This is a genomic window from Bacillus sp. 491mf, from assembly GCF_900112415.1.
Taxonomy (GTDB): domain Bacteria; phylum Bacillota; class Bacilli; order Bacillales; family Bacillaceae_G; genus Bacillus_A.
Genome location: NZ_FOLV01000030.1, coordinates 1 through 47,282, shown reverse-complemented (window position 1 = coordinate 47,282; position 47,282 = coordinate 1). Strand labels below are relative to the sequence as shown.

At 39.5% G+C, this 47,282-nt stretch carries 58 protein-coding genes and 2 other annotated features; all 58 genes read right to left on the bottom strand.

Annotated features, from left to right (window positions below; translation table 11 throughout):
- Positions 1–174: 174 nt before the first annotated feature.
- The 58 genes from rpsK to BM211_RS19545 all read right to left on the bottom strand — a co-directional run bounded on the left by rpsK (position 175) and on the right by BM211_RS19545 (position 46,949).
- Complete coding sequence (rpsK, locus tag BM211_RS19835; protein WP_000101801.1) at positions 175–564, bottom strand: 30S ribosomal protein S11; 390 nt, start codon at positions 562–564, stop codon at positions 175–177.
- Between the two features lie 24 nt (positions 565–588).
- The gene (rpsM, locus tag BM211_RS19830; RefSeq protein WP_035433696.1) at positions 589–954 is read right to left on the bottom strand and encodes a 30S ribosomal protein S13; all 366 of its coding nucleotides are present in this window, start codon (positions 952–954) and stop codon (positions 589–591) included.
- Positions 955–975: 21 nt separating this feature from the next.
- Positions 976–1,089, bottom strand: coding sequence for a 50S ribosomal protein L36 (gene rpmJ, locus BM211_RS19825; RefSeq protein WP_000868344.1), 114 nt, complete (start codon positions 1,087–1,089; stop codon positions 976–978).
- 35 nt (positions 1,090–1,124) lie between these two features.
- Entirely contained in the window at positions 1,125–1,343 is a 219-nt protein-coding gene (gene infA / locus BM211_RS19820) for a translation initiation factor IF-1 (RefSeq protein WP_020062312.1), read from the bottom strand.
- Positions 1,344–1,410: 67 nt separating this feature from the next.
- Positions 1,411–2,157: a type I methionyl aminopeptidase gene (gene map / locus BM211_RS19815; protein WP_035433698.1), complete on the bottom strand. Its 747-nt coding sequence runs from the start codon at positions 2,155–2,157 to the stop codon at positions 1,411–1,413.
- Positions 2,157–2,807, bottom strand: coding sequence for an adenylate kinase (locus BM211_RS19810; RefSeq protein WP_035433699.1), 651 nt, complete (start codon positions 2,805–2,807; stop codon positions 2,157–2,159). The genes map and BM211_RS19810 overlap by 1 nt, the downstream gene beginning before the upstream one ends.
- 52 nt (positions 2,808–2,859) lie before the next feature.
- A complete protein-coding gene (secY, locus tag BM211_RS19805) occupies positions 2,860–4,158 on the bottom strand; it encodes a preprotein translocase subunit SecY (protein WP_035433700.1) in 1,299 nt (432 codons plus the stop codon).
- Positions 4,158–4,598: a 50S ribosomal protein L15 gene (rplO, locus tag BM211_RS19800; RefSeq protein WP_020062308.1), complete on the bottom strand. Its 441-nt coding sequence runs from the start codon at positions 4,596–4,598 to the stop codon at positions 4,158–4,160. Before rplO ends, secY begins: the two co-directional genes overlap by 1 nt.
- 33 nt (positions 4,599–4,631) lie before the next feature.
- Complete coding sequence (rpmD, locus tag BM211_RS19795) at positions 4,632–4,814, bottom strand: 50S ribosomal protein L30 (protein ID WP_020062307.1); 183 nt, start codon at positions 4,812–4,814, stop codon at positions 4,632–4,634.
- Between the two features lie 17 nt (positions 4,815–4,831).
- Entirely contained in the window at positions 4,832–5,332 is a 501-nt protein-coding gene (gene rpsE / locus BM211_RS19790; RefSeq protein WP_035433701.1) for a 30S ribosomal protein S5, read from the bottom strand.
- 21 nt (positions 5,333–5,353) lie between these two features.
- Positions 5,354–5,716: a 50S ribosomal protein L18 gene (gene rplR, locus BM211_RS19785; RefSeq protein ID WP_035433703.1), complete on the bottom strand. Its 363-nt coding sequence runs from the start codon at positions 5,714–5,716 to the stop codon at positions 5,354–5,356.
- Positions 5,717–5,747: 31 nt separating this feature from the next.
- Positions 5,748–6,287, bottom strand: coding sequence for a 50S ribosomal protein L6 (gene rplF / locus BM211_RS19780; protein WP_035433705.1), 540 nt, complete (start codon positions 6,285–6,287; stop codon positions 5,748–5,750).
- A gap of 32 nt (positions 6,288–6,319) precedes the next feature.
- Positions 6,320–6,718, bottom strand: a complete 399-nt coding sequence (rpsH, locus tag BM211_RS19775; protein ID WP_035433706.1) for a 30S ribosomal protein S8 — start codon at positions 6,716–6,718, stop codon at positions 6,320–6,322.
- 29 nt (positions 6,719–6,747) lie between these two features.
- A complete protein-coding gene (gene rpsN, locus BM211_RS19770; RefSeq protein WP_020062302.1) occupies positions 6,748–6,933 on the bottom strand; it encodes a 30S ribosomal protein S14 in 186 nt (61 codons plus the stop codon).
- A 33-nt stretch (positions 6,934–6,966) separates the two neighbouring features.
- Positions 6,967–7,506: a 50S ribosomal protein L5 gene (gene rplE / locus BM211_RS19765; RefSeq protein WP_020062301.1), complete on the bottom strand. Its 540-nt coding sequence runs from the start codon at positions 7,504–7,506 to the stop codon at positions 6,967–6,969.
- Between the two features lie 26 nt (positions 7,507–7,532).
- Positions 7,533–7,844 (bottom strand): 50S ribosomal protein L24, encoded by a 312-nt coding sequence (rplX, locus tag BM211_RS19760; protein WP_035433707.1) that lies wholly within the window; start codon positions 7,842–7,844, stop codon positions 7,533–7,535.
- Positions 7,845–7,882: 38 nt separating this feature from the next.
- A complete protein-coding gene (gene rplN / locus BM211_RS19755) occupies positions 7,883–8,251 on the bottom strand; it encodes a 50S ribosomal protein L14 (RefSeq protein WP_035433708.1) in 369 nt (122 codons plus the stop codon).
- A 43-nt stretch (positions 8,252–8,294) separates the two neighbouring features.
- Positions 8,295–8,558 carry a 30S ribosomal protein S17 gene (rpsQ, locus tag BM211_RS19750; protein WP_011983253.1) on the bottom strand — a complete coding sequence of 88 codons (264 nt, stop codon included), beginning with the start codon at positions 8,556–8,558 and terminating at the stop codon, positions 8,295–8,297.
- A gap of 20 nt (positions 8,559–8,578) precedes the next feature.
- Complete coding sequence (gene rpmC / locus BM211_RS19745) at positions 8,579–8,779, bottom strand: 50S ribosomal protein L29 (RefSeq protein ID WP_000855718.1); 201 nt, start codon at positions 8,777–8,779, stop codon at positions 8,579–8,581.
- Entirely contained in the window at positions 8,769–9,203 is a 435-nt protein-coding gene (gene rplP, locus BM211_RS19740) for a 50S ribosomal protein L16 (protein ID WP_020062298.1), read from the bottom strand. Before rplP ends, rpmC begins: the two co-directional genes overlap by 11 nt.
- Position 9,204: 1 nt before the next feature.
- On the bottom strand, positions 9,205–9,864 hold the full coding sequence (rpsC, locus tag BM211_RS19735; RefSeq protein WP_035433709.1) for a 30S ribosomal protein S3: 660 nt from the start codon (positions 9,862–9,864) through the stop codon (positions 9,205–9,207).
- A 3-nt stretch (positions 9,865–9,867) separates the two neighbouring features.
- A complete protein-coding gene (rplV, locus tag BM211_RS19730) occupies positions 9,868–10,209 on the bottom strand; it encodes a 50S ribosomal protein L22 (RefSeq protein ID WP_011983250.1) in 342 nt (113 codons plus the stop codon).
- A 17-nt stretch (positions 10,210–10,226) separates the two neighbouring features.
- On the bottom strand, positions 10,227–10,505 hold the full coding sequence (gene rpsS, locus BM211_RS19725) for a 30S ribosomal protein S19 (RefSeq protein WP_020062296.1): 279 nt from the start codon (positions 10,503–10,505) through the stop codon (positions 10,227–10,229).
- Between the two features lie 60 nt (positions 10,506–10,565).
- Positions 10,566–11,396 carry a 50S ribosomal protein L2 gene (gene rplB, locus BM211_RS19720; protein WP_035433711.1) on the bottom strand — a complete coding sequence of 277 codons (831 nt, stop codon included), beginning with the start codon at positions 11,394–11,396 and terminating at the stop codon, positions 10,566–10,568.
- 28 nt (positions 11,397–11,424) lie between these two features.
- Positions 11,425–11,715, bottom strand: a complete 291-nt coding sequence (rplW, locus tag BM211_RS19715) for a 50S ribosomal protein L23 (protein ID WP_035433713.1) — start codon at positions 11,713–11,715, stop codon at positions 11,425–11,427.
- Positions 11,715–12,338 carry a 50S ribosomal protein L4 gene (gene rplD / locus BM211_RS19710; protein WP_035433714.1) on the bottom strand — a complete coding sequence of 208 codons (624 nt, stop codon included), beginning with the start codon at positions 12,336–12,338 and terminating at the stop codon, positions 11,715–11,717. The genes rplW and rplD overlap by 1 nt, the downstream gene beginning before the upstream one ends.
- A gap of 26 nt (positions 12,339–12,364) precedes the next feature.
- A complete protein-coding gene (gene rplC, locus BM211_RS19705) occupies positions 12,365–12,997 on the bottom strand; it encodes a 50S ribosomal protein L3 (protein ID WP_035433715.1) in 633 nt (210 codons plus the stop codon).
- A gap of 33 nt (positions 12,998–13,030) precedes the next feature.
- Positions 13,031–13,339 carry a 30S ribosomal protein S10 gene (gene rpsJ, locus BM211_RS19700; protein WP_001040596.1) on the bottom strand — a complete coding sequence of 103 codons (309 nt, stop codon included), beginning with the start codon at positions 13,337–13,339 and terminating at the stop codon, positions 13,031–13,033.
- A 389-nt stretch (positions 13,340–13,728) separates the two neighbouring features.
- Entirely contained in the window at positions 13,729–14,916 is a 1,188-nt protein-coding gene (tuf, locus tag BM211_RS19695) for an elongation factor Tu (protein WP_035433717.1), read from the bottom strand.
- Between the two features lie 118 nt (positions 14,917–15,034).
- Positions 15,035–17,113: an elongation factor G gene (fusA, locus tag BM211_RS19690; protein ID WP_035433719.1), complete on the bottom strand. Its 2,079-nt coding sequence runs from the start codon at positions 17,111–17,113 to the stop codon at positions 15,035–15,037.
- Between the two features lie 208 nt (positions 17,114–17,321).
- Positions 17,322–17,792, bottom strand: coding sequence for a 30S ribosomal protein S7 (gene rpsG, locus BM211_RS19685; protein WP_035433720.1), 471 nt, complete (start codon positions 17,790–17,792; stop codon positions 17,322–17,324).
- A gap of 29 nt (positions 17,793–17,821) precedes the next feature.
- A complete protein-coding gene (gene rpsL / locus BM211_RS19680) occupies positions 17,822–18,244 on the bottom strand; it encodes a 30S ribosomal protein S12 (RefSeq protein WP_035433722.1) in 423 nt (140 codons plus the stop codon).
- Positions 18,245–18,598: 354 nt separating this feature from the next.
- On the bottom strand, positions 18,599–22,210 hold the full coding sequence (gene rpoC, locus BM211_RS19675) for a DNA-directed RNA polymerase subunit beta' (protein ID WP_035433724.1): 3,612 nt from the start codon (positions 22,208–22,210) through the stop codon (positions 18,599–18,601).
- Between the two features lie 37 nt (positions 22,211–22,247).
- A complete protein-coding gene (rpoB, locus tag BM211_RS19670; RefSeq protein WP_035433726.1) occupies positions 22,248–25,775 on the bottom strand; it encodes a DNA-directed RNA polymerase subunit beta in 3,528 nt (1,175 codons plus the stop codon).
- Positions 25,776–26,065: 290 nt separating this feature from the next.
- Positions 26,066–26,665 (bottom strand): class I SAM-dependent methyltransferase, encoded by a 600-nt coding sequence (locus BM211_RS19660; protein WP_035433730.1) that lies wholly within the window; start codon positions 26,663–26,665, stop codon positions 26,066–26,068.
- Positions 26,666–26,741: 76 nt separating this feature from the next.
- Positions 26,742–27,104 carry a 50S ribosomal protein L7/L12 gene (gene rplL / locus BM211_RS19655; RefSeq protein WP_035433732.1) on the bottom strand — a complete coding sequence of 121 codons (363 nt, stop codon included), beginning with the start codon at positions 27,102–27,104 and terminating at the stop codon, positions 26,742–26,744.
- A gap of 70 nt (positions 27,105–27,174) precedes the next feature.
- Positions 27,175–27,675, bottom strand: coding sequence for a 50S ribosomal protein L10 (rplJ, locus tag BM211_RS19650; protein WP_035433733.1), 501 nt, complete (start codon positions 27,673–27,675; stop codon positions 27,175–27,177).
- A gap of 39 nt (positions 27,676–27,714) precedes the next feature.
- Positions 27,715–27,857 (bottom strand) — a sequence feature (ribosomal protein L10 leader region).
- Positions 27,858–27,906: 49 nt separating this feature from the next.
- The gene (gene rplA / locus BM211_RS19645) at positions 27,907–28,599 is read right to left on the bottom strand and encodes a 50S ribosomal protein L1 (protein ID WP_035433734.1); all 693 of its coding nucleotides are present in this window, start codon (positions 28,597–28,599) and stop codon (positions 27,907–27,909) included.
- A gap of 181 nt (positions 28,600–28,780) precedes the next feature.
- Complete coding sequence (gene rplK, locus BM211_RS19640) at positions 28,781–29,206, bottom strand: 50S ribosomal protein L11 (RefSeq protein ID WP_001085872.1); 426 nt, start codon at positions 29,204–29,206, stop codon at positions 28,781–28,783.
- Between the two features lie 170 nt (positions 29,207–29,376).
- Complete coding sequence (gene nusG, locus BM211_RS19635; protein WP_035433735.1) at positions 29,377–29,910, bottom strand: transcription termination/antitermination protein NusG; 534 nt, start codon at positions 29,908–29,910, stop codon at positions 29,377–29,379.
- 126 nt (positions 29,911–30,036) lie between these two features.
- On the bottom strand, positions 30,037–30,216 hold the full coding sequence (gene secE / locus BM211_RS19630) for a preprotein translocase subunit SecE (protein WP_020062280.1): 180 nt from the start codon (positions 30,214–30,216) through the stop codon (positions 30,037–30,039).
- A gap of 32 nt (positions 30,217–30,248) precedes the next feature.
- Positions 30,249–30,395 (bottom strand): 50S ribosomal protein L33, encoded by a 147-nt coding sequence (gene rpmG, locus BM211_RS19625; RefSeq protein WP_081625682.1) that lies wholly within the window; start codon positions 30,393–30,395, stop codon positions 30,249–30,251.
- Positions 30,396–30,619: 224 nt separating this feature from the next.
- A complete protein-coding gene (locus tag BM211_RS19620; RefSeq protein ID WP_035433737.1) occupies positions 30,620–31,300 on the bottom strand; it encodes an RNA polymerase factor sigma-70 in 681 nt (226 codons plus the stop codon).
- 67 nt (positions 31,301–31,367) lie between these two features.
- A complete protein-coding gene (locus tag BM211_RS19615; RefSeq protein ID WP_035433738.1) occupies positions 31,368–31,880 on the bottom strand; it encodes an NYN domain-containing protein in 513 nt (170 codons plus the stop codon).
- A 2-nt stretch (positions 31,881–31,882) separates the two neighbouring features.
- Positions 31,883–32,626 (bottom strand): 23S rRNA (guanosine(2251)-2'-O)-methyltransferase RlmB, encoded by a 744-nt coding sequence (gene rlmB / locus BM211_RS19610; protein WP_090999073.1) that lies wholly within the window; start codon positions 32,624–32,626, stop codon positions 31,883–31,885.
- Between the two features lie 2 nt (positions 32,627–32,628).
- Positions 32,629–33,030: a Mini-ribonuclease 3 gene (locus tag BM211_RS19605; RefSeq protein ID WP_035433741.1), complete on the bottom strand. Its 402-nt coding sequence runs from the start codon at positions 33,028–33,030 to the stop codon at positions 32,629–32,631.
- A 2-nt stretch (positions 33,031–33,032) separates the two neighbouring features.
- On the bottom strand, positions 33,033–34,430 hold the full coding sequence (cysS, locus tag BM211_RS19600; protein ID WP_090999071.1) for a cysteine--tRNA ligase: 1,398 nt from the start codon (positions 34,428–34,430) through the stop codon (positions 33,033–33,035).
- Entirely contained in the window at positions 34,411–35,076 is a 666-nt protein-coding gene (gene cysE / locus BM211_RS19595) for a serine O-acetyltransferase (RefSeq protein WP_035433744.1), read from the bottom strand. Before cysE ends, cysS begins: the two co-directional genes overlap by 20 nt.
- A gap of 249 nt (positions 35,077–35,325) precedes the next feature.
- Positions 35,326–35,574: a binding site (T-box leader), on the bottom strand.
- Positions 35,575–35,622: 48 nt separating this feature from the next.
- The gene (gene gltX, locus BM211_RS19590) at positions 35,623–37,080 is read right to left on the bottom strand and encodes a glutamate--tRNA ligase (RefSeq protein ID WP_035433745.1); all 1,458 of its coding nucleotides are present in this window, start codon (positions 37,078–37,080) and stop codon (positions 35,623–35,625) included.
- Between the two features lie 89 nt (positions 37,081–37,169).
- Positions 37,170–37,646, bottom strand: coding sequence for a 2-C-methyl-D-erythritol 2,4-cyclodiphosphate synthase (gene ispF / locus BM211_RS19585; protein WP_035433747.1), 477 nt, complete (start codon positions 37,644–37,646; stop codon positions 37,170–37,172).
- A gap of 162 nt (positions 37,647–37,808) precedes the next feature.
- The gene (gene ispD / locus BM211_RS19580) at positions 37,809–38,492 is read right to left on the bottom strand and encodes a 2-C-methyl-D-erythritol 4-phosphate cytidylyltransferase (RefSeq protein ID WP_035433749.1); all 684 of its coding nucleotides are present in this window, start codon (positions 38,490–38,492) and stop codon (positions 37,809–37,811) included.
- A 14-nt stretch (positions 38,493–38,506) separates the two neighbouring features.
- Positions 38,507–39,607, bottom strand: a complete 1,101-nt coding sequence (locus BM211_RS19575) for a PIN/TRAM domain-containing protein (protein WP_035433751.1) — start codon at positions 39,605–39,607, stop codon at positions 38,507–38,509.
- Between the two features lie 160 nt (positions 39,608–39,767).
- The gene (gene disA, locus BM211_RS19570) at positions 39,768–40,841 is read right to left on the bottom strand and encodes a DNA integrity scanning diadenylate cyclase DisA (RefSeq protein WP_035433753.1); all 1,074 of its coding nucleotides are present in this window, start codon (positions 40,839–40,841) and stop codon (positions 39,768–39,770) included.
- A gap of 3 nt (positions 40,842–40,844) precedes the next feature.
- Positions 40,845–42,221, bottom strand: coding sequence for a DNA repair protein RadA (gene radA, locus BM211_RS19565; protein WP_090999069.1), 1,377 nt, complete (start codon positions 42,219–42,221; stop codon positions 40,845–40,847).
- 94 nt (positions 42,222–42,315) lie between these two features.
- Positions 42,316–44,751, bottom strand: a complete 2,436-nt coding sequence (gene clpC / locus BM211_RS19560) for an ATP-dependent protease ATP-binding subunit ClpC (RefSeq protein ID WP_035433757.1) — start codon at positions 44,749–44,751, stop codon at positions 42,316–42,318.
- 13 nt (positions 44,752–44,764) lie between these two features.
- Entirely contained in the window at positions 44,765–45,838 is a 1,074-nt protein-coding gene (locus BM211_RS19555) for a protein-arginine kinase McsB (protein ID WP_035433759.1), read from the bottom strand.
- Positions 45,839–45,842: 4 nt separating this feature from the next.
- Complete coding sequence (locus tag BM211_RS19550; protein WP_090999067.1) at positions 45,843–46,391, bottom strand: protein-arginine kinase activator protein McsA; 549 nt, start codon at positions 46,389–46,391, stop codon at positions 45,843–45,845.
- A 96-nt stretch (positions 46,392–46,487) separates the two neighbouring features.
- Positions 46,488–46,949: a CtsR family transcriptional regulator gene (locus BM211_RS19545; protein WP_035433763.1), complete on the bottom strand. Its 462-nt coding sequence runs from the start codon at positions 46,947–46,949 to the stop codon at positions 46,488–46,490.
- Between the last annotated feature and the right edge of the window lie 333 nt (positions 46,950–47,282).

The following is a 47,282-nucleotide window of genomic DNA, read 5'->3' as shown; positions in this document are numbered from 1 at the left end:
CCCTCCTTCAAAACGTCGAAACCTCGGTTAAACAAAGGAAAAAACCTCTGTCTAACCGAAAGTCCCCCCTTAGGCAGTTCCCGATTGTGCACAACAAGCGATGTTTCTGTACGAAATTTCTCGGTAATGCATCATATCCATTATAGACAAAAGGGAAAATTCTATACAGAAAAATTAAACACGACGACGTTTTGGTGGACGACATCCATTATGAGGAACTGGAGTAACATCTCTAATTGCTGTTACTTCTAGACCTGCAGCTTGAAGAGCACGAATTGCAGCTTCACGACCAGCACCAGGACCTTTTACAGTAACCTCTAAAGTTTTTAAACCATGCTCCATTGCAACTTTAGCAGCAGTTTCAGCAGCCATTTGCGCAGCGAATGGAGTAGATTTACGAGAACCACGGAAACCAAGCGCACCAGCACTAGACCAAGAAAGCGCGTTACCATGAGTATCTGTAAGAGTTACAATTGTGTTGTTGAAAGTAGAACGAATATGAGCTACACCAGCTTCAATATTCTTTTTCACACGTTTTTTACGAGTGTTTGTTTTACGTGCCATTGTTAGTTCAACCTCCTTTACTTATTATTTCTTTTTATTTGCTACTGTACGACGTGGACCTTTACGTGTACGAGCATTGTTTTTAGAGTTTTGACCACGAACTGGTAAACCACGACGGTGACGAAGACCACGGTAAGAACCGATCTCCATTAGACGTTTAATGTTAAGGGATACTTCACGACGAAGGTCTCCTTCAACTTTGATACGATCGACGATATCACGGATACGTCCTAATTCGTCTTCTGTTAAATCGCGAACTCGTGTTTCTTCAGAAACACCAGCTTCAGCAAGAATTTTTTCAGCAGTCGTACGACCAATGCCGAATACGTAAGTTAAAGAAATAACAACGCGTTTGTCACGAGGAATATCTACACCTGCGATACGTGCCATTCCGAATGCACCTCCTTCTGATTAACCTTGTTTTTGTTTATGTTTAGGGTTTTCACAAATAACCATTACTTTTCCACGTCTACGAATAACTTTACATTTTTCGCAGATCGGCTTAACTGACGGTCTTACTTTCATGTCTCGAACCTCCTTAAAGATTACGGAGTGCTATATTATTTAAAGCGGTACGTGATACGACCACGATTTAAATCATACGGAGATAATTCTACCGTAACTTTATCTCCTGGTAAAATACGAATGAAGTTCATACGAATTTTACCAGAAACGTGAGCCAATACAACATGCCCATTCTCTAATTCTACTTTGAACATAGCATTTGGCAACGTTTCAATAACGGTACCTTCGACTTCAATTACATCATCTTTAGCCATTCAATGTTCTCCCTTCTTCAAATCAGTAACATTCTACACTGTTCTGAAATTCCGGAGAGCCAGCTACCTATAAAGTGGTAAGGATTTCGTATCCTGCTTCTGTAAGAGCAATCGTGTGCTCGAAATGTGCACACCATTTACCATCTACCGTTACCACTGTCCAGTCATCAGATAGTGTTTTTACATATCGTCTTCCTTGGTTCACCATCGGCTCAACACAAATGACCATTCCCGGTTTTAACCTAGGCCCTTGATTTGGTGGACCATAGTGCGGGATTTGTGGGTCTTCATGTAAGTCTTGCCCGATTCCGTGACCGACATACTCCCTAACGATCGATAATCCACTATCTTCAACATACGTTTGAATCGCATGTGAAATATTAGATAATCGCTCGCCCGGTTTTGCGTGTTCTAGACCAAGATACAACGATTTTTCTGTGACATCAAGTAGCTTTTGAACAGATTCAGAAATGTTTCCTACTGGATAAGTCCATGCAGAATCTCCATGGTATCCATTGTATTTCGCACCAATATCGATACTAATAATATCGCCTTCTTGGAGCTTGCGCTTTCCTGGAATCCCGTGTACAAGCTCTTCGTTTGCCGAAGCACAAATGCTTCCTGGAAATCCGTTATATCCTTTAAAAGATGGCATAGCACCATATTTAAGAATCGTTTTTTCCGCTATTTGATCGAGCTCTTTCGTTGTAATTCCTGGGGCAATATGCTTTTTTAACTCTTGATGAGTTAAAGCAACAATCTTGCCAGCTTCTCGCATAATCTCAATTTCGCGAGGAGTTTTGCAAATAATCATTACGCTAAGCCTCCGATGAGAAGATCGACATCAGCAAATACTTTATCGATATCTTGCTCACCATTAATGCTTTTTAAGTAACCAAGCTCTTCGTAGAAATCAAGCAAAGGTTTTGTTTGCTTAATATTCACTTCTAAACGATTTGCTACAGTTTCTTCATTGTCATCAGAACGCTGATATAACTCGCCACCACATTTATCGCACACGCCCTCTTTTGCTGGCGGATTGAATTCTAAGTGGTAAGTCGCACCGCACTCTTTACAAATGCGACGGCCTGTTAAACGTTTTAACAGTAATCCTGAATCCACATTAATGTTTAAAACATAATTGATCTTTTTGCCAAGATCTTTCATGATTTCTTCAAGAGCTGAAGCTTGTGCAACTGTTCGTGGAAAACCATCTAATAAGAAGCCTTTTACACAGTCTTCTTGACTTAAACGCTCACGCACGATTCCGATTGTAACTTCATCTGGTACAAGTGCTCCTTTATCAATAAAGGACTTAGCTTGTAGACCAAGTTCAGTTTCATCTTTCATAGCAGCACGAAACATGTCTCCTGTTGAAATGTGAGGGATGTTATACTTGGCAACAATCTTTTCGGCTTGTGTACCTTTACCGGCACCTGGAAGCCCCATTAAAATTAAGTTCATCTGTATTCCCCCTCATGAATGAGCATATGGGAAGATGAATCTTCCCGCTTACTCACTGTTTGATAAACCCTTTGTAATGGCGTTTTACTAATTGACTTTCGAGCTGCTTCATTGTTTCTAAAGCAACACCGACAACAATTAGTAAACTTGTTCCACCTATCTGTGCAGATTGTGGCAAGTTTGCAATTTTAATAAATAAAACAGGCAGGATTGCAATCGCTGCTAAGAAAATTGCACCTACAAAGGTCAAACGATACAAAATCTTTGTTAGATACTGTTCTGTATTCTTACCCGGACGAATACCAGGAACGTATCCACCTTGTTTATTTAAGTTCTCAGCCATCTGTTCAGGATTTACTTGAACAAATGCATAGAAATATGCAAAGGCAATAATTAGTGCAACATATACGATCATACCCACTGGATGAGAATAGTTAAAATTAGCAATAATCCACTTCGATATTTCATGTTTCGGGAAAAACTGTGCAATAGTCGGAGGCGTAATCAAGAATGAAACAGCAAAAATTACTGGAATAACACCAGCACTATTTACCTTAAGTGGTAAATGAGTGTTTTGTGCTCCAGTATAACCACCGTTTCCAGTTACGCGCTTCGCATATTGAATCGGGATTTTTCTAACAGCTTGTTGAATGTAAATAACACCAACAATAACCGCTAACACAGCCAACAAAATTAAACCGACTTTTACGATACGAATGAACAATTGATCTCCGGCATCTTGGAACTGCTGTGCGTACACTTGATTTATAGTACTTGGGATAGCTGCGGTAATACCTGCAAAGATAATAATAGAAATACCATTTCCTACTCCCTTTGCCGTAATTAACTCACCTAACCACATTAAAAATGCAGTTCCGGCAGTTAGTACCGTAGCAATATATAAATAAGTTGACCAACTAGGATCCAAAATTAATTGTCCACTTGCCATACCGTTAAAACCGATTGACATACCGATTGCTTGAATAAAAGCAAGAACAATTGTAAAGTAGCGGGTAAACTGAGCTAGTTTACGACGACCCATTTCACCTTGTTTTGACCACTCCGTAAATTTAGGAACAACATCCATCTGCAATAATTGCACGATGATGGATGCTGTAATGTACGGCATGATTCCCATCGCAAAGATGGAAAAGTTTTTTAAGGCTCCGCCGCCAAATGTATTCAGAATGCCCAATACATTCAACTGGTCTTGCGCTCTCAGTACATCTGCATTTGTATGAGGCACTGGGATGAACGTGCCAATTCGAAACACGATTAACATCGCTAAAGTGAATAATATTTTATTTCTTATCTCAGCAACGCGCATAAAGTTGGAGATTGTGCGAAACATTAGATCACCTCAACTGTTCCGCCAGCTGCTTCAATAGCTTCTTTTGCACTTGAAGAGAATTTGTGAGCTTTAACAGTAAGCTTTTTCTCTACAGCGCCGTTTGCAAGAATTTTAACACCGTCGTTTAATTTGCTGATAACGCCAGTCTCAAGCAATAATTCAGGTGTTACTTCTGTACCGTCTTCAAAACGATTTAACGTTGTTAAGTTAACGATAGCGAATTCTTTACGGTTGATGTTTGTGAAGCCGCGTTTTGGTAAACGACGGAATAATGGAGTTTGACCGCCTTCAAAACCAAGACGAACACCGCCACCAGAACGTGCGTTTTGTCCTTTATGACCTTTTCCAGCAGTTTTACCGTTACCAGAACCGATACCACGACCTACACGATTACGAACTTTACGAGAACCTTCTGCAGGTTGTAATTCATGAAGTTTCATTCCCAGGCACCTCCTTATATTGATAAGTTATCATTAAGCTTCTTTTACAGTTACAAGGTGAGAAACTTTGTTGATCATACCACGAATAGCAGGAGTTTCTTCCTTAACTACAGTTGAATTCAACTTTTTAAGACCTAAAGCTTCTACAGTCGCACGTTGATCTTGCGGACGACCAATTACACTACGAGTGAGGGTAATTTCTAACTTTTTCGCCATTATGTTTTCCCTCCTTCTTAACCTAGTAGCTCTTCTACAGATTTACCGCGTAATTTTGCTACATCTTCAGCACGCTTAAGATCTTTTAATCCGTTCATAGTAGCACGGATCATGTTAATTGGTGTGTTAGAACCAAGAGATTTAGAAAGAATATCTTGTACACCAGCTAATTCAAGAACCGCACGAACTGGACCACCAGCGATAACTCCAGTACCTTCTGCAGCAGGTTTTAATAATACTTCCCCTGCTCCAAAGTTACCGATAATTAAGTGTGGAATTGTTGTACCAACTAATGGTACTTCGATTAAGTTTTTCTTAGCATCTTCGATAGCCTTGCGGATTGCATCTGGTACCTCTTGCGCTTTACCAGTACCGAATCCAACATGACCGTTTTTATCACCAACTACAACCAGTGCAGCGAAGCGGAAACGACGACCACCCTTAACAACCTTCGCAACACGGTTTATCGTAACTACACGTTCTTCAAGTTCAAATTTACTTGGGTCAATGCGACGCATCTATTTTCCCTCCTTTGACCATTAAAATTGTAAGCCAGCCTCACGAGCAGCTTCAGCTAAAGCTTTAACACGGCCATGGTATAAGTAACCGCCGCGATCAAATACTACTTCTTTAACGCCTTTCTCTACAGCACGTTTAGCAACGATTTCGCCAACTTTAGTAGCAGCTTCGATGTTGCTTGTACCGTTAAGAGTAAGTTCTTTATCAAGAGTAGACGCACTTACTAATGTTACACCGTTTACATCATCAATTACTTGAGCGTAAATGTGTTGGTTAGAACGGAACACGTTTAAACGTGGACGCTCAGCTGTACCAGTAAGCTTTGCACGTACACGTGCATGTCTTTTCTTACGAACCGCATTTTTATCAGGTTTAGTGATCATTCTTGTCACTCCTTTCTTTCACCTAACGGGTTTACTTAGCAGTTTTACCTTCTTTACGACGTACAACTTCGCCTTCGTAACGAATACCTTTGCCTTTATATGGCTCTGGAGCACGTACAGCGCGAATGTTAGCAGCGAATTCGCCAACACGTTGCTTGTCGATACCTTTAATTACGATCTTTGTAGGAGCAGGAACTTCAACTTCAAGACCAGCTTCTGGAGTCATCTCAACTGGGTGAGAGTAACCTACGTTTAATACAAGTTTGTCACCTTGTTTTTGTGCACGGTAACCAACACCGATTAATTCAAGTCCGCGAGCGAAACCTGTAGTTACACCTTCAACCATGTTTCCTAGAAGAGCACGAGTTGTTCCGTGTAATGCACGGTGTTCTTTCTGCTCAGTAGGACGTTCTACTGTTAAGATATTTTCTTCAATTTTGATAACCATATCAGCATTGAAAGTACGAGTTAATTCACCTTTAGGGCCTTTTACAGTTACTGTATTATTTTCTGCTACTGTAACTGTAACACCTGCAGGGATTTCAAGAATCTTTTTACCAATACGAGACATGTGGTCACACCTCCGTTCGTTTTAAATATATATTACCAAACGTATGCTACTACTTCTCCACCAGTTTGTAATTGACGAGCTTCTTTGTCAGTCATTACGCCCTTAGATGTAGAAACAAGTGCAATACCTAATCCGTTAAGTACACGTGGTACTTCGTCAGCTTTTGCATAAACGCGTAAGCCAGGCTTACTAATACGCTTTAATCCAGTGATTACACGTTCGTTGTTTACACCGTATTTTAGGAAAATGCGAAGGATACCTTGTTTGTTATCCTCGATGTATTCCACATCACGAATGAAACCTTCACGTTTTAAGATTTCAGCGATTTCTTTTTTGATTTTAGAAGCAGGAACTTCTAATTTCTCATGACGTACCATGTTCGCATTACGGATGCGAGTAAGCATATCTGCAATTGGATCTGTCATCACCATATGTTTTACCTCCTTCCCATTTGTGGGGATTACCAACTAGCTTTTTTAACACCAGGAATTTGACCTTTATATGCAAGTTCACGGAAACAAATACGGCAAAGTTTAAATTTGCGGTATACAGAATGCGGACGACCGCAGCGCTCGCAACGTGTATAGTCTTGTACTTTAAACTTAGGAGTACGCTTTTGTTTCGCAATCATAGATTTTTTAGCCACGTTTTCGCCTCCTCTACTTAGCGTTGGCTTCCATTATTTTTGGAATGGCATACCGAATTGTGTTAAAAGTTCACGAGCTTCTTCATCAGTTTTCGCTGTAGTAACGATTACGATGTCCATACCACGAACTTTGCTCACTTTATCATAATCAATCTCAGGGAAAATTAATTGCTCTTTAACACCTAATGTGTAGTTACCACGACCATCGAAAGATTTCTTAGAAACACCACGGAAATCACGTACACGTGGTAAAGAAACTGATACTAATTTGTCGAAGAACTCATACATTTGCTCGCCGCGTAAAGTAACCTTTGCACCGATAGGCATACCCTCACGAAGACGGAAACCTGCGATAGATTTTTTAGCGCGAGTTACAACAGGCTTTTGACCTGCGATTTGAGTTAATTCTTCTACAGCACTGTCTAATGCTTTAGAATTGGATACCGCGTCACCAACACCAGTGTTGATTACGATCTTTTCGATTTTCGGTACTTCCATAACAGATTTATAGTTAAACTTGCTCATAAGAGCAGGAGTAATTTCTTTTTGGAATTTCTCTTTAAGGCGATTCAATGAAGGGACCTCCTTTCATATTGAACTTATTTATCTAATGATTCACCAGATTTTTTTGCAACACGAACTTTTTTACCATCTTCCACTTTGTAACCTACACGAGTAGGTACACCTGTTTTAGGATCTAATGGCATAACATTAGATACGTGGATAGCTGCTTCTTTCGTGATAATTCCACCTTGTGGATTTAATTGTGATGGCTTAGAGTGCTTTTTAACGATGTTAACACCCTCAACGATAACACGGCTTTCTTTCGGAAAAGCTGCAAGGATAACACCTTGTTTCCCTTTGTCTTTACCACTGATTACCTGTACTTTATCACCTTTTTTTACATGCATCTTACTTCTGCACCTCCTTAGCAAGGCAATACCTTAAATTATAGAACTTCTGGAGCTAAAGAAACGATCTTCATGAAGTTGTTATCACGTAATTCACGAGCTACTGGTCCGAAGATACGAGTACCACGTGGGCTCTTATCGTCTTTAATGATAACCGCTGCGTTTTCATCAAATTTGATGTAAGAACCGTCTGGACGACGAGCACCGCTCTTCGTACGTACTACTACTGCTTTAACAACGTCACCTTTTTTAACAACGCCACCTGGTGTTGCTTGTTTTACCGTAGCAACGATAATATCACCGATGTTTGCGTATTTGCGACCAGAGCCGCCTAATACTTTGATTGTTAAAAGTTCACGTGCGCCAGAGTTGTCAGCTACTTTCAAACGAGATTCTTGTTGGATCATGTTATGAAACCTCCCTTCGGACTTAAAATTCCGATTCGTCTATTTAGATAATAACCGCTTCTTCAACGATTTCAACTAAACGGAAACGCTTAGTAGCAGAAAGCGGGCGAGTTTCCATGATTTTTACGATATCGCCAACTTTTGCTTGGTTTTGCTCATCATGCGCTTTGTACTTCTTAGAATACTTAACGCGTTTTCCGTACAAGGAATGAGTTTTGTAAGTTTCAACTAAAACTGTAATCGTTTTGTCCATTTTGTCAGAAACAACACGACCAGTATAAACTTTGCGTTGGTTACGTTCGCTCACTTTGCAAACCTCCCCTCAATTTATCGATTAATTCCGATCTCTCTTTCACGAACTACAGTTTTCATACGAGCAATCGCTTTACGCACTTCACGGATGCGTGTTGGATTCTCTAATTGTCCTGTAGCAAGTTGGAAGCGAAGATTAAACAACTCTTCCTTTAAAGCTTTAACTTTTGTTTCGATTTCAGCAGTGGTTAACTCACGAATATCATTAGTTTTCATTAGATTCACCACCATTTTCTTCACGTTTTACGAATTTACATTTCACTGGTAATTTGTGAGCTGCAAGACGTAATGCTTCGCGTGCTACTTCTTCAGATACACCCGCGATTTCAAACATAACCTTTCCAGGTTTTACAACTGCTACCCAACCTTCAGGAGCCCCTTTACCGGAACCCATACGTACTTCTAGAGGCTTAGCAGTGTAAGGTTTAGAAGGGAAAATTTTAATCCAAACTTTACCGCCACGTTTCATATAACGAGTCATTGCACGACGAGCTGCTTCGATTTGACGGTTTGTAATCCAAGATGCTTCTTGAGATTGTAAACCAAACTCACCAAAATGTACTTCAGCGCCACCTTTTGCACGACCACGCATTTTACCACGATGCTCTCTACGATATTTTACGCGTTTAGGCATTAACATATTATTTTCCTCCTTCCTCAGAAGCTTTCTTTTTTGTAGGAAGGACTTCTCCACGGTAGATCCATACTTTTACACCTAATTTACCGTACGTTGTATCAGCTTCAGCTGTTGCATAGTCAATATCAGCGCGAAGTGTATGAAGTGGAACAGTTCCTTCACTGTAAGATTCTGCACGAGCGATATCAGCTCCGCCAAGACGACCAGAAACCTGTGTTTTAATACCTTTAGCTCCTGCACGCATAGCACGTTGAATTGCTTGCTTTTGTGCACGACGGAAAGATACACGGTTTTCTAATTGACGAGCAATGTTTTCGCCTACTAATTTAGCGTCAAGATCAGCTCTCTTAACTTCTAAAATGTTGATGTGTACACGTTTGCCTGTTAATTGGTTAAGAGCTTTACGAAGTGCTTCAACTTCTGTACCACCTTTACCAATTACCATACCAGGTTTTGCCGTGTGAATTGTAACATTTACACGATTTGCCGCACGCTCGATTTCTACTTTAGAAACAGCAGAATCTTTTAAGCGAACGTTAATGTATTCACGAATTTTGATGTCTTCATGTAAGAATGTAGCGTAGTCTTTTTCAGCGTACCAACGAGATTCCCAATCGCGAATGATACCGACGCGAAGACCAACTGGATGAACCTTTTGACCCATCGATTATCCCTCCTTCTTTTCAGATACCACAACTGTAATGTGGCTTGTGCGCTTGTTAATTTGGCTAGCACGACCCATTGCACGTGGACGGAAACGTTTTAACGTTGGACCTTCGTCAACGAAAACTTTTTCTACAACTAAGTTGTTTACATCCATTTCGTAGTTATGCTCTGCGTTTGCGATTGCAGATTTTAAAACTTTTTCTACAACTGGAGAAGCAGTTTTTGGTGTGTGGTTAAGGATAGCAATCGCTTCACCCACTTGCTTACCTCGGATTAAGTCTACTACTAAACGAACTTTACGAGGAGCAATACGAACTGTTCTCGCTACTGCTTTAGCTTGCATTGAAGTGCCTCCTCTCATTATCTTCTAGTTTTCTTATCGTCAGCATCATGACCTTTGTACGTACGAGTTGGTGCGAACTCACCTAACTTGTGGCCTACCATATCTTCAGTTACGTATACAGGAACGTGTTTACGACCATCATATACAGCGATTGTATGACCAATAAACTGTGGGAAGATCGTTGAACGACGAGACCAAGTTTTTACAACTTGCTTTTGCTCAGTTTCATTTAACTTTGCAATTTTGTTCATTAAATGATCATCGACAAATGGTCCTTTTTTCAAGCTACGAGCCATTTTGGTGCCTCCCTTCGTGATTGCCGTACGGTTCTAAAAATGAACCGTACTACAACCCCATTATTTTTTACGACGACGAACGATGAATTTGTCAGACGCTTTATTTTTCTTACGAGTTTTGAATCCAAGAGTTGGTTTACCCCATGGAGACATTGGAGACTTACGTCCGATTGGTGAGCGACCTTCACCACCACCGTGTGGGTGATCACATGGGTTCATTACAGAACCACGAACAGTTGGGCGCTTGCCTAACCAGCGAGAACGACCCGCTTTACCAATTTTAATAAGCTCATGGTGTTCATTACCTACTTGACCTACTGTAGCGCGGCAAGTAGCTAGAACTAAGCGTACTTCACCAGAAGTTAAACGTACAAGTACGTATTTACCTTCTTTACCAAGTACTTGAGCAGATGTACCAGCAGAACGAACTAATTGTCCACCGCGACCTGGTTTAAGCTCGATGTTATGAACAACTGTACCTACTGGAATGTTGATTAATGGTAATGCGTTACCGATTTTAATGTCAGCCTCTGGGCCAGACATGATTTCCATACCTACTTCTAAGTTTTTAGGAGCAAGGATGTAACGTTTTTCACCGTCAACGTAGTTAATTAATGCGATATTCGCAGAGCGGTTTGGATCGTATTCGATCGTAGCAACGCGTCCAGGAATTCCATCTTTGTTACGTTTGAAGTCGATGATACGGTATTGACGCTTGTGTCCGCCACCTTGGTGACGTACAGTAATTTTACCTTGGTTATTACGTCCAGCCTTTTTGCTTAAAGGCGCAAGTAATGATTTTTCCGGTCTATCAGTCGTGATTTCAGCGAAATCATTCGTAGTCATGTTACGACGACCGTTAGTAGTTGGATTATACTTTTTAATTGCCATCTGATTTTCCCTCCTTCTTTAGTAAGAATTAAACTCCTTGGAAGATCTCGATTTCTTTGCTGTCAGCAGTAAGCTTAACGATTGCTTTACGACGACGGTTAGTAAAACCAGCGTGACGACCAACACGTTTTGCTTTTGGTTTGTAGTTCATGATATTTACTTTCTCAACTTCAACACCAAAGATCGCTTCTACAGCATCTTTAACTTCCGTTTTATTAGCTTTAACGTCCACATCGAACGTGTATTTTTTTTCAGCCATCATTTCCATAGAACGTTCAGTGATAACTGGGCGCTTAATGATATCACGAGGATCTTTCATTATGCAAGCACCTCCTCTACTTTTTCCACTGCCGCTTTTGTCATGATTAGCTTATCATGATGAAGCACGTCTAAAACGTTTACGCCATCAGCAGTGATTACTGTTACTCCAGGAATATTGCGAGCAGATAACTCAACTGCTTCGTTTACATCAGCAGTTACGATAAGAGCTTTCTTCTCAACAGTTAATCCTTTAAGAACTGCCACCATGTCTTTTGTTTTTGGTGCATTTAACACTAAGTCTTCAAGAACTACGATGTTGTTCTCAACTACTTTAGTAGCTAATGCAGATTTAATAGCTAAGCGACGAACTTTTTTAGGTAGTTTGTATGCATAGCTTCTTGGTGTAGGTCCGAATACCGTACCACCACCGCGCCATTGAGGAGAGCGGATAGAACCTTGACGAGCACGTCCAGTTCCTTTTTGACGCCATGGTTTGCGACCTCCACCGCGCACTTCAGAGCGAGTTTTTACTTTATGTGTACCTTGACGTAAAGATGCACGTTGCATCATTACTGCTTCAAAAAGTACAGCTTCGTTTGGTTCGATACCGAAAATAGTTTCAGCTAATTGGATTTCACCAACTTCAGAACCAGTTTGGTTAAATAACTTTACTTTTGGCATTGGGGTTCCTCCTTTCTTATAGAGAATTATTTGCTAGCCTTAACAGCACTACGAACAACTACAAGAGATTTCTTAGCGCCAGGAACGTTGCCTTTTACTAACAGGATGTTACGTTCAACATCAACTTGAACGATTTCTAAGTTTTGGATAGTAACTTGGTCTCCACCCATACGTCCAGCAAGTTTTTTGCCTTTGAATACACGGTTCGGAGCAACAGGGCCCATTGAACCAGGACGACGGTGATAACGAGAACCATGAGACATAGGTCCGCGAGATTGTCCGTGGCGTTTAATAGCACCTTGGAAACCTTTACCTTTAGAAATACCTGTTACGTCTACAGTTTCACCTGCAGCGAAAACTTCTACTTTTACCTCTTGACCAACTTCTTGTCCTTCAACGTCTGCATCGCGAAGTTCGCGAATGAAGCGCTTAGGAGCAGTAGTTGCTTTAGCAACGTGACCTTGTTCAGGTTTGTTAGCTAATTTTTCGCGTTTGTCATCAAAACCTAACTGAATTGCATTGTAGCCATCAGTTTCAACAGTTTTCTTTTGAAGGACAACGTTTGGAGTCGCTTCGATAACAGTTACAGGAATTAGCTCGCCGTTTTCAGCAAATACTTGAGTCATACCGATCTTTTTTCCTAAGATTCCTTTGGTCATGAGTTACACCTCCTACATTTTAACTTATATAAATTATAGTTTGATTTCGATATCTACACCAGATGGTAAGTCTAAACGCATTAAAGAGTCTACTGTTTGTGGAGTAGGGCTCACGATGTCGATTAGACGTTTGTGCGTGCGCATTTCGAATTGCTCACGAGAATCTTTGTATTTATGAACCGCACGAAGAATCGTGTAAACAGTTTTTTCAGTTGGTAATGGGATTGGACCAGAAACTGTCGCCCCAGAACGTTTAGCTGTTTCTACAATTTTCTCAGCTGATTGATCAAGAATACGGTGATCGTAAGCTTTTAAACGAATACGAATTTTTTCTTTTGCCATTATTTTCCCTCCTTCTTTCGCCTATTTTTAAAATAGACATTCTCCATGGAAATTTCCACACACTCGCCATGGCAAAGCGGCCGGGTGTGTCAGCAACCTTCCACTTCATCGCAGTCAAAGACCAACATTGTTTATTATACAATGTTTCTAGCCTAGATGCAACACTTTATTTGTGCACATCGTCATTTACTGTACTTTTGCTATTATACATGGTACTTTAACGAATTTCAAGTTTTCATCTGTTGTAATTCTTTTTACAGTTTTTGGTTGAAGAGTTTTGCATTTTATATATTAATAGAAGAAACTCGTCAAAACTTAAAAATAGGTTTTATTTATTATAAATAAAAAACCCAAGGGAAAATCCCTTGGGTTTCATATATCAGCTAAGATTACTCAACGATAGTTGCAACTACGCCGTAACCTACTGTACGTCCACCTTCACGAATAGAGAACTTAGTTCCTTCTTCGATCGCGATTGGAGCGATAAGCTCGATAGTCATTTCGATGTTGTCGCCAGGCATTACCATTTCAGTACCTTCTGGTAATTGGATGATACCAGTTACGTCAGTTGTACGGAAATAGAATTGTGGGCGGTAGTTAGCGAAGAATGGAGTGTGACGTCCACCTTCTTCTTTAGATAAAACGAAAACTTCAGCTTTGAATTTAGCGTGAGCTTTTACAGAGCCAGTTTTAGCAAGAACTTGTCCACGTTGGATGTCTTCACGAGCAACCCCACGAAGTAAAGCACCGATGTTGTCTCCAGCTTGAGCTTGATCAAGAAGCTTACGGAACATTTCTACACCAGTTACAGTTGTAGATTTGTTTTCTTCTTCAAAACCGATGATTTCTACTACGTCACCAACTTTAACTACACCGCGCTCTACACGACCTGTAGCAACTGTACCACGACCTGTGATAGAGAACACGTCCTCAACAGGCATTAAGAATGCTTTTTCAGTGTCACGTTCTGGAGTTGGGATATAAGAATCAACTTCAGCCATTAATTCGATGATTTTTGCTTCCCACTCAGCATCTCCTTGAAGAGCTTTAAGAGCAGAACCTTTAACTACAGGGATATCATCGCCTGGGAAGTCGTATTCAGATAATAGATCGCGAACTTCCATTTCTACTAATTCTAATAACTCTTCGTCGTCAACCATGTCGCATTTGTTTAAGAATACAACGATGTAAGGAACACCTACTTGACGAGAAAGAAGGATGTGCTCACGAGTTTGAGGCATTGGGCCATCAGCAGCAGATACTACTAAGATACCGCCGTCCATTTGAGCAGCACCAGTGATCATGTTTTTAACATAGTCAGCATGGCCTGGGCAGTCAACGTGTGCATAGTGACGAGTTTCAGTTTCATACTCAACGTGTGCAGTTGAGATTGTGATACCGCGCTCTCTTTCTTCTGGAGCAGCATCGATTTGGTCGTAACCTTTCGCTTCAGCACCACCAGCTTTTGCAAGAACTGTAGTGATAGCAGCAGTTAATGTAGTTTTACCATGGTCAACGTGGCCGATTGTACCAATGTTAACATGTGGTTTAGAACGTTCGAATTTAGCTTTTCCCATTCTAAATTCCTCCTTAGTTATATAGATTATTTTATATTTAGACTAGAAAGTAAGGGACCTAAGCCCCGCTTTCTAAGCTTACATAAGTAGTTATACTTGAACAATCGATAAAAATCAATTATTCACCTTTATTTTTTTTAACAATTTCTTCTGAAATAGACTTCGGTACTTCTTCATAATGATCAAATGTCATTGAGAATGTTCCACGACCTTGCGTGTTAGAACGTAGAGCCGTTGCATAACCGAACATTTCAGAAAGTGGAACCATCGCACGAACTACTTGTGCGTTACCACGAGCTTCCATACCTTCTACGCGTCCACGGCGAGAAGTTACGTCACCCATAATGTCACCCATGTACTCTTCAGGAATTACAACTTCAACTTTCATCATTGGCTCAAGAATTACTGGGTTACATTTAGAAACCGCAGCTTTAAGTGCCATAGATGCAGCGATTTTGAACGCCATCTCAGAGGAGTCAACATCATGGTAAGATCCGTCAACTAATGCAGCTTTAATGTCTACTAGAGGATATCCTGCAAGTACACCATTTTTAAGTGCATCTTCAAGACCTGCTCCTACAGCTGGGATGTATTCACGTGGAACTACACCACCGACGATCTTGTTTTGGAATTCGAATCCTTTACCTTCTTCGTTAGGTTCGAACTCAATCCAAACGTGACCGAATTGTCCACGACCACCAGATTGACGAGCGAACTTACCTTCAACTTTCGCTGAAGCGCGGAAAGTCTCACGGTATGCTACCTGAGGAGCACCAACGTTTGCTTCCACTTTGAATTCACGGCGCATACGGTCAACGATGATATCAAGGTGAAGTTCACCCATACCAGCGATGATTGTTTGGCCAGTTTCTTGGTCAGTGTGAGCACGGAATGTTGGATCTTCTTCAGAAAGCTTAGATAATGCTGTACCCATTTTATCTTGGTCAGCTTTAGATTTTGGTTCGATAGCTACAGAGATAACTGGCTCTGGGAATTCCATAGACTCAAGGATAACAAGGCTCTTCTCGTCACAAAGAGTATCACCAGTTGTAGTATCTTTCAAACCTACAGCAGCAGCGATATCACCAGCGTAAACTGTTGAAATCTCTTCACGGCTGTTTGCGTGCATTTGTAGGATACGACCTACACGCTCACGCTTACCTTTAGTTGAGTTTTTCACGTATGATCCAGAGTTTAACACACCAGAGTACACACGGAAGAATGTTAACTTACCAACATAAGGGTCAGTCATGATTTTGAATGCTAATGCTGCGAAAGGCTCTTCATCGCTAGAATGACGTTCTACTTCTTCATCTGTATCCGGAAGAGTACCTTTAATAGCAGGTACATCTAATGGAGATGGTAGGTAGTCGATAACTGCATCTAACAGAATTTGAACACCTTTATTTTTGAATGCAGAACCACAGATTACTGGGAAGAATTCTACAGAAGTTGTAGCCTTACGGATACCTGCTTTAAGCTCTTCTACAGTGATTTCTTCACCTTCTAGGTACTTCATCATCATTTCTTCATCAAGCTCTGCTACCGCTTCAATAAGCTTTCCACGGTATTCATCAGCTAATTCTTTATGTTCTGCAGGGATGTCAACGCGTTGAATATCTGTTCCTAAGTCGTTTGTGTACATGTATGCACACTCTTCAACAAGATCGATAATTCCTGTAAACTGATCCTCAGCACCGATTGGTAACTGAATTGGATGTGCGTTTGCTTGTAAACGGTCATGAATTGTTCCTACAGAATATAAGAAGTCTGCACCGATCTTGTCCATTTTGTTAACGAACACGATACGTGGTACGCCGTAAGTAGTTGCTTGACGCCAAACAGTTTCTGTTTGTGGTTCTACACCAGATTGCGCATCAAGTACTGCTACTGCACCATCAAGTACGCGTAAAGAACGTTCTACTTCTACAGTGAAGTCTACGTGTCCTGGAGTGTCAATGATGTTTACACGGTGACCTTTCCATTGAGCTGTAGTTGCTGCAGAAGTAATTGTGATACCACGCTCTTGTTCTTGCTCCATCCAGTCCATCTGAGATGCACCTTCGTGAGTTTCACCGATTTTATGAATGCGGCCTGTGTAGTACAGGATACGCTCAGTTGCTGTTGTTTTACCAGCATCGATGTGAGCCATGATACCAATATTACGAGTGTTTTCTAAGGAGAACTCTCTAGTCATTTGGTGTCTTTCTCCTTCCTAATGTGGATTGGATTATTTTATTTTAAGTAGCAAAAAAGCCACTTTATTTTGTTACATATGTCAGTATGTCCAGTACCCTCATTATGTAAAACGAGCGCCCAATGAAAGGGAGAGGCATTCTCCCTCTCCACACTTCCATAAGCGACAAATAAAGCGGTCTATGCTTACAATTATTTTGCGTTGAATCCTACCAACGGTAATGAGCAAATGCTTTGTTAGCTTCTGCCATTTTATGAGTGTCTTCACGTTTCTTAACAGATGCACCAGAGTTGTTAGCTGCATCTAAGATTTCGTAAGCTAAACGCTCTTCCATAGTTTTTTCACCACGAAGACGAGCGTAGTTTACTAACCAGCGAAGACCTAAAGTTGTACGGCGTTCTGGACGAACCTCAACTGGAACTTGGTAGTTAGCACCACCAACACGACGAGCGCGTACTTCAAGAACAGGCATAATGTTCTTAAGAGCTTGCTCGAACACTTCCATTGGTTCGTTACCAGTACGTTCGCGAACGATATCGAACGCATTATAAAGAATTGTTTGAGATTTACCTTTTTTACCGTCAACCATCATTTTGTTGATTAGGCGTGTTACAAGTTTAGAATTATACATTGGATCTGGTAACACGTCACGTTTCGCAACAGGTCCTTTACGAGGCATATTGAGTTCCTCCTTTCAGTTCAGTTTTATTATTTCTTAGCTGCTTTTGGTCTCTTAGTACCATATTTAGAACGTCCTTGCATACGTTTGTCAACACCAGCTGTGTCAAGCGCACCACGAACGATGTGGTAACGTACCCCTGGTAAGTCTTTTACACGACCACCGCGAATTAATACTACGCTGTGCTCTTGTAAGTTATGACCGATACCTGGGATGTATGCTGTTACCTCGATACCATTTGTTAAACGTACACGAGCGTATTTACGTAACGCTGAGTTCGGTTTCTTTGGAGTCATTGTACCAACACGAGTACATACACCACGTTTTTGAGGTGCAGAGATATCAGTTGCTTTTTTCTTTAAAGAGTTGAAACCTTTGTTTAACGCAGGTGATTTAGATTTCCATACTTTATCAGTACGACCTTTTCTCACTAATTGGTTAATAGTAGGCATTAATTTATCCTCCCTTCGCACGTTTGTATGACCACATATCCAGGTGGTTCATTATTAGTTGAAAACAAAGTTTTTGCAAGGAAGAGCAAATGCTCTCTCCTCACAAAAACAGTTTTAACTTGTTATTTCTATTACTGAAGCTCCTACTTGCATCTCACTCATTTTCATGTTGAGATCCAGTTTTGAAAAAGTATGTTATGTTGCGTTGCTAAAAGCTACGACAACGTTCTAACTATACCGTGTTGAATTGCCTTCAACATTTATTAAGGAGCAACCTTGCTTATATTAACATTTTGCATCGCATCATGTCAACTAAGATTATCTTTTTTTATGCAAAATTTACGACGGAAAATTTTAGTTTTCTACGTAAACCTCGTCATTTTCTACATTTGTTTCTTCTTGTGCTGTTTTCACAAGATCTACTCTACGGTAACGATTCATACCTGTACCAGCTGGAACAAGCTTACCGATAATAACATTTTCTTTCAGACCAAGAAGTTCATCACGCTTACCTTTAATTGCTGCATCAGTTAACACACGAGTTGTTTCCTGGAATGATGCTGCAGATAAGAATGAATCTGTTTCAAGTGAAGCCTTCGTAATACCAAGAAGGATTGGACGTGCTGTTGCTGGTTGTTTGCCCTGAAGCAACACTTTCGCATTCGCATCTGTAAATTGATGGATATCAAGTAATGTTCCTGGTAATACATCTGTTTCACCAGCGTCGATTACACGCACTTTACGAAGCATTTGGCGAACCATTACTTCAACGTGCTTATCACCAATTTCTACCCCTTGCATACGGTATACTTTTTGAACTTCACGAAGCAAGTATTCTTGAACTGCTGTAATATCTGTTACTTTCAGTAATTCTTTCGGATCGATAGAACCTTCAGTAAGTTCTTTACCATGCTCGATGCGGTGTCCTGGAGCTACTTTTAAGCGAGCGCCATAAGGAATTGCATACGTACGAGCTTCTACATCACCTTGTACAACAACTTCTTGGCGATCTTTCACATCGTTAATCGCTGCAACAACACCATCGATTTCACTGATAACCGCTTGCCCTTTCGGATTACGCGCTTCGAAGATCTCTTGAATACGCGGTAAACCTTGTGTGATATCATCTCCGGCAACCCCACCTGTATGGAATGTACGCATCGTTAACTGTGTACCTGGCTCACCGATAGATTGAGCTGCGATAATACCTACCGCTTCCCCTACTTCTACGTCTGTACCAGTAGCTAAGTTACGACCGTAACATTTCTTACATACGCCGTGGCGAGTGTTACATGTAAATGCAGAACGGATGTACAGTTGTTCAACGCCTGATTTTTCGATGATATAAGCGATATCTTCTGTAATTAATTCATTTTCACGAACTAATACTTCGCCTGTTTCTGGATGCTTCAAAGTTTTTCTTGCGAAACGTCCTACAAGACGATCGTATAAGGATTCGATAATTTCGTTTCCTTCTTTAATTGCGCCAATTAATAGACCACGATCTGTTCCACAGTCGTCTTCACGAACGATAACATCTTGTGCAACGTCAACAAGACGGCGTGTTAAGTAACCAGAATCGGCAGTCTTAAGTGCTGTATCGGCAAGACCTTTACGCGCACCGTGTGTAGAGATGAAGTACTCGAGTACCGTTAAACCTTCGCGGAAACTTGATTTGATTGGAAGTTCGATGATACGACCAGATGGGTTTGCCATCAAACCACGCATACCAGCAAGCTGAGTAAAGTTCGATGCGTTACCACGGGCACCGGAATCACTCATCATGAAGATTGGGTTGCGCTTATCTAGCGTTTTCATCAGTTTTCCTTGGATAACGTCTTTTGCATTACTCCAAATAGAGATAACGCGATCGTAACGTTCTTCCTCTGTGATTAAACCGCGACGGAATTGTTTAATTACTGTATCTACTTTAGCTTGCGCTTCATGCAAGATTTCTTCTTTTTCACCTAATACAAGGATATCCGCTACCCCAACTGTAATACCAGCTTTTGTAGAGTATTTAAATCCTAGGTTTTTCATACGATCAAGCATACGAGACGTTTCTGTAATCTTGAAACGTTTAAATACTTCAGCAATGATATTACCAAGAATTTTCTTACTAAATGGCGCCACTTCTTCGCGACTAGCAATAATTTCTCTTACGTTAGAACCTTTTTCAACAAAGTATTCCACTGGAGTTTCCTTCTCCAAGTTTGTCTTTGTTGGTTCGTTAATGTAAGGGAAAGACTTCGGTAAAATCTCGTTGAAGATTAACTTACCAACTGTCGTTAACAACAGCTTGCTGTTTTGCTCCTCTGTAAACGTTTCGTTATTCACAGAGCTCGCTGCAACAGCAACACGAGTATGCAAGTGTACATATCCGTTTTGGTATGCAAGTATTGCTTCGTTCGTATCTTTGAAAATCATACCTTCACCAATTGCACCTTCGCGTTCAAGTGTTAAGTAGTAATTACCTAATACCATATCCTGAGATGGTGTAACAACTGGTTTTCCGTCTTTCGGGTTCAAGATGTTTTGTGCAGCTAACATAAGAAGACGAGCTTCTGCTTGTGCTTCTGATGATAACGGAACGTGAACCGCCATTTGGTCACCGTCAAAGTCCGCGTTGTATGCAGTACATACAAGTGGGTGAAGACGAATTGCACGACCTTCTACTAATGTAGGTTCAAACGCTTGAATACCAAGACGGTGAAGTGTTGGAGCACGGTTTAGAAGTACAGGGTGTTCTTTAATTACAGACTCTAAAACATCCCAAACTTCAGGTTGTACTCGTTCAATTTTGCGCTTCGCACTCTTAATGTTGTGCGCTAAGCCTTTTCCTACTAACTCTTTCATAACGAAAGGTTTGAACAGTTCCAGCGCCATTTCTTTAGGCAGACCGCATTGGTACATTTTTAAGTTCGGTCCTACAACGATAACGGAACGACCAGAGTAGTCAACACGTTTACCTAGTAAGTTTTGACGGAAACGTCCTTGCTTACCTTTTAACATATGTGAAAGAGATTTTAACGGACGGTTACCCGGTCCAGTAACTGGACGGCCACGACGACCGTTATCAATTAAAGCATCTACTGCTTCTTGTAACATACGCTTTTCGTTTTGGACGATAATGCTTGGTGCACCTAAGTCTAATAAACGTTTTAAACGATTGTTACGGTTAATTACACGACGATATAGGTCGTTTAAGTCAGAAGTTGCAAAACGTCCACCATCTAACTGTACCATTGGGCGAAGTTCTGGTGGGATTACCGGAAGAACATCTAGAATCATCCAAGATGGTTCGTTTCCAGAGTTACGGAATGCTTCTAATACTTCTAGACGTTTAATAGCACGAGTACGACGTTGTCCTTGCGCTGTTTTTAACTCTTCTTTCAAGAAGTCTACTTCTTTATCTAAATCGATATCTTGTAATAACTTCTTAATTGCTTCTGCGCCCATAGAAGCTTGGAAAGAGTTTCCGTATCTGTCGCGATACGCACGGTATTCCTTCTCCGAAAGAAGTTGCTTCTTATCAAGCGGTGTATCTCCGCTCTCTGTTACTACATAAGAAGCGAAATAAATTACTTCTTCAAGCGCGCGAGGGGACATGTCTAAGACAAGTCCCATGCGGCTTGGGATACCTTTGAAATACCAAATATGAGATACAGGAGCAGCTAATTCAATATGACCCATACGTTCACGACGAACTTTCGCACGCGTTACTTCAACGCCGCATCGATCACAAACTACACCTTTATAACGGACACGTTTATATTTACCACAATGACATTCCCAGTCTTTTGTTGGACCGAAAATACGCTCACAGAACAAACCGTCTTTCTCTGGTTTCAATGTACGATAATTAATCGTCTCGGGTTTTTTTACTTCCCCATATGACCAAGAGCGAATTTTGTCTGGTGATGCAAGTCCAATCTTCATATATTCAAAGTTGTTTACATCTATCAAGGGGCCTACCTCCCTTTTAGTCTACAGGTTATCCCAATTATTCCGTTATCTCAGCTTCGACATTCAATTTCTCTGCAGATTGATGATCATCGTCATCAGTATCACGCATTTCAATTTCAGTATCGTCGCTAGACATCATCTTAACATCCATACCCAAGCTTTGTAGCTCCTTAATCAATACTTTGAATGATTCAGGAACACCTGGTTCTGGAACGTTTTCGCCTTTTACAATCGATTCGTACGTTTTCACACGACCAATAACATCATCCGACTTAACTGTTAAGATTTCTTGAAGAGTATAAGCAGCACCGTAAGCTTCAAGTGCCCAAACCTCCATCTCACCAAAACGCTGTCCACCGAACTGTGCTTTACCTCCAAGAGGTTGCTGCGTTACAAGTGAGTATGGTCCAGTAGAACGAGCATGAAGTTTATCGTCAACCATGTGTGCAAGTTTAATCATGTACATGACACCAACAGATACACGGTTGTCGAACGGTTCACCAGTACGTCCATCGTAAAGAATCGTCTTCGCATCACGCGCCATACCAGCTTCTTCGATTGTTCCCCATACATCTTCCTCACGAGCACCATCGAATACTGGCGTTGCAACATGAATGCCAAGATATCTTGCTGCCATACCAAGATGAAGCTCTAACACCTGACCGATATTCATACGAGATGGTACCCCTAATGGGTTTAACATGATATCGATTGGTGTGCCATCTGGTAAGTAAGGCATATCTTCTTCCGGTAAAATACGGGAGATAACACCTTTGTTACCGTGACGACCGGCCATCTTGTCACCTTCAGAAATTTTACGTTTTTGAACGATATATGCACGTACAAGTTGATTCACACCTGGTGGTAATTCATCGCCATCTTCACGGTTAAATACTTTTACGTCTAAGATAATACCGCCACCACCATGTGGTACACGTAGTGATGTATCACGTACTTCACGAGCTTTCTCACCAAAGATTGCATGTAATAGACGTTCTTCTGCTGTTAACTCTGTTACACCTTTTGGCGTTACTTTACCAACAAGCAAGTCTCCATCTTTTACTTCTGCACCAATGCGGATAATACCACGCTCATCAAGGTTGCGAAGCGCATCTTCCCCTACGTTTGGAATGTCTCGTGTAATTTCTTCTGGTCCTAGCTTTGTATCACGAGCTTCAGATTCATATTCTTCAATATGAATAGAAGTGTACACATCATCTTTTACAAGGCGCTCACTCATAATGATCGCATCCTCATAGTTATAACCATCCCATGTCATAAAGCCAACAAGCACGTTACGACCAAGTGCAAGTTCACCTTTTTCCATAGAAGGACCGTCTGCAAGAATCTCACCTTTTACAACTTGATCACCAACACTTACGATTGGACGTTGGTTGTAACAAGTTCCTTGGTTAGAACGGATGAATTTCAACATTTTGTAACGATCCAAGTCACCTTTTACTTGTTGACCGTCTACTTCGATATAACGACGTACCCAAACTTCGCGAGCTTCTACACGTTCAACGATACCAGGATGTTTACAAATTACTGCAGCACCTGAATCTTTCGCCGATACGTACTCCATACCAGTACCTACAATTGGAGATTCTGGGTTCATAAGTGGAACTGCTTGACGTTGCATGTTCGCACCCATTAGCGCACGGTTCGAGTCATCGTTTTCTAAGAACGGAATACAAGCTGTCGCAGCAGACACGACCTGTTTTGGAGAGATATCCATGTAGTCGATACGTTCACGTTTTACTACAACGTTCTCATCGCGGAAACGTGCTACAACGTCTTCATCAAGAAAATCTCCATCTTCAGATAAACGTGCGTTTGCTTGGGCAACAACATAGTTATCTTGTTCATCAGCTGTTAAGTAATCTACACGTGTTGTTACGCGTCCAGTTTCTGGATCAACACGGCGATATGGTGTTTCAATGAAACCAAATTCATTTACTTTCGCAAACGAAGATAGAGAGTTGATCAAACCGATGTTTGGTCCCTCTGGTGTTTCAATTGGACACATACGACCATAGTGAGAGTAGTGAACGTCACGCACTTCAAAGCCTGCGCGCTCACGCGTTAAACCACCAGGTCCTAATGCAGATAGTCTTCGTTTATGTGTTAACTCTGCTAATGGGTTTGTTTGGTCCATAAACTGAGATAACTGAGAGCTACCGAAGAACTCTTTAATAGATGCAATAACCGGACGAATGTTAATTAACGCTTGCGGTGTAATTGCATTTGTATCTTGAATTGACATTCTCTCACGAACAACTCGTTCCATACGAGAAAGACCGATACGGAATTGGTTTTGTAACAATTCCCCTACAGAACGTAGACGGCGGTTTCCTAAATGGTCAATATCGTCTGTGTCTCCTACTTTATATAGAAGATTAAAGAAATAGCTAATAGATGCAATAATATCGCCTGGTGTAATATGTTTTATATCACGGTCGATATTCGCATTACCAATAATATTGATAGAGCGCTCTCCGTCTGCATCTGGAGCATAAATCTTAATAGATTGCAATTCAACATCGCCGTCTACCACTCCGCCCATTGGTTTCGCTGTTTTAAAACCAATGTTCTTTTCTAAGTAAGGTAAAATACGATCTAACGTACGACGATCTAAGATTGTTCCTTCTGCTACTAAAATTTCACCTGTCTCAGGATCCACTAAAGTTTCAGCTAAACGTTGGTTAAACAATCTGTTTTTAATGTGTAATTTCTTGTTAATTTTGTAGCGACCTACATTTGCTAGATCATAACGTTTCGGATCAAAGAAACGAGAAACAAGCAAGCTCTTTGCGTTTTCTACTGTCGGTGGCTCACCTGGACGTAGACGCTCGTAAATTTCAAGCAACGCTTTTTCTGTGCTATCCGTGTTATCTTTTTCTAACGTATTGCTTAAGTATTCGTTATCACCAATCAATTCGGTGATTTCTTGATCAGAGCCAAACCCTAATGCGCGTAACAAAACAGTTACAGGCAGTTTGCGCGTACGATCGATACGTACATAAACAACATCCTTAGCATCTGTTTCATACTCCAACCAAGCTCCGCGGTTTGGAATTACAGTAGCAGTAAATCCGCGTTTTCCATTTTTGTCCACTTTTCCACTGAAGTATACACTTGGTGAACGAACTAACTGAGAAACGATAACGCGTTCTGCACCGTTAATTACAAATGTTCCTGTCTCTGTCATGAGCGGGAAATCCCCCATGAACACATCTTGCTCTTTTACTTCACCAGTTTCTTTATTGATTAGACGCACTTTTACACGAAGTGGTGCTGCATACGTCACATCACGCTCTTTACACTCTTCTACAGAATATTTTGGTTCACCTAAACTGTAGTCGATAAATTCAAGCGATAGATTTCCCGTAAAGTCTTCAATCGGAGAAATGTCTTGGAACATTTCTCGCAAACCCTCATCAAGAAACCACTGATAAGAAGAGGTTTGAATTTCGATAAGATTTGGTAATTCTAATACCTCACTAATACGGGCATAACTTCTTCGTTGGCGGTGTCGTCCGTATTGAACTAGTTGACCTGTCAACTGCTTCACCCCTCAAATCAAGAGTATTATAAAATGCACAAAAAATGTGCAAAATCACAACTAAATACGACTGACGCAAATTACGTAGCCTTTTTCCCAAAAAAGATAGATACGTTGAGTGTTTCTAACTGCTCAAAAAAGAAAAATGGCTTCTATAAGAAAACCATCATTCTGTTTCATCATCTGCTGATTTTACTATCTTTTCCAAGACAAGCAAAAATATACATTGTTCTCAACGCAGAAAATCATATATTGGCATTTTATAATGTTAACACAACCAAAAATAACAGTCAACGTTTTTTTGATTTTATGATATAATAGCCTTTTTTCTTTTCTACGACTTCCACAACATCGAGCACTTCTTCTAGTTTTTTCATCGCGGATGGTGCACCTTGCTTTTTCTGGATTACAATCCAAAGTTCTCCGCCCGGCACAAGATAATCCACTGCTTTTTCTAGAATCTCATGCACCACGTGCTTTCCAGCTCGGATTGGCGGATTAGATAGAATAGCAGCGTATTTTCCATTCACATTTTCATATACACTACTTTCATAAATCCGGACATTTCCAATTCGGTTATTAGCTGCGTTTTCTTTCGCAAGCCCAAGCGCCCTTTCATTTACATCCACCATATGAACTACGCGTTCTTGAAACTCTTTCGCTAAAGATAAACCTATCGGACCATATCCACACCCGACATCTAATACATCACCTTGAGCATCCGGCATCTGAAACGCTTCAATTAAAAGACGCGAACCAAAGTCCACTTCACTTTTTGAAAATACTCCGTGGTCAGATAAGAAAACAAATTGCGATCCTCTGAGCGTATATTCCCAACGTTTACGATCACTTTTACTAGAAGGATCGTTAGAAAAATAATGGTCTGCCATACGGCCACCTCTTTTCTTTACAGTTAAAAAAAAAGCTCGCATGAGAGCGAGCTTTTCTTAAAGCTTCAAAAGTTAATTACTTAACTTCTACTACAGCGCCAACTTCTTCAAGTTTAGCTTTGATTTCTTCAGCTTCATCTTTAGAAACGCCTTCTTTAACTGCTTTTGGAGTGTTGTCAGCTACTTCTTTAGCTTCTTTTAATCCAAGACCAGTGATTTCACGAACAACTTTGATAACTTTGATTTTTTGAGCGCCTGCTTCAGCAAGTACTACATCAAATTCAGTTTTCTCAGCAGCAGCTTCACCAGCAGCGCCACCCATTACAGCTACAGGAGCAGCAGCAGTTACGCCGAATTCTTCCTCGATAGCTTTTACTAAGTCGTTAAGTTCTAATACAGTCATATTTTTAACTGCTTCAATGATTTGTTCTTTAGTCATTGTAAATATCCTCCCTTATTAAATAAGTTCATATTGTTTGATCGATAATACGTAATTATCTTTTAAAAAATTAAGCGCCTTGCTCTTCTTTTTGATCAGCAACAGCTTTTGCAGCAAGTGCAAGGTTGCGGATTGGAGCTTGAAGAACGCTAAGAAGCATAGAAAGTAAGCCTTCACGTGATGGAAGAGTAGCGATAGCTTTAACCTCATCAACAGTTACAAGTTTACCTTCAATTACACCAGCTTTAATTTCTAAAGCTTCGTGATTTTTTGCAAAGTCGTTTAATACCTTCGCAGGAGCAACTACATCTTCGTTACTGAACGCGATAGCGTTTGGTCCTGTTAGGAATTCATTTAACTCAGTTAGTTCAGCAACTTCTGCAGCACGACGAGTTAAAGAGTTTTTGTAAACTTTGAACTCAACGCCAGCTTCACGTAATGCTTTACGTAATTCTGTTACTTCAGAAACTGTTAAACCACGGTAGTCAACAACGATTGTTGATTTACTTTCGCTAAGTTTACCAGCGATTTCAGTTACAACATGTTGTTTTGCTTCGATTGCTTTAGTCATGTTATTACACCTCCTGTAGATTATATAGAAGATGTACCGAAAGTGCACTAAAAAGCCTCCGTGCCCAGTTATAGACATGGAGGCATATAGTCACAGAAAAATTCCGTTCCGTATATTTACACCTCGGTAGGATATTAAGCCAAAATGGCACCTACTGTCTACGGTACACTATTAAAATTCACAACATAGATGATTATATTAGAACTTCACCATGAAGTCAACTTCCAATTTTTACGCAATAGTTGAAACGTCAACGCGTACGCCAGGTCCCATTGTAGAAGCAACTGTTACGTTCTTCATGTAAGTACCTTTTGCAGCAGCTGGTTTAGCTTTTAGAAGCGCATCAGCAACTGTTTCTAAGTTTTCAACTAATTTTGCATCTTCGAAAGATACTTTACCGATTGGTACATGGATGTTACCAGCTTTATCAACGCGGTATTCTACTTTACCAGCTTTGATTTCGTTAACTGCTTTTGTTACGTCGAAAGTAACTGTTCCAGTTTTAGGGTTTGGCATTAAACCTTTAGGTCCTAATACACGACCAAGTTTACCAACTTCACCCATCATGTCAGGAGTTGCTACTACTACGTCAAAGTCAAACCAACCTTGTTGGATTTTGTTGATGTAGTCTGCATCACCTACGAAGTCAGCTCCAGCAGCTTCAGCTTCTTTTAGTTTTTCGCCTTTAGCGAATACTAATACACGTTGTACTTTACCAGTACCATGTGGAAGAACAACTGCACCACGAATTTGTTGGTCAGCTTTCTTAGGGTCAACACCTAAACGGAATGCAGCTTCTACACTTGCATCAAATTTAGCTGTGTTTGTTTTCTTTACTAATTCTACTGCCTCTGTTGCAGAGTAAGCAGTCGCACGATCAACAAGCTTTGCAGCTTCTACGTACTTTTTACCTCTTTTAGCCATTTTTATTTCCTCCTCAATGTGGTTTTAGCGGAATAACCTCCCACGTTTACGCATTTTTTCCGATACGATCGAGGATGCGCGCCCATCCTTTTATTTAAAAAACGACATTCATTTACGATAATAAAGGTTGCGAATTGGAACACCAGACCCGCAACCTCTTTTACAAAAAAAACAAATCGAATTAGTCTTCGATAACAATGCCCATACTGCGTGCAGTACCTTCAACCATACGCATTGCAGCTTCTACGCTAGCAGCGTTTAGGTCAGGCATTTTAGTTTCAGCGATTTCGCGAACTTTATCACGCTTAACAGTTGCCACTTTATTACGATTTGGTTCACCAGAACCAGACTCGATACCAGCTACTTTCTTAAGAAGAACAGCAGCAGGAGGAGTTTTAGTAATGAAAGTGAATGAACGGTCTTCAAATACTGTAATTTCAACAGGAATGATTAGACCAGCTTGATCTGCTGTACGAGCGTTGAACTCTTTACAGAAGCCCATGATGTTAACACCTGCTTGTCCTAATGCTGGACCAACTGGTGGAGCTGGGTTAGCTTTACCTGCAGGAATCTGAAGTTTTACCATTTTAATTACCTTTTTAGCCACGAGACACACCTCCTTAAGTCCGTGATGTGGTCAATGGGCAATTATTTTTTGCCCTCCCACTTCATATTTTATCTTTAGCGATAAAATTTTCTCAAAAAACGTCTCCGTTTCCGAAGACGTATTGACTTTAAAGATATTATCACTTTTTACAATTCATTTCAAGTTCGATTTTATAATTTTTCAATTTGGTGGAAGTCTAACTCAACTGAAGTTTCGCGACCAAACATATCAACAAGCACTGTAACCCTTTGTTTTTCTAGGTCAATTTCATTAATAGCACCTGTATAGTTCGCAAACGGACCTTCATTCACACGTACAGTCTCATGAAGTTCAAAGTCAAAATCAACCACTTCATTTTCCATTCCCATGTGTTTTAAGATCACAACTACTTCTTCTTCCAATAACGGAGATGGTTTTGAACCAGATCCAGAAGAACCAACAAACCCTGTTACTCCTGGTGTATTGCGAACAACATACCAAGAATCATCTGTCATGATAAGTTCTACTAATACGTAGCCAGGAAATACTTTCCTCTTCGTTATTTTCTCTTTTCCGTTTTTCATCTCTACTTCTGTTTCCTCTGGAACAATAACACGGAAAATCTTATCTTGCATACCCATCGATTCTACACGTTTCTCTAGGTTCGTTTTTACTTTATTTTCATATCCAGAATAAGTATGGACAACATACCAACGTTTTTCCATTGATTTAGGACGACCGTCCTTCCCTCCCTGACGTACATTTTTTCGCGCAAATGAAAAAACCCGTTCACCGGGCTTTTACACAGTTCGTATAAATAACATTAACATTATATCATGTATAAGTGCTTCTTATTCAAGAATTAAACGAATTAAAGAAGAAATCCCCATATCCACCACTGCAAAGAAAACTGCACAGAACACAACAGTTGCAATTACAGTCAGTGTCGAACGGAATAATTCATCTTTTTTCGGCCAACTTACTTTTTTCATTTCACGGCTTACATCGCCAAAAAAGTTCGTCAAACGCATTTCCGGAACCTCCAGTGCATAATTACGATTGTTTATTTTGTTTCCTTATGAATCATATGCGCATTGCATGTTTTACAAAATTTCTTTATTTCAAGACGCTCTACTGAGCTTGTATCTTTCATTGTGGAATAGTTTCGATTATTGCACTTTTCACATGCGAGTACAACTTTTTTTCTCACTTGTTACACCAGCCTCGTAACATTATTTCCTTAAAAATGTATCATACAATAAAATACAATGTCAATGACACTCCCCCTACTCCAAAAAGAAAAGGAGAGGAAAAGCCCCTCTTTTATATTAATCTATTATTTTAATATACCTTTAAGCAACATCTATATAAACCCGTTTTTTATTCCCAAACATATAAGCTGCCGCTATGTATATTTGGTTTTTTAAATGGCATTTATATATTTCGCTTAATAGAGGGTGCATTAACGGTTGCCGTTTCTCTCATTTCCATATAACGTTCTAGTTTTCTTTTCACTCGTTGCAGAGCGTTATCAATGGATTTCACATGACGATTCAATTGCTCTGAAATTTCTTGATACGACCTTCCATCTAAGTACAAAGACAGTACTTTTCTTTCTAAATCGCTTAATAATTCAGATATTTTTGATTCTATATCAACATACTCTTCTTGGCTAATAATCATCTCTTCAGGATCCGTCATCTTCGCTTCAGATATAACATCTAATAAAGTGCGATCAGATTCTTCATCATAAATCGGTTTGTCTAAAGATACGTACGAATTTAAAGGAATATGTTTCTGTCTTGTCGCAGTTTTAATAGCGGTAATAATTTGGCGTGTAATACATAATTCCGCAAAGGCTTTAAAGGAAGATAGCTTGTCCTCTTTATAATCACGAATCGCCTTAAATAATCCAATCATACCTTCTTGAATAATATCTTCACGATCAGCGCCAACTAAAAAATAAGATCTTGATTTGGCACGTACAAAATTTTTGTACTTATGAATCAAATACTCCAGCGCATCTACATTACCTTTCCTTACTAATTCAACTATCTCTTCATCCTCTAAACCATTAAATATAACATTGTTGTCGCTTACGAAGTCTACTTCCAATCTGATCCCTCCGACCGCTAGTTATTTAACAATATTATACAGTAAGCACAAGGAGAGCGTCAATGTTTCAACGCCCTCCTCGTCTTAACTTTTCTAATTTTTCTGTAACTTCATCACTAAATATCGTTCGCATAGCCGGTTGTGTTTCTTTTGTTTTCTTCGTTTCATCACGTACGGTACGTTCCATCGCCTGAACTTCTATCTCTAACTCCCGCGCTGATTTACGCAGGGCACCTTGTCCAAAAATAGCCCACTGCTCTGTGTAATCAGACGTCGCAACATAAATACGCGTATTAATATTACGTAGTTCAATCGCGAGTTGCTCGATTTTCTCATCAGCTGTTTGGTTCTTTCTTGTAAAAATTACGTCAACACGCGCCTGTTTCATCTTCTTTTCAATTCCATAAACAGAATATGCATCAAACACAATCATAACTTTCGTGCCTGTATACCCTTGATAATCTGCCATTTTATCAATAAGTAAGTCGCGTGAAGCCTGCAAATCTACATCCCTTAGCTTTCTTAAATCTGCCCAAGCCCCAATAATGTTGTAGCCATCAACGATTAAAATATCATTCATTCTTACTTACCGATTGGATAACGTTTCCGATACACTTCATACATTAATAAACTAGCAGCAACTGAAGCATTTAAGGATGTAACTTTACCTGCCATCGGCAAATGGATGAGGAAGTCACATTTCTCGCCAATTAAGCGACTCATACCTTTCCCCTCACTACCAATAACTAAGCCAATTGGCATCTTTCCATCTAAATTACGATAGTCATCTTTTCCTTTTGCATCTGTACCTGCAATCCAAAGCCCACGCTCTTTCAACTCATCAATCGTTCTCGATAAATTTGTCACACGAGCTACCGGAACATACTCAATCGCTCCCGTCGAAGCCTTCGCAACTGCCGCTGTTAAACCAACCGCTCTGCGTTTTGGAATAATAATACCGTGAGCTCCTACCGCATCTGCAGTACGCATAATAGAACCTAAGTTGTGCGGATCTTCAATCTCATCAAGAATTAAAAAGAAAGGATCTTCATTCCGCTTAGCAGCCACTGCAAATAAGTCCTCTAAGTCCGCATATTCATATGCCGCCACTTGCGCAACTACACCTTGATGATTCCCTTCTACAAGTTGATCTAATTTTTTCTTTGGTGAATTCTGTACTAAAATTTTGTTTTCCTTCGCTAATGCAAGTACAATTTGCACTTGTCCTTTTGCAGCACCTTCTGCAACCCAAATCTTATTAATATCGCGCCCTGATCTCAACGCTTCAATTACAGGGTTACGACCAATAATATATTCACTATTCACGCTTACGCGCCTCCCTCCTGATTCTCTAATACACGAATCGCTTCAAATACAATCTCTTCTATTCGCGTTTGATGATTTAATAAATAATGATATCCAATCACCGCTTCAAAAGCAGTACTATGCCGATACGTTTGTACATCCGTATTCTTCGGAACAGAACCTGATTTTGCATTACGCCCTCTTCTTAATACAGCTTCTTCTTCCTCAGTAAGAAATGATGTCTCTAGTAAATGATAAACAACTTTTGCTTGCGCTTTTGCAGAAACAAAGTTTGTACTCAAACGATGTAGTTGGTTCGGACGAACTGTTCCTTTTTGAAGCAGGTGATAGCGGATATATTGTTCATATACCGCATCACCCATATACGCTAACGCTAAGCTATTCAATTGCTTTGCATCAATCATGTTTAACCTCTTTTCCATCTCGTACCTTGTGGTGTATCTTCCAAAATAATGTTACGCTCTTTTAACTCATCGCGAATTTGATCAGATAATGCAAAATCACGATTTTTACGAGCCTCAATACGTTTTTGGATTAATGCTTCAATTTCCTCATCAAGCAATTCTTCTTTCGTTAATTCTAATCCTAAAATTCCAAATAACGCTTCAAATTGCTTCATGTACGATTCAATTACCAATTTTGATGTATGCTCTTCTAATAAATATTGATTTGCATGATTTGCTAAGTTGTATAGCTCTGTTACAGCGTTTGCTGTATTAAAGTCATCATCCATTGCCTCTTCAAATGCAACCTGGAACTTCTCCAGCTCAGCTAACCACTTCTCATTATGATCCGTTAAATCTGTGCTACTTTCCATACGATGCTTTAAGTTAACATAAGCCGTTTTAATACGATCTAATCCGTTACTTGTATGTTGCAATAATTCCTCACTAAAATTAATCGGGTGACGATAATGCACAGATAACATAAAGAAACGAATTAATTGTGGATCGTACTGCTTAATAATATCGTGAACAAGAACAAAGTTACCTAACGATTTAGACATTTTTTCATTATTAATATTAATATATCCATTGTGCATCCAGTAACGTGCAAATGTTTTTCCAGTCAACGCTTCTGATTGCGCAATTTCATTTTCATGATGCGGGAATGTTAAATCTTGCCCACCAGCATGAATATCGATTGTATCACCTAAATACTTACGTGCCATTGCCGAGCATTCAATATGCCAACCTGGGCGACCTTTCCCCCAAGGGCTATCCCAGAAGATTTCTCCTTCTTTTGCTGCTTTCCATAACGCAAAGTCAAGTGGATCATGTTTCTTTTCTCCAACTTCAATGCGCGCACCATGACGAAGGTCTGCAATTGGTTGATGTGATAATTTACCGTATCCTTCAAATTCTTTCGTTTTGTAATACACATCACCTTCAGATTCATATGCATATCCCTTAGTTACAAGTTCTTGAATAAACTCAATAATAATATCCATATTTTCCATTACACGAGGGTGAGCCGTTGCATGTTTGCAACCTAATGCAGTTACATCTTCAAAGTATGCTTTAATAAAGCGGTCTGCAATTGTCGGAACATCTTCTCCTAGCTCATTCGCCACTTTAATTAATTTATCATCTACATCAGTAAAATTAGAAACATATTGTACATCATACCCTTTATGTTCTAAATAACGACGTACTGTGTCGAATACCATAGGTGGTCTTGCATTCCCAATATGAATGTAATTGTATACAGTTGGTCCGCATACATACATTTTCACTTTATTTTCTTCTAAAGGAATAAACGCTTCTTTCTGACGCGTTAACGTATTATAAATGTGAATAGTCATTTTTATCCATCCTTTCTGTTTTCAATACTAATTGTTTTTTCAATTGTTCAAGCTCTTCTTCCATCGCTTTCAACTTATCAAAAATTGGATCCGGAAGATCACAATGATTTAATTCTTGCCCTACTTTTACGCCATTTTGAATCACGACACGACCAGGAATGCCTACAACTGTAGAATGCGCAGGCACTTCTTTCAGTACAACTGAACCAGCACCAATTTTGGAATTTTCTCCAACCGTAATCGATCCAAGTACTTTCGCACCTGTTGCAATTAACACATTATCTTTAATCGTTGGATGACGTTTTCCTTTTTCTTTTCCTGTTCCACCTAATGTAACACCTTGATAAATTGTCACGTTATCTCCAATTTCACACGTTTCTCCAATTACAACGCCCATACCATGATCGATAAAAAACTTGCGACCGACCGTTGCTCCTGGGTGAATTTCAATACCTGTAAAAAAACGACTCATTTGCGAGATAGCACGTGCAAAAAAGAAAAACTTCCGTTTATAAAAGGCGTGCGCAATACGATGTGCCCAAATTGCGTGCAATCCAGAGTAAGTTAAAATTACTTCGATATAACTTCTCGCCGCTGGATCCTGTTCAAAGACGACTTCAATATCCTCCCGAAGCCTCTTAAACATCTGTGTTCCCCCTTTTTATTTAAAGTGAAACTCCCCTCAGTGGATTTCTTTTCCACCAATCTAGTTTTTCCGGCTATCGATACATACAAACTCTATCCACACCTGTAAGGTATATATGAACCCACTTTAAATTCTCGACATATAGAGTGCTGCTACGCATGACCAGTGCTCCCGACCAGCTAAAAAGAATGGTTTTATGTCGCTTTTTCAATTTGAGTTTATATAGAAAAAGGCGTCTCTGTCTATATAGACAGAGACGCCTTACAAGCGCGGTTCCACTCTGTTTAGGCCTAAAAAGACCTCAAACTCAAACATGATAACGGTTTATACCGCTTCTGCTTACTTTACATCATCATGACGTTTCTCGACATACATTCGTTGTTCAGCAGAAGACTCAAAGGGGCACTTCAAAAATCCGCTTTTAAACCACTTCCAGCCAAATGGTGGTTTTCTCTGTGAAAAGCATGATTTTCTACTTCTCCTTCTCGTCGCTTTTGTTTATTTCGTTTTGGAGTATTTTTATTATATTTCTAAATCCGTAAAATGTTAACCAATTACTTTACGAACACGATTTAAAACTTTTTCTTTTCCAAGAAGCGCAATTGCATTTGGAAGTTCTGGACCGTGTGTTTGACCAGTTGTCGCAACACGAATTGGCATGAACAATCCTTTTCCTTTTTGACCAGTTTGTTTTTGAACAGCTTTAATCGCTGCTTTAACCGCTCCAGGTTCTACTTCTTCTAATGCTTCTAATTCTGCCGCAAACACGCGAAGAACTTCTGGTACTTGTTCGCCTTTCAGTACCTCTTGTCCTTCTTCTTCATAATCTACATGGTCTTTAAAGAACATATCAGATAACTCAACAATTTCAGCACCGAAGCTCATTTGATCATGATATAGAGCAATCACATCGCGAATCCAAGCTAATTCTTGTTCACTTGAATGTTCACTTACACGGCCAGCTTTCACTAAATGCGGTAAGCTTAATTCAACAACGCGATCTAAGTCCTGCTTTTTCATATATTGGTTATTCATCCATTTTAATTTTTGAGAATCGAATAACGCTGGTGATTTCGATAAACGAGCTGCATCGAACATTTCAATAAACTCGTCCTTAGAGAAGATTTCCTCTTCCCCTACTGGTGACCAACCTAATAATGCGATAAAGTTAAAAATTGCTTCTGGAAGATATCCTAACGCTTCATATTGTTCAATAAATTGAATAATTGATTCGTCGCGTTTACTTAATTTTTTACGGCTTTCATTCACGATTAAAGTCATATGACCAAATTGCGGTACATCCCAACCAAATGCTTCATAAATCATCATTTGTTTTGGTGTATTCGAAATGTGATCATCGCCGCGAAGAACATGTGAGATTTCCATAAAATGATCGTCTGCTGCTACAGCAAAGTTATAAGTTGGAATACCATCTTTCTTCACGATAACAAAATCACCGAAATCATTTGAGTTAAAGGATACTTCACCTTTTACGATATCATTAAAAACATATTCACGGTTTTCAGGTACGCGGAAACGAATGCTCGGAATACGTCCTTCTTCCTCGAATTGTTTAACTTGTTCTTCTGTTAGTTCACGGTGATTACCTGCATAGCGAGGTGTTTCACCACGAGCGATTTGCCCCTCACGTTCTGCTTCTAATTCTTCTTCTGTCATATAGCATTTATATGCTAAACCACGCTCAAGTAAATCTTCATATAACTTTTTATAAATATCTAAACGCTCCATTTGACGGTACGGACCGTATTCACCACCAACATCAACACTTTCATCCCAGTCCATGCCAAGCCATTTTAAGTATGTTAATTGGCTTTCTTCGCCGCCAGCAATATTACGCTTTACGTCTGTATCTTCAATACGGATAATAAATTTTCCATTTTGACTACGAGCGAATAAATAGTTAAATAATGCCGTACGTGCATTTCCGATATGTAAGTGTCCTGTTGGACTTGGCGCATAGCGCACTCTCACTTGCTTTTCCATAATTGGTACACCTTCCATTCTTAATGTCAACAGATTCCTTAATTGTACACCAAAAAATTATGATTATCCATCTTGCGAATTAAAAACAACTATTTTTTCTGTAATAATATAATAGCCTGTGAAGCAATTCCTTCTTCTCGTCCTGTAAAACCTAATTTTTCTGTTGTCGTCGCTTTTACATTCACATTCTCGACTTCTGTTTGCAGCAGCTCACTAATTCTTGCACGCATACTTTCAATATGTGGTGCCATTTTTGGCTTTTGAGCAATAATTGTGCAATCTAGGTTTCCAAGTACATATCCCTGCTCTGTAACAAACTCCCATACTTTTTGCAAAAGTACAGCTGAATCCGCATCTTTAAATGCAGGATCTGTATCTGGAAAGTGCTTACCGATATCTCCCGCGGCGATTGCTCCTAAACAAGCATCTGCAATTGTATGTAAAAGGACATCAGCATCAGAGTGTCCAAGTAAACCTTTCTCATATGGAATTGTAATCCCACCAATAATTAATGGTCTTCCCTCTGCAAATGCATGCACATCAAAACCTTGTCCAATTCGAAACATTTCCAATTCCTCCTCAAACTACGCTCATAAATTTTATCCCGCTACTTATGAGCAGCTTCATATTCTATTACTCGCGTGGACCTTTATATGTCCGCACGCCGAAAGTTCCACTCTATACATAGAAAAGCTCGGTAGCTACCGAGCTTTTCTATTATAACATCGCTACTGTATTTGCAAAACGCGCAAGAAGCTTTCAGCAATCACCAAATCTTCAGGTGTTGTCACCTTAATATTGTAATAGCTTCCTTCTACAACTCCTACCTCTTTAGAAAGACGTTCTACCAAACTGGCATCGTCAGTCCCAAGAAAATCCGCTTGTTTTGCACTTTCATGCGCCTCTAACAAAATGGGAACATGAAACCCTTGTGGTGTTTGAACCGCTCGCAACTGGGAACGTTCTACTGTTTCAACAACAGCATCATGCATTACTTTTTTAATTGTATCTTTCACAGGCACTGCACAAATAGAGGCACCTTTTTCTTTCGCCATTTGCAATACATCTTCAATCATCTTCTTCGTCACAAACGGGCGTGCACCGTCGTGGACAAGTACATACTCTACCTCTCTTACATGCATAAGAGCATTATATACACTATCCTGACGCTCATTTCCGCCTTGAACAAATAGGATATCTTTTTGGATATGATAAGTTTGAAGAAGTTCTTCAAAATAAGAACGTTCTCTCTCATTAATTGCTAAAATAATTTGTCCACATTGTTCATCTTTTTCAAAAGCCCGTAATGTATGAACGATAATAGGGGCATCATCAAGTTGCAAAAACAACTTATTTTTCCCCGCGCCCATACGCTTACCTTGTCCTGCTGCTGGAATAATTAATGTATACATCGTCAGCCCTCTACTTATAATGCTTTCTCTAACAATTTACGCTTGGCAAAGATCATACGGCCTGCAGATGTTTGCAATACACTTGTAACAAGTACATCAATTTGAGAACCGACATACTCTCTACCGTCTTCGACAACGATCATTGTACCATCATCTAAATATGCAACACCTTGATTTTGCTCTTTCCCATCTTTCACGACATATACTCTTAACTCTTCACCTGGAAGTACAACTGGCTTAATGGCATTTGCTAAATCATTAATGTTTAAAACCGTCACACCTTGCAATTCAGAAACTTTATTTAAATTAAAGTCATTCGTAACAACAGTTCCACCAGTTAATTTTGCTAGTTTTACAAGCTTACTATCGACTTCTTGAATGTCTTCGAAATCACCTTCATAAATTTCTACTGGGATAGGTAACTCTTTTTGAATACGATTTAAAATATCCAAACCTCTTCGTCCGCGATTACGCTTTAACGCATCCGAAGAATCAGCAATATGTTGTAATTCTTCTAATACAAATTGCGGAATGACAATTGTTCCTTCCAGAAATTTCGTTTGGCAAATGTCCGCAATACGACCATCAATAATAACACTTGTATCTAGTATTTTCCAATCGGAAGTTGACGTTTCTACTTCCTCATTTTCATTGCTCGCATTTTTTTTCTTTCCTCCGCGTTGCGGTAATGTAAACAATCCTAACAATTCATTTCTCTTTTTAAACCCTACTTGGAATCCTAAATAACCAAGTAATAGTGTAAAGAAGATTTGCAATACTGTACTAATGACTTGAATGGTAATTTCGCGAATCGGAATCAAGATCAAATACGCAACAATTAGTCCTGAAATTAACCCTAATGTTCCAAATAAAACATCTGTAACGGGTGCTTTTACAAGCGATTCCTCAATATGTTTAATAAGCTGAACAATATAATCTACAAGCCAAAATGTTGTTAAAAATAAAATGATTGCGCCAATAATTGCACGAATATAAGAGCCTTCAAGCCAAGGTACTGCACCTACACCTAACATATCAATCACTTTTGGAATAAGAAAAATCCCTAACGCTCCTCCGATAACTAAAAAGAAAAGCTGTACGATTCGTTTTAACATTCAACCACCTCCTACTCATTATTAACCATTACTTCGCCACTCAAAACGTCGAGTGCAAAAGTGGACGTGTTTTTTTATGATTTGTTTTATTTACCAATATATCATATCATATATAAAAAATCTTTGAGTGTTGTTATATTATGAAATCAATGTAATATTCTTAATTGTGTCTACTCATATACAAGTGTTCTTGAATTCGTTTTAAACCCTCTCGTATCTTTTTCGCCCGCACTTCTCCAATTCCTTCCACATCATCCAAATCTGCAATTGTTGCACGGCAAATTCCTTGTAAATTCTTAAAACGATTAATTAAGTTTTCGATAATAAGAGGTGGAACTCTAGAAATTTTACTTGCAATTCGATACCCTCGCGGTGTAATGCTTTCTTCTAGTTTCATTTGTCCAGAATATCCAAGTAGTTTTACTAAATCGCTATCTTCTAGAAGTTGAGCATTCGCAAGCTCTTGTAATTTTTTCAAAATTTGATAGTGATCCTGTGTTTTTTCATGATAATAATCTTTAATTAATAGCGCGGCTTCTGCCTCTACATCAGCAAGCAATTCTGTTAATTGTAAACGAATAAGTCTTCCTTCTGTTCCTAACTCATGAATGTAACTAAAGATTTCATTTTTAATACGCAGCATCATCTCAACGCTATGCAATACATGTACAACTTCAGACATCGTAACGACTTCTTCAAATTCCAAAATACCAAGGTTCGTTATTCCTTCATTCCATACAGCCTTATACTTTTCTAATGTTTGAATTGCTTGGTTTGCTTTTGTTAAAATAACCCCAATATCTTTCAATGTATAACGTAAATTCCCTTGGTATAAAGTAATTACGTTTCGTCTTTGTGAAATAGCAACAACAAGACTATTTGTTTGCTTCGCTACTCGCTCTGCCGTTCGGTGGCGCATCCCTGTTTCAATGGAGTCAATAGTTGCATCTGGAACTAACTGCCCATTCGCAATTAAAATTTTACTCCCCGTTTCATTTAAGATCAGAGCTCCATCCATTTTTGCTAGTTCGTATAGACTAGCAGGAGAAAAGGCACAATTAATATGAAATCCTCCATCAACAATACCTTTAATTTGCTCATTGTATCCAAGTACAATAAGCCCACCCGTTTGTGCACGAAGCACATTATCAATTCCTTCCCTTAGCGGTGTCCCCGGTGCAACAAGCTGCAAAATATTAATAATACTTTTAGAACGTTGCTTGTTTTCTTCCATATCTTATCCTCCTAGTGCAACTCGAAGAGCCTCTCCTATATTTGATACGCCAACTACTTCAATCCCTTCTGGAATCGTCCATCCACCTAAATTTTTCCTCGGGATAATTACACGTTGAAATCCTAGTTTTGCCGCTTCTTGTACACGTTGTTCAATACGAGAGACACGACGAACTTCTCCAGTTAAGCCAACTTCACCAATAGCAGCATCGCCTGGGGAAGTCGTTTTATCACGAAAACTTGATGCGATACTTATTGCAACTGCCAAGTCTACTGCCGGTTCATCTAACTTGATTCCTCCAGCAACTTTTAAATATGCATCTTGGTTTTGGAGCAATAGTCCTGCCCTTTTTTCAAGCACTGCCATAATGAGAGAGACACGATTATGATCAACCCCCGTTGCCATTCTTCTTGGATTTCCGAAACTTGTAGGAGAAATCAATGCTTGTATTTCTACTAAAACAGGTCTTGTCCCTTCCATAGAGGCAACAACCGTTGAACCCGCAACACCCACAGGCCTTTCTTCTAGAAAGATTTCAGAAGGATTTAATACTTCTGAAAGGCCAAGTTCCTTCATTTCAAAAATCCCCATCTCATTGGTTGAACCGAAACGATTTTTTACTGCTCGTAAAATTCGATATGTATGATGACGATCTCCTTCAAAATAAAGAACAGCATCCACCATATGCTCTAACATACGAGGACCGGCAATAGCTCCCTCTTTCGTTACATGTCCTACAATAAAAATAGGTATTCCTTTTGTTTTCGCAAGCTTCATTAACTCTGCTGTGCATTCACGTACTTGTGCGACACTTCCCGGTGCTGAAGTTACTTCTGGTAAATGAATCGTTTGAATAGAATCAATTACAACAAATGACGGATTCATTTCATCTATATATAGTGCAATTCGTTGTAAATCTGTTTCTGATACAACAAATAAATTATCTCCCTTTACATGAAGACGATCTGCCCGAAGTTTAATTTGTTTTGCAGATTCTTCCCCCGATATATATAAGACATCATAGGAAAGGTCTGCTAGTTGTGATGATATTTGCAACAGCAATGTAGATTTCCCGATACCAGGATCCCCCCCTATAAGTACGAGAGAACCATCTACAATTCCTCCTCCAAGAACCCGATTAAATTCTTGAAAATTCGTTTCAATACGCGCTTCTGTTTTCGTTTCCACTTCTTTCAAACGACGAGGCTTCGTTACTTCAGTTTGAATTGCATTTGCATAATTAAGTCGACGTGATGATACAACTGGCTCCATCTCCTCAACTAGGGTATTCCACTGTCCACATCCTGGACACTTTCCCATGTACTTCGGTGACTGATAACCACATTCTTGACATATAAATTTTGTTTTCTTTTTAGCCATCGTTTTTACACTTCACTTTCATGTGTAACCAAAATATTTCCTTCTCGTACAAGAAAGAGGGCTATCCTTTAGCCCCCTTTTTGTTTGTCTATACTTATTTTACCTTTTCTGCACTACGAATGACAAATGTTTCCCCTTCTGTATCAAAAACAACTTTTTGACCTTTCTCAACAACACCTTTAAGGAGCTCTTCCGATAATCGATCTTCAACATGTTTTTGAATGGCACGGCGTAGTGGACGTGCACCATACTCTGGATCAAATCCTTTATCAGCAATCGCTTCAATTGCCACATCTGTTAGTTCTAAATCAATATCTTGTTCTTTTAAACGTTTAACTAACTGTTCTACCATAAGAATAACAATTTCTTTAATATGTTTCTTCTCTAATGTATGGAACACAATAATTTCATCAATGCGGTTTAAGAACTCAGGACGGAATGCCTTTTTCAACTCATCCATTACTTTACTCTTCATATCTGCATAATCACGACCTTCATCTTGTACATTAAATCCAAGATGTTTATTTCGTTTTAATGCATCTGCACCGACGTTAGAAGTCATAATCACAATTGTATTACGGAAATCGACTGTACGGCCTTTTGAATCAGTTAAACGACCATCTTCTAGTACCTGCAGTAAAATATTGAATACATCTGGATGCGCTTTTTCTACCTCATCAAGTAAGACAACAGAGTATGGTTTTCTACGAACCTTTTCTGTTAATTGGCCACCTTCTTCATATCCAACATATCCTGGAGGCGATCCAACTAAACGAGAAGTAGAGTGTTTCTCCATGTACTCCGACATGTCAATACGAATCATCGCATCCTCATCACCAAACATAGATTCCGCTAATGCACGTGCAAGTTCTGTTTTACCAACACCAGTTGGTCCTAAGAAAATAAAAGAACCGATTGGACGTTTTGGATCTTTTAAACCTGCTCTTGCACGGCGAACCGCTTTTGCAACTGCAACTACAGCTTCATCCTGTCCGATTAAACGATCATGTAAAATTTTTTCTAAGTTCAATAGTTTGTCTGTTTCTGTTTGAGCTAGCTTAGAGACTGGAATTCGTGTCCATGTTGAAACAACATTTGCAATATCTTCTACTGTTACTTCTGAGTTCTCTTTACCTTGCTGCTCTTTCCATTGACGCTTCGTATCCTCTAATTTCTCACGTAGACGTTGTTCCATATCACGTAAAGAGGCTGCTTTCTCAAATTCCTGACTTTGCACTGCTGCGTCTTTTTCTTTTCTTACTTCTTCTAGTTTCAATTCAAGCTCTTTTAAATTTGGTGGTGTTGTATAAGAGCGTAAACGAACCTTTGAAGCCGCTTCATCAATTAGATCAATTGCTTTATCAGGTAGGAAGCGATCTGTAATGTAACGATCAGATAATTTTACAGCGGCATCGATCGCATCATCTGAGATAGAAACGCGATGATGCGCTTCATAACGGTCACGTAATCCTTTTAAAATTTGGATTGATTCTTCTAGACTTGGTTCATCCACTTGAATTGGTTGAAAACGTCGCTCTAATGCCGCATCTTTTTCAATATATTTACGATACTCATCTAGCGTTGTTGCTCCAATACATTGCAATTCTCCGCGTGCTAATGATGGTTTTAAAATATTGGATGCATCAATTGCTCCTTCTGCACCACCCGCACCTATTAATGTATGAAGCTCATCAATGAATAAAATAATATTACCTGCTTGACGAATTTCATCCATGACCTTCTTTAAGCGGTCTTCAAACTCACCGCGATATTTCGTACCAGCAACTACAGTACCCATATCCAGTGTCATAACACGCTTATCACGTAAAGTTTCTGGAACTTCATTATTTACAATTTGTTGTGCTAATCCTTCAGCAATCGCAGTTTTACCAACACCAGGCTCTCCGATTAGTACAGGATTATTTTTTGTTCTTCTACTTAATACTTCGATCACACGTTGAATCTCTTTGCTGCGGCCAATCACTGGATCTAAACGCCCTTCACGAGCTACAACTGTTAAATCGCGAGCTAAACTATCAAGTGTCGGTGTACTTGCATTAGCAGAACCACCACCTTGATGGCCAGATGCTGTCTCATTACTACCAAGAAGCTGCAGTACTTGTTGACGTGCTTTATTTAAACTTACACCTAAATTGTTTAAAACACGGGCTGCGACCCCTTCTCCTTCACGAATAAGACCAAGTAAAATATGCTCCGTTCCCACGTAAGAATGGCCTAGTTTACGCGCTTCATCCATGGACAACTCTATTACTTTTTTTGCACGTGGCGTATAGTGAACTGTTTGAGATACCTCCGTACCACGTCCAATTAGCGCTTCTACTTCCTTTTGAACTTTCTCCGGGCTTAATCCAAGTGCGACCAATGCTTTCGCAGCAATTCCTTCTCCTTCTCGTACAAGACCGAGTAAAATATGCTCTGTTCCAATATTATTATGACCAATGCGAATTGCTTCTTCTTGAGATAACGCTAATACTTTTTGTGCTCGCTCTGTAAATCTTCCAAACATCATATAAATCACACTCCTACTTCGCTCGATTTTGTTCAATTTGTAATCTTTCACGAATAAGTGCTGCTCTGCGGTAATCCCTTTCATCAGGTTGCAGTGGACCACCAGCATATTGCTGCAAAATTCCCGGTTGAGTAAGTACCATTAACTCTGTTAAAATATTTCTGGATATGTTTTCGATATATCCAAGATCAATGCCAAGTCGCACATCCGATAAACATGTTGCAGCCTCAGCAGATTCAATTAAACGGCTATTTGCCAATACACCATAAGAACGATATACCTTATCCTCGAGCTCTACGCTTGAATTTTTCATGATAGATTCCCTCGCCGTTCGCTCTTGGTGAATAAGTTGCTGAACAACACTCTTTAAATCTTCTACAATATCTTCCTCAGGTTTTCCTAATGTCATTTGATTCGAAAGTTGAAATATATTTCCTTGTGCTTCACTACCTTCACCATATATTCCTCTTACCACTAAACCAAGTTGATTAATTGCTTGAACGATACGATTCATTTGTCCTGTTAACACAAGAGCAGGCAAATGCATCATCACTGAAGCTCGTAAACCCGTTCCTATATTTGTAGGACAACTCGTTAAATAACCAACTTGTTCATCGAATGCGTATTCAACCTGACTTTCTATCCAATCATCAATCCGATTTGCACTATGCAGCGCTTCAGATAACTGTAGTCCGGGAAATAAACATTGAATTCGAATATGATCTTCTTCATTAAGCATAATGCTTACTTGTTCATTCTCAGATAATAAACAAGCACCATATTCTGTTCCCACTAAATCTGGACTTACAAGGTGCTTTTCTACTAATACTCTGCGCTGCAACGGCTGAATGCTATTCATTTGTAAAAGTTCAAATATCCCAAAAGGTTCCAGCGTTCGATTAGCAAACCTTTCTTGAAATACTTTAATCATTTGCTCCGCTTCTTCATTTGTTAACATCGTCGGAAATTGGTAATCTCGTAAATTCCGAGCCAACCGAACACGACTACTTAAAACAATATCGGAATCAGGACCATCTTCCCTCATCCACGGGCTAATCGCTTCGTTCATAATACGATCGAGTGACATAGAACTATTCCCCCTCTCTATGCTCACGAAGCTCATTTTCTAAACTGCGAATTTTATCACGTAATTCTGCAGCCTGTTCAAACTCTTCTTGTTGTATGCATTCCTGCAATTTTAGTTTTAACTCATCTAATTCTTTTTTTAGATGAACATTTCCTCCTATACGGTTAGGAATTTTCCCATTATGACTTGTATGCCCGCCATGAAGCCGCTTTAGCATCGGTTGTAATTGTTCTTTAAATGTTTCATAACAAGAAGAGCAACCAAATCTACCGATCTTTGCAAATTGAGAATACGTCATATTACATTTCGAACATTGCAACGGATCCATATTCGCAGAGCCATTGTCTTTTTTCTCAATTGTAGGTTGTTCACCATGTAGTAAACCTGCTAATAAATTATGAAATGAAAAACTAGATTTGTTTGATTGAAAGAAAGACGTATATCCATTTTCTTGTGCACACTGCTCGCAAAGATGAATCTCCGTCTTTTCTCCATTCATTACTTTTGTAAAATGTAGCGTTGCTGATCGTGAATTACAGTTTTGACAAATCAACGTATTTCCCCACCTTTACAATAGGAACGAATTATGAATTTATAACCTTATTCGTTCAACTAGCCTTTAGGAGATTGATTATTCCTAAAAGAAGTTTTACTTATATTTCAGTGTTCTAAGCATCGCTCGAAGTATACGTGCTCGCAGTTCATCTCGAAGTGGTAAGTCTGTTAGTAGTACAGATCGATCTAACACACTAAACATGAGCTTCGTCTCCCTGCTTGTAACAATATCTTCTTCAGCTAAACGCCTTATTATATTCTCGGCGCTTGACTGAGCAATACTATACTGAATCATTTGTAGCATTTGATCAATAATGTCTATATCATCATGCAATTTGACTTTTATAATGCGAATGTAACCTCCGCCACCTCGTTTACTTTCCACTACAAATCCTCTTTCTAGCGTAAAACGAGTATTAATAACGTAGTTAATTTGAGATGGCACGCAATCAAACTTATCAGCAATTTCGCTTCTTTTAATTTCAATTGCATTATTATTACTTAAGTCAATAACTTGCTTTAGATATTGTTCAATAATATCAGATATATTTCTCATTTATCCTCCACCTTTATTGACTTTGACTATCTTTGACTTTAATTATATACGTATTAAAAAATTTTGCAACTCTTTTGCTTCCTTCTCTATCCTATCCATATCTTCTCACGTTTAATCAACCGTTCTTTATTTTATGAATGAGGAATATAAAGTTTCCTAATTATAAAACGAAACTTCCAACAATGAGGATTTTCAATTCAGCTTTTATAGGATAAAAACACAAAAAAGACGAGTCCATTGACTCGTCTTTCGTTTGCCTGGCAACGTCCTACTCTCACAGGGACAAAGTCCCAACTACCATCGGCGCTAGAGAGCTTAACTTCCGTGTTCGGT

Bases quoted from the DNA above. Each gene is read 5' to 3' on its own strand.
- BM211_RS19810 (WP_035433699.1), bottom strand. From the start codon at position 2,807: ATGAACTTAATTTTAATGGGGCTTCCAGGTGCCGGTAAAGGTACACAA.
- rplO (WP_020062308.1), bottom strand. From the start codon at position 4,598: ATGAAACTTCATGAATTACAACCTGCAGAAGGTTCTCGTAAAGTTCGT.
- BM211_RS19605 (WP_035433741.1), bottom strand. From the start codon at position 33,030: ATGATTGATGCAAAGCAATTGAATAGCTTAGCGTTAGCGTATATGGGT.
- rpsM (WP_035433696.1), bottom strand. From the start codon at position 954: ATGGCACGTATCGCAGGTGTAGATATTCCTCGTGACAAACGCGTTGTT.
- gltX (WP_035433745.1), bottom strand. From the start codon at position 37,080: ATGGAAAAGCAAGTGAGAGTGCGCTATGCGCCAAGTCCAACAGGACAC.
- disA (WP_035433753.1), bottom strand. From the start codon at position 40,841: ATGGAAGAAAACAAGCAACGTTCTAAAAGTATTATTAATATTTTGCAG.
- rpsS (WP_020062296.1), bottom strand. From the start codon at position 10,505: ATGGCTCGTAGCTTGAAAAAAGGACCATTTGTCGATGATCATTTAATG.
- nusG (WP_035433735.1), bottom strand. From the start codon at position 29,910: ATGGAAAAACGTTGGTATGTTGTCCATACTTATTCTGGATATGAAAAT.
- rpsC (WP_035433709.1), bottom strand. From the start codon at position 9,864: ATGGGTCAAAAGGTTCATCCAGTTGGTCTTCGCGTCGGTATCATTCGC.
- tuf (WP_035433717.1), bottom strand. From the start codon at position 14,916: ATGGGAAAAGCTAAATTCGAACGTTCTAAACCACATGTTAACATTGGT.
- clpC (WP_035433757.1), bottom strand. From the start codon at position 44,751: ATGATGTTTGGAAGATTTACAGAGCGAGCACAAAAAGTATTAGCGTTA.
- rplN (WP_035433708.1), bottom strand. From the start codon at position 8,251: ATGATCCAACAAGAATCTCGTTTGAAAGTAGCTGACAACTCTGGCGCA.
- rplV (WP_011983250.1), bottom strand. From the start codon at position 10,209: ATGCAAGCTAAAGCAGTAGCGAGAACAGTTCGTATTGCTCCTCGTAAA.
- rpmC (WP_000855718.1), bottom strand. From the start codon at position 8,779: ATGAAAACTAATGATATTCGTGAGTTAACCACTGCTGAAATCGAAACA.
- rplR (WP_035433703.1), bottom strand. From the start codon at position 5,716: ATGATCACTAAACCTGATAAAAATGCGGTTCGTAAGAAAAGACATGCA.
- rplP (WP_020062298.1), bottom strand. From the start codon at position 9,203: ATGTTAATGCCTAAACGCGTAAAATATCGTAGAGAGCATCGTGGTAAA.
- cysE (WP_035433744.1), bottom strand. From the start codon at position 35,076: ATGTTTAAGAGGCTTCGGGAGGATATTGAAGTCGTCTTTGAACAGGAT.
- BM211_RS19615 (WP_035433738.1), bottom strand. From the start codon at position 31,880: ATGAATGATATTTTAATCGTTGATGGCTACAACATTATTGGGGCTTGG.
- ispD (WP_035433749.1), bottom strand. From the start codon at position 38,492: ATGTATACATTAATTATTCCAGCAGCAGGACAAGGTAAGCGTATGGGC.
- rplD (WP_035433714.1), bottom strand. From the start codon at position 12,338: ATGCCAAAAGTAAAGTTATTTAACCAAACTGGTTCTGAAGTTGGTGAA.
- secY (WP_035433700.1), bottom strand. From the start codon at position 4,158: ATGTTTCGCACAATCTCCAACTTTATGCGCGTTGCTGAGATAAGAAAT.
- rplJ (WP_035433733.1), bottom strand. From the start codon at position 27,675: ATGACTAAAGCAATCGAAGCAAAACAACATGTTGTAACTGAAATCGCT.
- secE (WP_020062280.1), bottom strand. From the start codon at position 30,216: ATGCGTTTGACGAACTTTTTTGGCGATGTAAGCCGTGAAATGAAAAAA.
- rplB (WP_035433711.1), bottom strand. From the start codon at position 11,396: ATGGCAATTAAAAAGTATAATCCAACTACTAACGGTCGTCGTAACATG.
- rplX (WP_035433707.1), bottom strand. From the start codon at position 7,844: ATGCATGTAAAAAAAGGTGATAAAGTACAGGTAATCAGTGGTAAAGAC.
- rpsJ (WP_001040596.1), bottom strand. From the start codon at position 13,339: ATGGCAAAAGAAAAAATTCGTATTCGTTTAAAAGCTTACGATCACCGT.
- ispF (WP_035433747.1), bottom strand. From the start codon at position 37,646: ATGTTTCGAATTGGACAAGGTTTTGATGTGCATGCATTTGCAGAGGGA.
- rpsK (WP_000101801.1), bottom strand. From the start codon at position 564: ATGGCACGTAAAACAAACACTCGTAAAAAACGTGTGAAAAAGAATATT.
- rpmD (WP_020062307.1), bottom strand. From the start codon at position 4,814: ATGGCGAAAAAGTTAGAAATTACCCTCACTCGTAGTGTAATTGGTCGT.
- rpsG (WP_035433720.1), bottom strand. From the start codon at position 17,792: ATGCCTCGTAAAGGACCTGTTGCGAAACGTGACGTGTTACCAGATCCA.
- rpmJ (WP_000868344.1), bottom strand. From the start codon at position 1,089: ATGAAAGTAAGACCGTCAGTTAAGCCGATCTGCGAAAAATGTAAAGTT.
- rplC (WP_035433715.1), bottom strand. From the start codon at position 12,997: ATGACCAAAGGAATCTTAGGAAAAAAGATCGGTATGACTCAAGTATTT.
- BM211_RS19545 (WP_035433763.1), bottom strand. From the start codon at position 46,949: ATGAGAAATATATCTGATATTATTGAACAATATCTAAAGCAAGTTATT.
- rplA (WP_035433734.1), bottom strand. From the start codon at position 28,599: ATGGCTAAAAGAGGTAAAAAGTACGTAGAAGCTGCAAAGCTTGTTGAT.
- radA (WP_090999069.1), bottom strand. From the start codon at position 42,221: ATGGCTAAAAAGAAAACAAAATTTATATGTCAAGAATGTGGTTATCAG.
- fusA (WP_035433719.1), bottom strand. From the start codon at position 17,113: ATGACTAGAGAGTTCTCCTTAGAAAACACTCGTAATATTGGTATCATG.
- rpsE (WP_035433701.1), bottom strand. From the start codon at position 5,332: ATGCGTCGCATTGACCCAAGTAAATTTGAACTTGAAGAACGTGTAGTT.
- rpsH (WP_035433706.1), bottom strand. From the start codon at position 6,718: ATGGTGATGACAGATCCAATTGCAGATATGCTTACTCGCATCCGTAAT.
- rpsL (WP_035433722.1), bottom strand. From the start codon at position 18,244: ATGCCTACTATTAACCAATTAGTGAGAAAAGGTCGTACTGATAAAGTA.
- rplF (WP_035433705.1), bottom strand. From the start codon at position 6,287: ATGTCTCGTATTGGTAAAAAGATTCTTGAAATCCCTGCAGGTGTTACA.
- BM211_RS19660 (WP_035433730.1), bottom strand. From the start codon at position 26,665: ATGGCAGACCATTATTTTTCTAACGATCCTTCTAGTAAAAGTGATCGT.
- infA (WP_020062312.1), bottom strand. From the start codon at position 1,343: ATGGCTAAAGATGATGTAATTGAAGTCGAAGGTACCGTTATTGAAACG.
- rplW (WP_035433713.1), bottom strand. From the start codon at position 11,715: ATGAAAGATCCTCGTGATATCATTAAGCGCCCAGTTATCACTGAACGT.
- BM211_RS19575 (WP_035433751.1), bottom strand. From the start codon at position 39,607: ATGTTAAAACGAATCGTACAGCTTTTCTTTTTAGTTATCGGAGGAGCG.
- map (WP_035433698.1), bottom strand. From the start codon at position 2,157: ATGATTATTTGCAAAACTCCTCGCGAAATTGAGATTATGCGAGAAGCT.
- rplL (WP_035433732.1), bottom strand. From the start codon at position 27,104: ATGACTAAAGAACAAATCATTGAAGCAGTTAAAAATATGACTGTATTA.
- cysS (WP_090999071.1), bottom strand. From the start codon at position 34,430: ATGACTATTCACATTTATAATACGTTAACGCGTCAGAAAGAAGCGTTT.
- BM211_RS19555 (WP_035433759.1), bottom strand. From the start codon at position 45,838: ATGTCACTCGATCGTATTATGAACGAAGCGATTAGCCCGTGGATGAGG.